The organism is Pseudomonas sp. GL93, assembly GCF_003408955.1.
GTDB classification, from domain to species: Bacteria; Pseudomonadota; Gammaproteobacteria; order Pseudomonadales; family Pseudomonadaceae; genus Aquipseudomonas; species Aquipseudomonas paracarnis.
In genome coordinates this window covers 1-54,912 of record NZ_NKRF01000029.1, presented here as the reverse complement: position 1 = coordinate 54,912, position 54,912 = coordinate 1, and the positions used below count along the sequence as shown (strand labels likewise).

At 60.3% G+C, this 54,912-nt stretch carries 47 protein-coding genes; 27 read left to right on the top strand and 20 right to left on the bottom strand.

The features are described 5' to 3' along the window. Positions 1–345: 345 nt before the first annotated feature. Entirely contained in the window at positions 346–1,251 is a 906-nt protein-coding gene (locus CER19_RS05765; protein ID WP_116665702.1) for a hypothetical protein, read from the top strand. Positions 1,252–1,480: 229 nt separating this feature from the next. Here the strand turns inward: CER19_RS05765 and CER19_RS05760 are convergent, their stop codons facing one another. Then, positions 1,481–2,389, bottom strand: coding sequence for a MurR/RpiR family transcriptional regulator (locus tag CER19_RS05760; RefSeq protein ID WP_005787722.1), 909 nt, complete (start codon positions 2,387–2,389; stop codon positions 1,481–1,483). A gap of 82 nt (positions 2,390–2,471) precedes the next feature. Further along, positions 2,472–2,675 carry a hypothetical protein gene (locus CER19_RS28545; RefSeq protein WP_133298311.1) on the bottom strand — a complete coding sequence of 68 codons (204 nt, stop codon included), beginning with the start codon at positions 2,673–2,675 and terminating at the stop codon, positions 2,472–2,474. Between CER19_RS28545 and iolC the strand changes: the two genes are divergently transcribed. The 12 genes from iolC (at position 2,674) to CER19_RS05700 (ending at position 16,739) form a co-directional block, all read left to right on the top strand. Further along, positions 2,674–4,611 (top strand): 5-dehydro-2-deoxygluconokinase, encoded by a 1,938-nt coding sequence (gene iolC / locus CER19_RS05755; RefSeq protein WP_116665701.1) that lies wholly within the window; start codon positions 2,674–2,676, stop codon positions 4,609–4,611. The two genes, CER19_RS28545 and iolC, sit on opposite strands and share 2 nt — an antisense overlap. Before the next feature lie 149 nt (positions 4,612–4,760). Continuing rightward, the gene (iolE, locus tag CER19_RS05750) at positions 4,761–5,648 is read left to right on the top strand and encodes a myo-inosose-2 dehydratase (protein ID WP_116665700.1); all 888 of its coding nucleotides are present in this window, start codon (positions 4,761–4,763) and stop codon (positions 5,646–5,648) included. A gap of 3 nt (positions 5,649–5,651) precedes the next feature. Continuing rightward, positions 5,652–6,440 (top strand): 5-deoxy-glucuronate isomerase, encoded by a 789-nt coding sequence (gene iolB / locus CER19_RS05745; RefSeq protein ID WP_116665699.1) that lies wholly within the window; start codon positions 5,652–5,654, stop codon positions 6,438–6,440. Between the two features lie 26 nt (positions 6,441–6,466). After that, positions 6,467–7,288, top strand: coding sequence for a TIM barrel protein (locus CER19_RS05740; protein WP_116665698.1), 822 nt, complete (start codon positions 6,467–6,469; stop codon positions 7,286–7,288). Positions 7,289–7,436: 148 nt separating this feature from the next. Beyond that, a complete protein-coding gene (gene iolD, locus CER19_RS05735) occupies positions 7,437–9,368 on the top strand; it encodes a 3D-(3,5/4)-trihydroxycyclohexane-1,2-dione acylhydrolase (decyclizing) (protein WP_116665697.1) in 1,932 nt (643 codons plus the stop codon). 19 nt (positions 9,369–9,387) lie between these two features. Beyond that, positions 9,388–10,398, top strand: coding sequence for a Gfo/Idh/MocA family protein (locus CER19_RS05730; protein WP_116665696.1), 1,011 nt, complete (start codon positions 9,388–9,390; stop codon positions 10,396–10,398). A 150-nt stretch (positions 10,399–10,548) separates the two neighbouring features. Further along, positions 10,549–11,577: a Gfo/Idh/MocA family oxidoreductase gene (locus tag CER19_RS05725; protein ID WP_116665695.1), complete on the top strand. Its 1,029-nt coding sequence runs from the start codon at positions 10,549–10,551 to the stop codon at positions 11,575–11,577. Positions 11,578–11,929: 352 nt separating this feature from the next. After that, entirely contained in the window at positions 11,930–12,865 is a 936-nt protein-coding gene (locus CER19_RS05720) for a sugar ABC transporter substrate-binding protein (protein ID WP_116665694.1), read from the top strand. Positions 12,866–12,930: 65 nt separating this feature from the next. Next, positions 12,931–14,484: a sugar ABC transporter ATP-binding protein gene (locus CER19_RS05715; RefSeq protein ID WP_032897009.1), complete on the top strand. Its 1,554-nt coding sequence runs from the start codon at positions 12,931–12,933 to the stop codon at positions 14,482–14,484. Positions 14,485–14,510: 26 nt separating this feature from the next. After that, positions 14,511–15,533, top strand: coding sequence for an ABC transporter permease (locus CER19_RS05710; RefSeq protein WP_003191668.1), 1,023 nt, complete (start codon positions 14,511–14,513; stop codon positions 15,531–15,533). A 439-nt stretch (positions 15,534–15,972) separates the two neighbouring features. Then, positions 15,973–16,377, top strand: coding sequence for a TraR/DksA C4-type zinc finger protein (locus CER19_RS05705; RefSeq protein WP_003191666.1), 405 nt, complete (start codon positions 15,973–15,975; stop codon positions 16,375–16,377). 158 nt (positions 16,378–16,535) lie between these two features. Continuing rightward, positions 16,536–16,739: a hypothetical protein gene (locus CER19_RS05700; RefSeq protein WP_014718764.1), complete on the top strand. Its 204-nt coding sequence runs from the start codon at positions 16,536–16,538 to the stop codon at positions 16,737–16,739. A 1-nt stretch (position 16,740) separates the two neighbouring features. Here CER19_RS05700 and CER19_RS05695 read toward each other — a convergent pair whose 3' ends face one another. From CER19_RS05695 to CER19_RS05685, 3 genes are all read right to left on the bottom strand, one after another. Then, a complete protein-coding gene (locus CER19_RS05695) occupies positions 16,741–16,983 on the bottom strand; it encodes a DUF2789 domain-containing protein (RefSeq protein WP_116665693.1) in 243 nt (80 codons plus the stop codon). A gap of 69 nt (positions 16,984–17,052) precedes the next feature. Further along, positions 17,053–17,283, bottom strand: a complete 231-nt coding sequence (locus CER19_RS05690) for a hypothetical protein (RefSeq protein WP_116665692.1) — start codon at positions 17,281–17,283, stop codon at positions 17,053–17,055. 110 nt (positions 17,284–17,393) lie between these two features. Beyond that, positions 17,394–17,669 carry a hypothetical protein gene (locus CER19_RS05685; protein WP_165861602.1) on the bottom strand — a complete coding sequence of 92 codons (276 nt, stop codon included), beginning with the start codon at positions 17,667–17,669 and terminating at the stop codon, positions 17,394–17,396. 398 nt (positions 17,670–18,067) lie between these two features. Between CER19_RS05685 and CER19_RS05680 the strand changes: the two genes are divergently transcribed. Both CER19_RS05680 and CER19_RS05675 read left to right on the top strand, forming a co-directional pair. Beyond that, complete coding sequence (locus CER19_RS05680) at positions 18,068–18,517, top strand: hypothetical protein (protein ID WP_178088100.1); 450 nt, start codon at positions 18,068–18,070, stop codon at positions 18,515–18,517. Between the two features lie 130 nt (positions 18,518–18,647). Beyond that, complete coding sequence (locus CER19_RS05675) at positions 18,648–19,655, top strand: ABC transporter substrate-binding protein (RefSeq protein WP_116665690.1); 1,008 nt, start codon at positions 18,648–18,650, stop codon at positions 19,653–19,655. Positions 19,656–19,795: 140 nt separating this feature from the next. Here the strand turns inward: CER19_RS05675 and CER19_RS05670 are convergent, their stop codons facing one another. Both CER19_RS05670 and CER19_RS05665 read right to left on the bottom strand, forming a co-directional pair. Next, positions 19,796–21,922: a TonB-dependent siderophore receptor gene (locus tag CER19_RS05670; RefSeq protein WP_116665689.1), complete on the bottom strand. Its 2,127-nt coding sequence runs from the start codon at positions 21,920–21,922 to the stop codon at positions 19,796–19,798. 91 nt (positions 21,923–22,013) lie between these two features. Next, complete coding sequence (locus CER19_RS05665; RefSeq protein WP_116665688.1) at positions 22,014–22,403, bottom strand: DUF2946 domain-containing protein; 390 nt, start codon at positions 22,401–22,403, stop codon at positions 22,014–22,016. Positions 22,404–22,496: 93 nt separating this feature from the next. Between CER19_RS05665 and CER19_RS05660 the strand changes: the two genes are divergently transcribed. The 6 genes from CER19_RS05660 to CER19_RS05630 all read left to right on the top strand — a co-directional run bounded on the left by CER19_RS05660 (position 22,497) and on the right by CER19_RS05630 (position 31,318). Next, on the top strand, positions 22,497–22,934 hold the full coding sequence (locus CER19_RS05660) for a DUF3995 domain-containing protein (RefSeq protein ID WP_116665687.1): 438 nt from the start codon (positions 22,497–22,499) through the stop codon (positions 22,932–22,934). Between the two features lie 316 nt (positions 22,935–23,250). Then, positions 23,251–24,417, top strand: coding sequence for an efflux RND transporter periplasmic adaptor subunit (locus CER19_RS05655; RefSeq protein ID WP_116665686.1), 1,167 nt, complete (start codon positions 23,251–23,253; stop codon positions 24,415–24,417). Then, a complete protein-coding gene (locus tag CER19_RS05650; protein WP_116665685.1) occupies positions 24,414–27,590 on the top strand; it encodes an efflux RND transporter permease subunit in 3,177 nt (1,058 codons plus the stop codon). The genes CER19_RS05655 and CER19_RS05650 overlap by 4 nt, the downstream gene beginning before the upstream one ends. Beyond that, entirely contained in the window at positions 27,587–29,038 is a 1,452-nt protein-coding gene (locus tag CER19_RS05645; RefSeq protein ID WP_116665684.1) for an efflux transporter outer membrane subunit, read from the top strand. Before CER19_RS05650 ends, CER19_RS05645 begins: the two co-directional genes overlap by 4 nt. 516 nt (positions 29,039–29,554) lie before the next feature. Further along, positions 29,555–30,661, top strand: a complete 1,107-nt coding sequence (gene zapE, locus CER19_RS05635) for a cell division protein ZapE (RefSeq protein ID WP_116665682.1) — start codon at positions 29,555–29,557, stop codon at positions 30,659–30,661. Positions 30,662–30,826: 165 nt separating this feature from the next. Next, a complete protein-coding gene (locus tag CER19_RS05630; RefSeq protein ID WP_116665681.1) occupies positions 30,827–31,318 on the top strand; it encodes a GNAT family N-acetyltransferase in 492 nt (163 codons plus the stop codon). A gap of 101 nt (positions 31,319–31,419) precedes the next feature. On the opposite strand, the gene CER19_RS05625 is transcribed toward CER19_RS05630, so the two are convergent. The 4 genes from CER19_RS05625 to CER19_RS28730 form a co-directional block, all read right to left on the bottom strand. Then, positions 31,420–31,632 (bottom strand): hypothetical protein, encoded by a 213-nt coding sequence (locus tag CER19_RS05625; protein ID WP_116665680.1) that lies wholly within the window; start codon positions 31,630–31,632, stop codon positions 31,420–31,422. A 141-nt stretch (positions 31,633–31,773) separates the two neighbouring features. Next, positions 31,774–34,011: a TonB-dependent siderophore receptor gene (locus CER19_RS05620; RefSeq protein WP_116665679.1), complete on the bottom strand. Its 2,238-nt coding sequence runs from the start codon at positions 34,009–34,011 to the stop codon at positions 31,774–31,776. A 128-nt stretch (positions 34,012–34,139) separates the two neighbouring features. Further along, positions 34,140–35,882, bottom strand: a complete 1,743-nt coding sequence (locus CER19_RS05615) for a phosphoethanolamine transferase CptA (RefSeq protein WP_116665678.1) — start codon at positions 35,880–35,882, stop codon at positions 34,140–34,142. 157 nt (positions 35,883–36,039) lie between these two features. Continuing rightward, positions 36,040–36,216, bottom strand: coding sequence for a DUF6026 family protein (locus tag CER19_RS28730; protein WP_256660388.1), 177 nt, complete (start codon positions 36,214–36,216; stop codon positions 36,040–36,042). Between the two features lie 259 nt (positions 36,217–36,475). On the opposite strand from CER19_RS28730, the gene gnd reads away from it, so the two are divergent. Genes gnd through CER19_RS05600 form a run of 3 tightly spaced genes read left to right on the top strand, consistent with a single transcriptional unit; the run spans position 36,476 to position 39,800 of the window. After that, the gene (gnd, locus tag CER19_RS05610; protein WP_057702872.1) at positions 36,476–37,459 is read left to right on the top strand and encodes a phosphogluconate dehydrogenase (NAD(+)-dependent, decarboxylating); all 984 of its coding nucleotides are present in this window, start codon (positions 36,476–36,478) and stop codon (positions 37,457–37,459) included. Beyond that, entirely contained in the window at positions 37,456–38,979 is a 1,524-nt protein-coding gene (gene zwf / locus CER19_RS05605) for a glucose-6-phosphate dehydrogenase (protein WP_073525153.1), read from the top strand. Before gnd ends, zwf begins: the two co-directional genes overlap by 4 nt. Further along, complete coding sequence (locus CER19_RS05600) at positions 38,976–39,800, top strand: Cof-type HAD-IIB family hydrolase (RefSeq protein ID WP_032901660.1); 825 nt, start codon at positions 38,976–38,978, stop codon at positions 39,798–39,800. Before zwf ends, CER19_RS05600 begins: the two co-directional genes overlap by 4 nt. A gap of 66 nt (positions 39,801–39,866) precedes the next feature. On the opposite strand, the gene CER19_RS05595 is transcribed toward CER19_RS05600, so the two are convergent. Continuing rightward, a complete protein-coding gene (locus CER19_RS05595) occupies positions 39,867–40,127 on the bottom strand; it encodes a hypothetical protein (protein ID WP_116665677.1) in 261 nt (86 codons plus the stop codon). Between the two features lie 344 nt (positions 40,128–40,471). On the opposite strand from CER19_RS05595, the gene CER19_RS05590 reads away from it, so the two are divergent. Next, complete coding sequence (locus CER19_RS05590; protein WP_116665676.1) at positions 40,472–41,794, top strand: sigma-54 dependent transcriptional regulator; 1,323 nt, start codon at positions 40,472–40,474, stop codon at positions 41,792–41,794. A gap of 154 nt (positions 41,795–41,948) precedes the next feature. Here the strand turns inward: CER19_RS05590 and CER19_RS05585 are convergent, their stop codons facing one another. The 7 genes from CER19_RS05585 to CER19_RS05555 all read right to left on the bottom strand — a co-directional run bounded on the left by CER19_RS05585 (position 41,949) and on the right by CER19_RS05555 (position 47,954). Further along, positions 41,949–43,256: a hypothetical protein gene (locus tag CER19_RS05585; RefSeq protein WP_116665675.1), complete on the bottom strand. Its 1,308-nt coding sequence runs from the start codon at positions 43,254–43,256 to the stop codon at positions 41,949–41,951. A gap of 49 nt (positions 43,257–43,305) precedes the next feature. Beyond that, complete coding sequence (locus CER19_RS05580) at positions 43,306–44,049, bottom strand: hypothetical protein (protein WP_116665674.1); 744 nt, start codon at positions 44,047–44,049, stop codon at positions 43,306–43,308. A 37-nt stretch (positions 44,050–44,086) separates the two neighbouring features. Continuing rightward, positions 44,087–44,767 carry a C39 family peptidase gene (locus tag CER19_RS05575; RefSeq protein WP_019817800.1) on the bottom strand — a complete coding sequence of 227 codons (681 nt, stop codon included), beginning with the start codon at positions 44,765–44,767 and terminating at the stop codon, positions 44,087–44,089. 61 nt (positions 44,768–44,828) lie between these two features. After that, the gene (locus CER19_RS05570; protein ID WP_116665673.1) at positions 44,829–45,563 is read right to left on the bottom strand and encodes a hypothetical protein; all 735 of its coding nucleotides are present in this window, start codon (positions 45,561–45,563) and stop codon (positions 44,829–44,831) included. A 68-nt stretch (positions 45,564–45,631) separates the two neighbouring features. Beyond that, the gene (locus tag CER19_RS05565) at positions 45,632–46,183 is read right to left on the bottom strand and encodes an adhesin (protein WP_116665672.1); all 552 of its coding nucleotides are present in this window, start codon (positions 46,181–46,183) and stop codon (positions 45,632–45,634) included. Continuing rightward, the gene (locus CER19_RS05560; RefSeq protein WP_116665671.1) at positions 46,183–46,641 is read right to left on the bottom strand and encodes a hypothetical protein; all 459 of its coding nucleotides are present in this window, start codon (positions 46,639–46,641) and stop codon (positions 46,183–46,185) included. Before CER19_RS05560 ends, CER19_RS05565 begins: the two co-directional genes overlap by 1 nt. A 314-nt stretch (positions 46,642–46,955) precedes the next feature. Next, positions 46,956–47,954, bottom strand: coding sequence for a FecR domain-containing protein (locus CER19_RS05555; protein ID WP_116665670.1), 999 nt, complete (start codon positions 47,952–47,954; stop codon positions 46,956–46,958). A 152-nt stretch (positions 47,955–48,106) separates the two neighbouring features. On the opposite strand from CER19_RS05555, the gene CER19_RS05550 reads away from it, so the two are divergent. Continuing rightward, positions 48,107–48,376: a PepSY domain-containing protein gene (locus CER19_RS05550; protein ID WP_116665669.1), complete on the top strand. Its 270-nt coding sequence runs from the start codon at positions 48,107–48,109 to the stop codon at positions 48,374–48,376. Positions 48,377–48,396: 20 nt separating this feature from the next. Here CER19_RS05550 and CER19_RS05545 read toward each other — a convergent pair whose 3' ends face one another. Further along, the gene (locus CER19_RS05545) at positions 48,397–53,538 is read right to left on the bottom strand and encodes a dermonecrotic toxin domain-containing protein (RefSeq protein WP_116665668.1); all 5,142 of its coding nucleotides are present in this window, start codon (positions 53,536–53,538) and stop codon (positions 48,397–48,399) included. Between the two features lie 170 nt (positions 53,539–53,708). On the opposite strand from CER19_RS05545, the gene CER19_RS05540 reads away from it, so the two are divergent. Further along, positions 53,709–54,734 (top strand): Ldh family oxidoreductase, encoded by a 1,026-nt coding sequence (locus tag CER19_RS05540; RefSeq protein WP_116665667.1) that lies wholly within the window; start codon positions 53,709–53,711, stop codon positions 54,732–54,734. The last annotated feature ends 178 nt before the right edge of the window (positions 54,735–54,912 follow it).

Below are 54,912 nucleotides of genomic sequence, written 5' to 3'. Positions count from 1 at the left end.
GCGAAGTCTCCCACGGTCTGTACTGGCTAGAGTCAGATGCTGGCTTTTAGTCCCACCACCCCTACAAGTCTAACCATACAAGCTGGCTTGCCTGCGATGGCGGCTTACCCGCTGGCATATTCACTGCCTGTCATGCCGCTATCGCAGGCAAGCCAGCTCCCACAGGGGAGTGCATTACGCCCGCCTGATATCGTCATTTATTGCAACCTGCATGATCTGGTTAAGTTCAATTTAAATAACCTATTGAAATTAAAGAATTTTATTTTTTGTGGCGACTGGCACGCTGCCTGCACTGTCCGTTTTGAGACTTGTAACATCATTTTTCGTGCCTGGAGCAAAACAACAATGATCACATCCTCATCCACGCTGCAAGAGTCAAGCACGCTCTCCGGGGTTTCCTGGGGGGCGATTTTCGCCGGTGCCGCTGCGGCGGCCGCCTTGTCATTGATCCTGGTGTTGCTGGGCTTCGGCCTGGGCTTTTCGGCGGTGTCGCCTTGGGCTGACAGCGGTATCAGCGCCAAGGGCCTTGGCATTTCCACGATTGTCTGGCTGGCGTTCACCCAGATTGTCGCTTCTGGCCTGGGCGGTTACATCGCCGGTCGTTTGAGGGTGAAGTGGGCCAATATGCACGGCGACGAGGTGTACTTTCGCGACACCGCCCACGGCTTCCTGGCGTGGGCTGTGGCCACATTGATCACGGCGATGTTGGTGGTCGGCTCGGTCAGCAGTGTGGTCAGCGGCGGCGTGAAAGCTGGCGCCAGTGTGGCATCGGGCGCCGCCAGCGGCCTCATCCAAGCTGCCGGCAGCGCGGCAAAGGGTGCCGACAGTGGTGACTTCGGTTATTACGTGGACAGCCTGTTCCGCGATGATCGCCCTGCGGCGGTCAGCGATGATGCAGCCCACGCCGTGGTCGGTCGCATCCTGACGCGTACGTTGAGCAACGATGGCCAACTGGCAGCGGAAGATCGCGCCTACCTGGCCCAACTGATCAGCCAGCGCACCAACCTGAGCCAGGCCGATGCCGAAGCCCGTATCGACAAGGTGTATGGCGATGCGCGCAAAGCCGTCGAAGACGCCAAGCTCAAAGCCAAGCAAGCCGCTGAAACCGCGGCGAAAGTAGCGGCCTACACATCCCTGTGGACATTCGTGGCCCTGCTCATCGGTGCGTTCTTCGCCAGCTTCGCTGCTACCTTTGGCGGTCGCCGCCGGGATGCCGTGGTGTACGTCGAAACCGAAAACTACGTTCGTTAATTCAAGGCCCATTCATTTAAGGAAAACATCATGCGCTCATTACTGCTGTGGTTCCTCGGCGTGCCGATTCCGGTGATCATTCTGATCGCGATTTTCATGCACTAATTGCAGGAGCGAGCTTGCTCGCGAAGAACTGCTGGGCGCCGCGTTCATTCAAAATGGCCGCGGCGTTCTTGCGTTTTTCGCGAGCAAGCTCGCTCCTACAAGGGCAGGGGTAGGGCAAGCCCCGTCAGTCGTCGAACCCAACCTGCTCATGGATTTCATCCACCTTCAATTCCAACCGATACGCCACCGCAATGAACAACGCCTGGCACAGACACAGCGTGGCGCTCAGCGAGCGGAAAGCAAACGAGGAACCTTCATTGACCAACAGCACCGCATTCGCCCGCTTGGCCAGGGGCGACAGGTTGCTGTCGGTGATGATCAGGGTCTTGGCCTGGTGATGCTGCGCGATGCGCAGGCAGTGCTGGGTCTCTTTGCCGTAGGGCGTAAAACTGATCGCAATCACCAGGTCATTGGCGCGCACGCTGCGCATCTGCTCGCGATAACTGCCGCCTAGCCCCGAGATCAGGTGGATGCGCTTGTTGGTGTGCTGCAGGTTGTAGACCAGGTAGTCGGCCACCGCAAACGAGCGGCGCACACCGACCACGTAGATGTTGTCGGCATTGACCACCAGGTCCACGGCTTTCTCGAAGGCAGCGTCGTCCAACTCCAGCCCCAGACGTTCGATGCCCGACAGGGTGGCGTTGACGCATTCGCGCGCCAGGTCGCCGCCGCTGGCCTTCTGGGACTTGTTGGCGATCATGCTGCGGATGCGCTGTTGGTAGTTCTGTACCGGCGTGGTCTTGTGGGTATACGCCTCGCGAAACAGTGCCTGCATCTCACTGAACCCGCTGAAGCCGAAACGTTGGGAGAACCGCACGATGGCCGAGGGGTGCACTTCGCATTCCCGGGCGATGTCGCTGATGCGGTCGACCATGATCCGGTCGCTCTGCTGGCTCATGTAGCTGGCGATGCGCTTGAGCTGGCGCGGCAGGCTCTCGTATTCGTCGGTGATCAGCTGCAACAGGCGTTCGGCATTGATCGGAGGGCTGGCGACAGTTTCTTCCAGGGTGGTCTCGGGATCGGTGCGGGACATGGGCAATCCTTCTGGCGTGTTCGTCTGATGCGCTGATAGGTGGCGCAAGTCTACAGGGTAGGCGCAAAAAAATACCCCGGTATCACGGCCCGCGTGGCTTGCTGAAACGATGCATGGGCGCTGGCGTGTCGCTATCCTGAGGTATTGGAAAAAATATTCCACTAAAAATAATTATGGAATAAATATTGATTGCTGCCACCGGACGTTCTAGTCTGCTCCCACCAAGAGCGTTTGCCGTCGCCACGGCGGCACAACGCAGGCTGATAAAAATAACAGGAGCCAGCATGGGCCAGACTCGTTTTGCCAGTGGGCGTCAATTGGATCTGATTTGCCTCGGGCGCCTGGGCGTCGATCTCTATGCGCAGCAAGTCGGTGCGCGGCTTGAGGATGTGTCCAGCTTCGCCAAGTACCTCGGCGGTTCTTCCGCCAATATCGCTTTCGGCACGGCCAGGCTTGGGCTCAAGTCGGCGATGCTGAGCCGGGTTGGCGATGACCACATGGGGCGTTTCCTGGTGGAATCCCTGGCCCGCGAAGGCTGTGATGTCAGCGGCATCAAGGTCGACCCGGAGCGCCTCACCGCCCTGGTGCTGCTGGGCCTCAAGGACCGCGAAACCTTCCCCCTGGTGTTCTACCGCGAAAACTGCGCCGACATGGCCCTGCGCGCAGAAGACATCAGCGAAGCCTTTATTGCCTCGAGCAAGGCGCTGTTGATCACCGGTACGCATTTCTCCACCGACGGCGTGTACAAGGCCAGCCTGCAGGCCCTGGATTACGCGGCCAAGCACAACGTCAAGCGCGTGCTGGACATCGACTACCGCCCCGTGTTGTGGGGCCTGGCCGGCAAGGCCGATGGCGAAACCCGTTTCGTCGCCGACCAGAATGTCAGCCAGCATGTGCAGAAGATCCTGCCGCGTTTCGACCTGATCGTCGGCACCGAAGAGGAATTCCTGATTGCCGGCGGCAGTGAAGACCTGCTCACGGCCCTGCGCGCCGTGCGTGAACTGACCCCGGCCACCCTGGTGGTCAAGCTCGGCCCCCAGGGCTGCACGGTGATCCATGGCGCAATCCCGGCGCGCCTGGAAGACGGGGCCATCTATCCTGGCGTGCGGGTTGAAGTGCTCAACGTGTTGGGCGCAGGCGATGCCTTTATGTCGGGCTTTCTCAGCGGCTGGATCAATGACGCCAGCGATGAGCGTTGCAGCCAGTTGGCCAATGCCTGTGGCGGCCTGGTGGTGTCGCGCCACGCCTGTGCGCCAGCGATGCCGACACTCGCCGAACTCGATTACCTGTTCAACAGCCCCGTGCCCATCACCCGGCCGGACCAGGACGTGACCCTGCAACGGCTGCACCGTGTCACGGTGCCGCGCAAGGCCTGGAAGCAACTGTTCGTGTTTGCCTTCGACCACCGCTGGCAATTGGTGGAGCTGGCGCAAAAAGGCGGCCAGGCCCCTGAGCGTATCAGCGCCATCAAGCAGTTGTTTATCCAGGCCATCGAACGCGTGGAGCGCAAACTCAGCGAGCAGGGCGTCGAGGCGGATGTGGGCCTGCTCGCCGACCAACGCTTTGGCCAGGATGCACTCAACGGCGCCAGCGGTCGCGGCTGGTGGATCGCCCGCCCGGTGGAAGTGCAGAACTCGCGGCCCCTGGCGTTCGAACACGGGCGTTCGATTGGTAGCAACCTGATTGCCTGGCCCCAGGAACACATCATCAAGTGCCTGGTGCAATTTCATCCTGATGACGAGCCGATGCTGCGCCTGGAACAGGAAGCGCAACTCAAGGCGGTGTACGAGGCGTCGCTGGTCAGTGGCCACGAACTGCTGTTGGAAGTCATCCCGCCCAAAGATCACCCGTCCATCTACCCGGACGTGCTCTACCGCAGCCTCAAGCGCCTCTACAACCTGGGCATCTACCCGGCCTGGTGGAAGATCGAAACCCAGTCGGCCGAAGACTGGAAAAAGCTCGACGACCTGATCCAGGAACGCGACCCCTACTGCCGTGGCGTGGTGTTGCTGGGCCTGAATGCTTCCCCCGAGTTTCTCGCCGATGGTTTCAAGCAGGCCAGCCAGAGCAGCACCTGCCGTGGGTTTGCCGTGGGCCGCACGATCTTCCACGAGCCGAGCCGGGCGTGGATGGCGGGGGAGATTGATGATGAAACGCTGATCCAGCAGGTGCAGCAGACCTTCGAACAGCTCATCAATGCCTGGCTCAGCGCCCGAACCTGATGCATGACCGATACCTGTAGGAGCAAGCTTGCTCGCGAAGATCGTTAACGATTACACGGGCATTCTGGCGAAACGCGCTGCCCTTGCGTTTTTCGCGAGCAAGCTCGCTCCTACAGTTGAGAAGCGACTTGAATAATAAAGGTGCAGCCATGCCCGCAATCCGAATTGGCATCAACCCGATCTCCTGGAGCAACGACGACCTCCCGGCCCTCGGCGGTGAGACCCCGCTGAGCACGGCCCTGAGCGAAGGCAAGGACATCGGCTACGAAGGTTTTGAACTCAACGGCAAATTCCCCAAGGATGCCAAGGGCGTCGGCGACGTGCTGCGCCCCTATGACCTGGCCCTCGTCTCCGGCTGGTACTCCAGCCGCCTGGCTCGTCGTTCGGTGGCCGAGGAAATCGAGGCTATTGCCGGGCATGTCGAACTGCTCAAACAAAACGGCGCCAACGTACTGGTGTACGGCGAAGTCGCCGACTCGATCCAGGGCTCGCGTATCCGCCTCATCGAGCGCCCGCGTTTTTACAGTGAACAGGCCTGGCAGGCATACGCTGACAAGCTCACCGAGCTGGCGCGCTTCACCTTGTCCCAGGGCGTGCGCCTGGCCTATCACCACCATATGGGCGCGTACGTGGAATCCCCCGACGACATCGATCAGTTGATGAAACGCACGGGCCCGGAAGTCGGCCTGCTGTTCGATTCGGGCCACTGCTACATGGGCGGCGGCGAACCCCTCGACGTGCTGCGCAAGCATATCGACCGCGTCTGCCATGTGCATTTCAAGGACGTACGCAAACCCGTGGTGCAACTGGCGCGCAACCAGATGTGGAGCTTCCCGGACTGCATCGTCAACGGCACCTTCACCGTGCCCGGCGATGGTGATATCGACTTCGCGCCGTTGCTGGATGTGTTGCTCGCGGCGAACTACAAGGGCTGGCTGGTGGTGGAAGCCGAGCAGGACCCGGCCGTCGCGCCCAGCTATATCTACGCGAAGAAGGGTTACGACACCCTGCGTGCGCTTCTCAACCAGAGGACTTGAGTGATGAGCTTGTTGGTCAAAAGCAGCAAACGCGGGCAAACCATGGTTGCCCTGGAGGTGGGTCGCCTGGAGTACGTAGGCTTTGCCGCCTACCGCCTGAGCCTGGGCGAAACCCTGCCGGTCAGCGCCGGTGATCAGGAACTGTGCCTGGTGCTGCTCAGCGGTCGGGTGAATATCGAAGGTGAAGGTTTCAATTGGCAGAACCTGGGTGATCGCCAGTCGGTGTTCGAAGACAAATCACCGTTCGCCGCCTATTTGCCGCCGGGCACCGACGCCCAGGTCACGGCCCTGAGCGATGTGCAGATCGCCGTCTGCGCAGCGCCGGGTGCCAAGGGTTTTGCCCCGCGCTTGATCCGCCCCGAGCAGTGCAAGCGCAGTGTGCGCGGCAAAGGCGCCAATACCCGCTACGTGTGCGACATCCTGCCCGACAGCGAGCCGGCCCATTCGCTGCTGGTGGTGGAAGTCCGCACGCCGTCCGGGCATTCCTCCAGCTACCCGCCGCACAAGCACGACACCGACGACCTGCCGCACCAGAGCTTTCTGGAAGAGACCTACTACCATCAGGTCAACCCGCCCCAGGGCTTCGTGTTCCAGCGCGTGTACACCGACGATCGCAGCATCGACCAGGCCATGGCGGTGGAAAACAGTGACCTGGTGGTGGTGCCCAAGGGGTATCACCCGGTCAGTGTGCCGTATGGCTACGAGTCTTATTACCTGAACGTGATGGCCGGCCCCAAACGTGCCTGGCATTTCCATAACGACCCGCAGCACAGCTGGCTGCTGGACCTGTAAACGGTGTTGCACGGAGAACAAAAACAATGAAGTCGCCGCTACGTTTTGCCCTTAACCGCATGGTCGCCCCCAACCTGTCCTTGCCGGATTTCATCCAGTTGGCGGCGGCTCTCAACTGCGAGGCCATTGAGATCCGCAACGACCTCAAGAACCGTGAAATCGAATACGGCACGCCCGCCAGCCGCGTGCGTGAGTTGTGCGCAGCGCAAGGCATCAAAGTGCTGTCGATCAACGCGCTGTACCCCTTTGATGTGTGGAACGACGAACGTCGTGCCCAGGCAATCGAACTGGCCACCTACGCCCGTGAGTGCGGGGCCCAGGGCCTGGTGATGTGCCCGTTCAATCAGCCTGGCGATACGCGCAACGACGCGCAGCGCGCCGCCGGTTTGCGCACGGCGTTGAGCGAACTGGCGTTGATCCTGCGCGAGTACGGCATTCTCGGTTTCATCGAACCTCTGGGCTTCACCGTGTCCGCCCTGCGCCGCAAGCGCGTGGCAGTGGATGCAATCAAGGTCATCGGTGGCCTCGATGTGTTTCGTGTGGTGCACGACACCTTTCACCATCACCTGGCCGGCGAGCATGAGTTCTTCCCGGAACTGACCGGGCTGGTGCATATCTCCGGGGTGGAAGACCGCGAGGCGCCGCTGGACTCGATCCGCGACGGCCACCGCGTGCTGGTGGGCGAGGACGATATCCTCGGGAATGCGGCGCAGATCGACACCTTGCTGAGCACCGGCTACAGCGGCTATTTGTCGTTCGAGCCGTTTGCCGAAAGCGTGCATGGGTTGGCGGACATCCGGCAGGCATTGGGCAGCAGCATGGCGTACTTGCAAAAGCCCCTGCCATAACGCGATCAAAATGTGGGAGCTGGCTTGCCTGCGATAGCGGTCTATCAGTTGCACATGTATTGCCTGACATAGCGCTATCGCAGGCAAGCCAGCTCCCACACTGGATCGGTGTTGAACACTTCAATTGCAGTCACACAAGGTGCAAGTAATGACCACAACACGATTGACCATGGCCCAGGCCCTGGTGAAGTTCCTGGATAACCAATACATCGAAGTCGACGGCGTACAGAGCAAGTTTGTCGCCGGGGTGTTCACTATTTTCGGGCATGGCAATGTGTTGGGCCTCGGCCAGGCCCTGGAGCAGGACAGCGGCGACCTGGTGGTGCATCAGGGCCGCAATGAGCAAGGCATGGCCCACGCTGCCATTGGGTTCGCCAAGCAGCACCTGCGCCGCAAGATCTATGCGTGCACGGCCTCGGTCGGGCCGGGCGCGGCGAATATGCTCACCGCCGCAGCCACCGCCACCGCCAACCGCATCCCGTTGCTGTTGCTGCCGGGCGATGTCTATGCCAGCCGCCAGCCCGACCCGGTGCTGCAGCAGATCGAGCAATTCCACGACCTGAGCATCAGCACCAACGACGCCTTCCGCTCCGTGAGCAAGTACTGGGACCGCATCAACCGCCCCGAGCAACTGATGACCGCGGCGATCCATGCCATGCGCGTGCTGACCGACCCGGCCGAAACCGGCGCGGTGACCCTGGCCTTGCCCCAGGATGTACAAGCCGAAGCCTGGGACTACCCCGACTATTTCCTGCAAAAACGCGTGCACCGCATCGACCGACGCCCGGCCACCAGCGCCATGATCGGCGACGCGCTGGCGGCGTTTCGCGGCAAGCGCAAGCCGCTGATCATTTGCGGTGGCGGGGTCAAATACTCCGGCGCCAACCAAGCACTGCAAGCCTTTGCCGAGCGTTTCGATATTCCTTTCGCGGAAACCCAGGCGGGCAAGAGCGCCGTGGTTTCCAGCCATCCGCTTAACGTCGGCGGCATCGGCGAGACCGGCTGCCTGGCGGCCAACCTGCTGGCGCCCGAGGCGGACTTGATCATCGGTATCGGCACCCGTTATACCGACTTCACCACTTCGTCAAAATCGCTGTTCAAGCACCCCGAGGTAAGGTTTCTCAACCTCAATATCAGCCCCTGCGATGCGTTGAAGCTGGACGGCGTGCAGGTGCTGGCCGATGCAAAAGTCGCCCTTGAAGCACTGGCCAATGCCCTGGGCGATTACCGTTCGGGCTGGGGCGAGCAGATCGCCGACGCCAAGGCGCAACTCGACGCCGAAGTCGACCGCGTGCATCAGGTGCACTACCAGGGCGATGAGTTTGTCCCCGAAGTCGACGACCACCAGGACCGTGCCGTGCTGCGGGAATTCATCGAGCTGACCGGTTCGTGTCTGACCCAAAGCGCTGTGCTTGGCGTGCTCAATGCACGCCTGGCCGATGACGCAATCATCGTGGCCGCCGCCGGCAGCCTGCCCGGCGATTTGCAGCGTGCCTGGCGCAGCAAGGGCGTCAACACCTACCACGTCGAGTATGGCTATTCATGCATGGGCTACGAGATCAACGCCGCCCTGGGCGTGAAGCTGGCCGAGCCGAGCAAGGAGGTGTACGCCCTGGTCGGCGATGGCTCCTACATGATGCTGCACTCGGAGCTGGCCACCTCGATCCAGGAGCGCCGCAAGATCAATGTGGTGCTGTTGGACAACATGGCGTTCGGTTGCATCAACAACCTGCAAATCGGCAATGGCATGGACAGCTTCGGCACCGAGTTCCGCTACCGCAACCCCGAGAGCGGCAAGCTCGACGGGGGCCTGGTGCCGGTGGACTTCGCCATGAGTGCGGCGGCCTATGGTTGCAAGACCTACAAGGTCAGCACGCTGGAACAGCTGGAAGCGGCGTTGGCCGATGCGCGCACGCAAACCGTCTCCACGCTGATCGATATCAAGGTGCTGCCCAAGACCATGATCCACGGCTACCTGTCGTGGTGGCGGGTGGGGGTGGCGCAAGTGTCCACCAGTGAACGCACGAATGCAGCGGCAAAAAAACTCAATGAACACCTGGCCAAGGCCCGGCAGTACTAACAACAAGAGGAGTGTTTGCATGTCTTTGAAGCTTGGAGTGATTGGTACGGGCGCCATTGGCCGGGACCATATTCGTCGTTGCAGCCAGGCCTTGCTTAACAGCCAGGTGGTGGCCGTCACCGACATCAACCTTGAGCAGGCGGCCCAGGTGGTGGCGGATTTGAAGCTGGACGCCGAGGTGTACCCGGACGGCCATGCGTTGATCAACGCGCCAGAGGTCGAAGCGGTACTGGTGACGTCCTGGGGGCCGAGCCACGAAGAATTTGTGCTGGCCGCGATTGCCGCCGGCAAACCGGTGTTCTGTGAGAAACCCCTGGCGGTGACGGCCGAGGGCTGCCGCAACATTGTCGAGGCCGAGGTAGCCCACGGTAAGCGCCTGGTCCAGGTGGGCTTCATGCGCCCTTATGATCAAGGTTACCGCGCCCTCAAGGCGGTGATCGACAGCGGCCAGATTGGCGAGCCGTTAATGCTGCACTGCGCGCACCGTAACCCCACGGTGGGCGAAAACTACAACACCGGCATGGCGATCACCGACACCCTCATCCATGAGCTGGACGTGCTGCGTTGGCTGCTCAACGACGACTACGTGTCCGTGCAGGTGGTGTTCCCGCGCAAGACCAGCAAGGCGCTGGCGCACCTGCGCGACCCGCAGATCGTGCTGCTGGAAACTGCCAAAGGCACGCGTATTGACGTGGAAGTGTTTGTGAACTGCCAATACGGCTACGACATCCAGTGTGAAGTGGTGGGGGAGAGCGGTATCGCCAGGTTGCCGGAGCCATCTCAGGTGCAACTGCGCAGCGACGCGAAGCTGTCCAACGCGATCCTGATGGATTGGAAGGATAGGTTTATCGGTGCCTATGACGTGGAGTTGCAGGCGTTTATCGACAGCGTGCTGGCCGGGCAGGTCGGCGGGCCGTCGGCGTGGGATGGGTTTGCGGCGGCGGTGGCGGCCGATGCGTGCATTGAAGCCCAGGGCAGTGGGCAGATTGTGAAAGTCAGTCTGCCGGATCGCCCACACTTCTACGGCTAACTCACTGAAGAAATGTGGTTGACACTGTGGGAGCTGGCTTGCCTGCGATAGCGGTCTATCAGTGGCAGATTCAGTGCCTGACACACTGCTATCGCAGGCAAGCCAGCTCCCACAGTTGCTTGGGTTCCCAAACCAATTCTGGAGTTGAGCATGCGAATCGGACTAGTGGGCTACGGCCACGGCGGGCGCTTTTTTCATGCGCCGTTGATCGCCACCCTGCCTGGGGCCACCTTTGTCGGCGTGGTGACGCGTTCACCCGAACGTCGCCAGCAATTGAGTACTGATCTTCCAGGTGTCAAAGCCTTCGACTCCATCGGCCAGATCGTCGAAGCCGGCGTCGATGCCCTGGTGATTTCCACCACGCTCAAAGGTCGCCCGGCCCTGGTGCTGGAAGCCATCGAGCACGGGGTGGCGGTGGTCAGCGATAAACCCTTTGCCGCCAACGCCGAACAAGCCCAGGCCCTGATTACCGCGGCCGAGCGCCAGGGCTCGCTGCTCAGTGTTTATCAGAATCGGCGCTGGGATTCGGATTACCTGACCCTGCGCAAACTGATCGACGCCGGCGCGCTGGGCACCATCACCCGCTTTGAATCCCGCGTGGAGCGCTACAGCCCGCAGGCTGTGGGCAATGCCAGCGGTGGCGGATGGCTGCGCGACCTGGGCAGCCATTTGGTGGACCAGGCGCTGCAACTGTTCGGCCCGGTGGATCGGGTGTTTGCTCAATTGCACTACACCCCTGAACATCCCACCGTGGACCACGGCTTCTTTGTCTCCCTCACCCATGCCAACGGCGTGATCTCGCACCTGTGGGGCAACGCGTTGCAGAACAGCCAGGCGCCGCGATTTCGCGTCAGTGGCAGCCTGGGTTGCTACACCGTCGAAGGCCTGGATGGCCAGGAAGAAGCGCTGCTGGCCGGCAAGTCGCCGAAAATCGAGGGTGAACACTGGGGCGCTGAGGAGCACCGACGCTGGGGCTGGTTTGAACAAGGGCCGGAGCGTGAGCGGGTGCCGTCGGAGAAGGGCTGCTGGCCCCAATTCTATCGGCAGTTGCAAGCTGCCGTGGTGGGGCAGGGGCCGTTGCCGGTCAGTGCCTATGACGCCCTGGAAACCACCCGTATATTGGACGCCGCACGCCTGAGCGCTGAGCGTCAGCAGGTGGTTTCGACAAAAATAGAATAAAATTCTAAAACAGGTTGATATGGAAATTATTTTCTAATACAGTCTTTTCCAGGTTGCATAAAGTACGTCCCGGAAGCTACGGGCGACTCAACAAAAACAAGATCAAAAACAACCAGGTACCGTCAGATGAAAATCTTCAACGCTGTACTGCGAGTTTTACGCCCCCTCCAAGCGCCACGCGGACTGCCCCGCGGCCGGCCGTTCTACTTCTCCTTTCTGAATGTGCTGTGCGTCGAAAACCAGGGCGCACTGGTGTGCTGCATTCCAGGCGCGCCGGTGGTGCGACTGACAGCCGAGTCCTGATCAACGCAACGTCGAAAAAAACCAACAAGAAAGTGGAGACAGACCGTTCATGAAGACCCCGATCCGTTTTACCGCCCTGGCCTTGTCCATGCTGCTGGCCAGTGGCGTTGCCGTCGCCGCCGATCTGAAGGTGGGCGTGACGATGTCCGCATTCGATGACACCTTCCTCACCTACCTGCGCGAGGACATGGACAAACAAGCCAAGTCCTATCCAAAAGGCGATGGCGTGCAACTGCAGTTCGAAGATGCCCGCGCCGATGTGGTCAAGCAGTTGAGCCAGGTCGAGAACTTCATCAGCCAGAAGGTCGACGCGATTATCGTCAACCCCGTCGATACCGCGTCGACCAAGAACATCATCAGTGCCGCCACCAAGGCGGGTATCCCGCTGGTGTTCGTCAACCGCCGCCCCGACCAGAAGGACTTGCCCAAGGACGTGGTGGCCGTGACCTCCGATGACGTCGAGGCCGGTCGCCTGCAAATGCAGTACATCGCCGAAAAGCTCGGCGGCAAGGGCAAGATCGTGATTCTTTTGGGCGACCTGGCGAACAACTCCACCACCAACCGCACCAAGGGCGTGAAGGAAGTGCTGGCCAAGTACCCGGACATCAAGATCGAGCAGGAACAAACCGGCATTTGGTTGCGTGACAGGGGCATGACGCTGGTCAACGACTGGCTGACCCAAGGCCGGGAGTTCAATGCGGTGCTGGCCAACAACGATGAGATGGCGATCGGTGCGTCCATGGCCCTGAGATCGGCCGGCAAGGAAAAAGGCAGCGTGTTGATTGCCGGTGTCGACGGCACGCCCGATGGCTTGAACGCGATCACCAAGGGCGACATGACCGTGTCGGCCTTCCAGGACGCCAAGGGCCAGGCGGTAGGTTCGGTGGAGGCAGCGCGCAAGATGGCCAAGAAGGAGCCGGTCGAGCAGAACGTGGTGATCCCGTTCCAGTTGATCACCCCGGACAACGTCAAAGACTTCAAGTAGCCCTGACACCACAACAATAAGCCGGCAGGGCGGTCACGGCCGCCCTGCAGATGGAGTACCTCCCTATGCTTGCTCAAGCCGCCACGTCGCAGCCCGCCGCCCACCCGGCGCTGGCGCTGGACGAACCCTACCTGCTGGAAATCCTCAACATCAGCAAAGGCTTTCCCGGTGTCGTGGCCCTGGACGATGTGCAACTGCGGGTGCGCCCCGGCACGGTGCTGGCGTTGATGGGCGAGAACGGTGCGGGCAAGTCGACGCTGATGAAAATCATCGCCGGCATCTACCAGCCCGACGCCGGCGAGATTCGCCTGCGTGGCAAGCCGATCACCTTTGAGACGCCGCTGGCCGCGCAAAAGGCCGGGATCGCGATGATCCACCAGGAACTCAACCTGATGCCCCATATGAGCATCGCCGAGAACATCTGGATCGGCCGCGAGCAGCTCAACAGCCTGCACATGGTCAACCACCGCGAAATGCACCGCTGCACTGCCGAGTTGCTGGCGCGCCTGCGCATCAACCTCGACCCGGAAGAACAGGTCGGCAACCTGAGCATTGCCGAACGGCAGATGGTCGAGATTGCCAAGGCGGTGTCCTATGACTCCGACATCCTGATTATGGATGAACCCACCTCGGCCATTACCGACAAGGAAGTGGCCCACCTGTTTTCGATCATTGCCGACCTCAAGTCCCAGGGCAAAGGCATCGTCTATATCACCCACAAAATGAACGAAGTGTTCGCCATCGCCGATGAAGTGGCGGTGTTCCGCGACGGCCAATACATCGGCTTGCAACGTGCTGACAGCATGAACAGCGACAGCCTCATCTCGATGATGGTCGGGCGTGAACTGAGCCAGCTGTTCCCGGTGCGCGAAACGCCGATTGGTGACCTGCTGCTGTCGGTGCGCGACCTGAGCCTGGACGGCGTATTCAAGGACGTATCGTTCGACCTGCACGCCGGGGAGATCCTCGGGATCGCCGGGCTGATGGGCTCCGGGCGCACCAACGTGGCGGAAACTATTTTTGGCATCACCCCAAGCTCCAGCGGGCAAATCACCCTGGACGGCAAGGCGGTGCGCATTACCGACCCGCATATGGCCATCGAGAAAGGCTTTGCGCTGTTGACCGAGGACCGCAAGCTCAGCGGCCTGTTCCCGTGCCTGTCGGTGCTGGAGAACATGGAGATGGCGGTGTTGCCGCACTATTCGGGCAACGGTTTTATCCAGCAGAAGGCCTTGCGTGCCCTGTGTGAAGACATGTGCAAGAAACTGCGGGTGAAAACCCCGTCTCTGGAGCAATGCATCGACACCTTGTCCGGTGGCAACCAGCAAAAGGCCTTACTGGCGCGCTGGTTGATGACCAACCCACGCCTGCTGATCCTGGATGAACCGACGCGTGGTATCGATGTGGGCGCCAAGGCCGAGATCTATCGCTTGATCGCTTTTCTCGCCAGTGAAGGTATGGCGGTGATCATGATTTCTTCCGAACTGCCCGAAGTGCTCGGTATGAGCGACCGGGTGATGGTGATGCACGAAGGTGAACTGATGGGCACCCTGGATCGCGCCGAGGCGACCCAGGAAAAAGTCATGCAGTTGGCTTCCGGGATGACCGCAGTCCACTGATCTACAGAATAAGAAGGTGATGGGTTATGAACGCAATAACAGACAACAAGCCGGCAACCGCACCGGTCAAGAACCGTCGACGCATGCCCACCGAGCTGAGTATCTTCCTGGTGCTGATCGGTATCGGCCTGGTGTTTGAACTGTTTGGCTGGATCGTGCGCGACCAGAGCTTTCTGATGAACTCCCAGCGTTTGGTGCTGATGATCCTGCAGGTGTCGATCATTGGCCTTTTGGCCATCGGTGTGACTCAGGTGATTATCACCACGGGCATCGACTTGTCGTCCGGCTCGGTGCTGGCCTTGTCAGCGATGATCGCCGCCAGCCTGGCGCAGACCTCCGACTTTTCCCGGGCGGTGTTTCCGTCCCTCACCGATTTGCCGGTGTGGATCCCGGTGGCGATGGGCTTGGGCGTGGGGCTTTTAGCGGGCGCGATCAACGGTAGCATTATTGCGGTCACCGGCATTCCGCCGTTTATCGCAACCCTGGGCATGATGGTCTCGGCCCGTGGCCTGGCGCGCTATTACACCGAAGGTCAGCCGGTGAGCATGCTCTCGGACTCCTACACGGCGATCGGCCATGGCGCGATGCCGGTGATTATCTTCCTGGTGGTGGCGGTGATCTTCCACATCGCCCTGCGTTACACCAAGTATGGCAAGTACACCTATGCCATCGGCGGCAACATGCAAGCGGCGCGCACTTCGGGGATCAACGTCAAGCGTCACTTGATCATCGTCTACAGCATTGCCGGGCTGCTCGCAGGGCTGGCTGGCGTGGTGGCTTCGGCCCGCGCCGCGACCGGCCAGGCCGGGATGGGCATGTCCTATGAGCTGGACGCGATTGCCGCGGCGGTGATCGGCGGTACCAGCCTGGCCGGTGGAGTAGGGCGCATCACCGGCACGGTGATCGGCGCGTTGATCCTCGGGGTAATGGCCAGCGGGTTTACCTTTGTCGGGGTGGATGCGTATATCCAGGACATCATCAAGGGTCTGATCATTGTGGTGGCGGTGGTGATCGACCAATACCGCAACAAGCGCAAGCTCAAGCGCTGAGTTCCTGCCCCTGTAGGAGCGAGCTTGCTGTGGCGAGGGAGCTTGCTCCCGCCGACTGCGCAGCAGTCTCCGGCTTTTATTGGGGGTGCTTCGCCCCCCAGCGCAAGCAAGCTTGCTCGCCACAGCAAGCTCGCTCCTACAGGGGATGAGGCACTTTCAACCGTTTGTCTTCTATATAGCTCCACAACACTGAATTTCTTGCTATAAACGCACTCCGATGACCATTCGCCAAGCCCGTCCTGGTGCCTTTGGGGGTTAATCGGGAAAAAATGCCTGTCTTTTCAGTTGCTGCGCCCTCAAGTCGGCCTTAGACTGCCGCCCCTCGTAAATTGAGTGCCGGGTGGCGCTTGAAATGGACGGCGCCCTTCCGAGACCTGCACAGGCCTTGCGGAACGCTCCCTTATTCGCCTTAATGCACGTATTTTTTATAGAGAAATCAATGACAAAGGAAAAGTTGCTGGCCATGCCGGCGGATGACTACATGAATGCCGAACAGCACGCTTTTTTCGAGAAGTTGCTGCAAGACATGAAAGTGGAACACCACGAGCGCATTGAGCAGAACCGTATCGCCATTGAAAGCCTGGATACCCCGGCCGACCCGGCTGACGCGGCTTCTGTCGAAGAAGAGCGCACCTGGCTGGTGAACGCCATTGACCGCGACCAGCGCATGCTGCCGCAACTTGAGCGTGCCCTGGAACGCATCAAGGAAGATTCCTTTGGCTGGTGTGACGACAGCGGCGAGCCTATCGGCCTCAAGCGCCTGCTGATCAGCCCCACCACCAAGTACTGCATCGAAGCGCAAGAGCGCCACGAACAAATCGACAAGCACCAGCGTCAAGCCTGATGCGCTGAATGGGGCGGCTCTCGAGCTGGCCGCCCCCGTCTCTACATTGTTGCTGTTTATGCAATGAAGCTATTCCGTAGATAGCTTTTTCCAACTGGAATAAAACCGTAGCATGGCCAACATTGTTAGCCAGCTAACTAATGCTGCGGAGAAGCTCCATGCAAAACAAAGTCGATGTGGCCGTGATGATCGGCAGTGGCGTGCCTGAAACCCTGCGTGCCCTGGGCCAGCGCGCCTGCTGGGTGGTGTTGCTCAACGGTGAGCAGCGCGGCACCGCGTTCGCCAGCCGGGACGAGGCGCAGGAATGCCAGGCTGCCTGGCAAGCGCTGTTGCGCAGTGAAGAGTCAGACAGCCTGCATTGAATCAAACGTGGGGACGTTCATGCAGCAGCGCATTGAGGTCATCCACTGCGGGTGCCCACTCTGCGTCGACGTGCAATTGTTCCCTGAGGAAGTTCGCCTGCTGTTCGCTCCAGAATGGCGCGTCGATGAGTTTTACCTCATCGGGCAGGCGATGTTCGGCGGTGAAGCGTTCGATGGCTTCCTGGCTGGAATCCAGGCCCAGTTGGTCGAACAGGGTTTCAAGGGTTGGGGTGGTGGTGTCCATAACGTTCTCCATGCGGGCTTATCGTCATGCATGTGAGGGGTAGGGGGACGCCAGAGTTCTATCGGATTGTCAGGAATTGAGCGCGCCGCAATCCACGGCGGCTTTCAGTGCCTTGGCCGCCTCTTTGCCAGCGACGGCTGCTGCGTCGGCGGTTTTGAACCAGCGGTCTTTTTCCACCTGGTGCGCGGGGACCTTGTTCAGCGGCGGTTTGGCTCGCATGATGATGACTGCTTGAAACTCACCCTCTACTTCCCTCGCATCGCCGTGGATAATAAATTCGCCAATATCAAATTCCGTCACGTATAGCCTTCCCTTCAAGGTAACTGCGCTGATGAAACCTGACCCGCAGGGGGCAAACTTCAATGGACGGGCGAGTATGGCAGTTGTTGAAGGAAGGTGGCGCAGTAAAGTCAGCCAGGTGACGAAACGACGCCACCGCAACGAGCGTGCAGCTTGGCTTCCAGGACCTTGGCCAGTTCGCAGGCCTTGTTGTGATCGCTGCGAAAACCCTTGATCCTGCCACTGGGCACTTCAAGAATATGAAAAAAGTTCTTTCCTGCCGGTACAACTTGATACAGAACTGAATTCAAGTACCCATTAAGGTTAAGCAAGCAGTAGTATTGGCGTTCGTCTGGACATGATGAACGAGTGTGGAAAGACGTAGCGTCGTGTTGACGTCGTTGCATGCTCAGCTCCTGTCGATCGATCTTGTTAGCCTGTGGTTAGCGTTACCGGTGGTTTTGACCCCGGTTGCTGTTTTAGTATTGTCGTCGGCAGTTCGCGACTGGTTCCATGCCTTGAGTGTTTTTTTGTGTTAGGTGTCGGAAAACTGCATTTTTAATCGGGTTATTCTCTGAAGTTGGTCGACCCGTATTCTCGGGTCGTTGAACCTGTGATTTGCTGTACCACCGGATGACCTTTTATGAGGTCATCGGCAGATGTCTGTACTAGCCTTACGAGTTCTCTTCAGTTTTTTAATGACGCTGTGATCGTGTCGTAACGGCCATTTTTTTGTGCTGCTCGCTTTGGCGACCAGTGCTTTTTTTGATGTGGGGGCGTTTCCTTGGCAGTCAGTAATCTGGATATGCACGCGTTATTCGTGCTGGGTGATTTGCGCGCTAAGTTGGTCAAGCAGTTTCAATCCCGGTTTGTCTACGTCACTGAGCAGACGCCGGAAGGCATTTATATCGCCGAGATCGATACCGAAGCGGCGATGGTCGTGGATGACAAGCCACGTCTGGAACTCAAAGTGGGTGACCATTTTCGCGCGTCGGTGTTGCCCAGCCGTGAAGGTGGCAAGTTCGAATTGAGGTTTCGCGATATCAAGTTAACCGTGTACGGCATCGGCGACTATGCCTTTGTGTCGTCGAATGAAGGCCAGGGTATTGTGTTCAAGGAAGGCCACAGCGTGATGCTGGTATTCGCCGCCCATGAGCAATTGCAGGAAGGGTTGACCAAGACCCTGAAGGCCGTGACGGGCAAAGCCGCCAAATGGCGCAAGGGTGAGCTGGTGACCTTCAAGGCCAGCGAGTAGGCGATAAACACGCTGTGTATTTTTGGCTTTTGGAACCTCTACTACAGTTGAGTTGACTTAACTATTCAGAGGCTTCGCGCATTCGCAGCAAAGCCGTTCGCCATGACTGCGAAAAGCGAGGTGCAAAGGCATGAAAGGATTGAAGTCACTGCTGGCGGCGGGCCTGACGACTCTGAGTCTGTCACTGCCGGTATCGGCAGCCCAGGCGCCGGTGCATTTTGCCGATCTGAACTGGGAAAGCGGCAGCCTGATCACTGAAGTTCTGCGCTTTATCGTCGAGAAGGGCTATGACTTGCCCACCGACACGTTGCCTGGCACCACCATTACCCTGGAAACCGCCCTGGCCAAGAACGACATCCAGGTGATCGGCGAGGAATGGGCTGGCCGCAGCCCGGTGTGGGTCAAGGCTGAAGCCGAAGGCAAGGTGGCGGGCCTTGGCGATATCGTCAAAGGCGCTACCGAAGGCTGGTGGGTGCCGGAGTACGTGGTCAAGGGTGACTCCTCAAAAGGGCTCAAGCCCTTGGCTGCGGACCTCAAAAGCGTGCAGGACCTGGCGCGTTACAAGGACGTATTCAAAGACCCTGAATCTCCAGGCAAGGGGCGCTTTCTCAACAGCCCCATTGGCTGGACCTCCGAAGTGGTCAACAAACAGAAGCTCAAGGCTTATGGCCTGGATGACAGCTACGTGAACTTCCGCAGCGGTTCGGGCGCGGCGCTGGATGCGGAGATTGCTTCGTCGATTCGCCGGGGCAAGCCCGTGCTGTTCTATTACTGGTCGCCGACCCCGTTGATGGGGCGCTACAAATTGATCCAGCTGGAAGAACCGCCGTTTGATGCAGACGCGTGGAAGACCCTGACCGACGCCGACAACCCGAACCCGAAGCCGACACGCTCGTTGGCTTCCAAGTTGAGCATTGGTGTATCGACGCCGTTCCAGCAGGCACATCCACAGATTGCCCAGTTCTTCGAGAAGGTCGAGTTCCCCATCGAACCGCTTAACAAAGCCCTGGCAACGATGAGCGAACACCACACGCCGCCTCGGGAGGTCGCCCAGGCGTTTCTTAAGGAACATCCGCAAGTGTGGAAGGCCTGGTTGACGGACGATGTGGCGCAGAAGGTCGAGGCGAGCCTCAAGTAACCGCCAGTCGTTGTATCGAGTGAAGATCAAAATGTGGGAGCTGGCTTGCCTGCGATGACTGAGTGTCAGACAACACTTTCTGATGCTGACCCACCGCTATCGCGGGCAGGCCAGCTCCCACATTTGATTGTATTCAAGCTTTAGAATTTGGTCTGTACGGCCAGCTCAAAGGTCCTCGGTGACCCCAGATAATACGCCGGCGACACATGGGCAAACTCCGCGTACACCTCGTTAGTCAGGTTACGCACGCGCCCGGTTACCGTGGTATGCGCATCCAGCTTATAACGCAGGAAGGTGCCGAACAGCGTATAGGCCGGTACGGTCTGGGTGTTGGCATTGTCTGCATACACCTGGGCGACATAGCGCGCTTCCACCCCACCTTGCCAGTCCTCGGCAAAATCGTAGGTCAGCCACAGGTTGCCCACGCGCTTGGGCACGTTGGTTGGCGTATTGCCCTTGCGCGACACCACGGCGCCGCTGGCGATTTTCTCGTTGAACTCATCGTACTGCGCGTCTACCCAGGCGAAGTTGCCTTCGGCCAATAGCCTCGGCGTGATGCGCAGCGAGCTGGCCAGTTCAATGCCCTTGGACGACTGCGCGCCCACCGGGATGCTGCTGGTCGGGTCCAGCGGGTCGGTGACGGCAAAGTCCTTGCGTTCGATCTTGTAGGCGGCGACCGTGGCCGAGCCCCGACCTTCCAGGTAATCGAACTTGCTGCCGATTTCCCATTGCTTGCCCGTGGACACGTCGAACACTTGGGTGGTGGTATTGGGCTGTTCGACGGCGGTGCTGTATTGCACATAGACGTTGGCGGACGGGATGAACTGATAGGTCAAGCCCACCCGGCCCGTTACCGGTTCCCAACTGCGCTTGAAGTGCCGCGGGTTGGTGGCGGTGATGGTGCGGTGGTTGGTCACGTCCAGGTCGATGGCGTCATAGCGCAGGCCGGTCAGCAGCGAGAGCTTATCCGTCAGTCCCAGACGGTTTTCCACGAACAGTGCCTTGGTGGTTACTTGGTTGGTCGTGCCCTTTTCAAACCCCGGTTTCATACCTGGGATGTCATAGAAATGCCCTGGACCGTAGTCGTTCGGGTCAACTGTACTGTTACCCGAAGCTTTAAGCGGGTGGCTCGTGGTGCTATTGACCTTGTACTCAAAACCACCCGACCAGGTGGTGGCAAGGCCGAACATGCTCGTGTCATGGCGCAGTTCGAACTGGTTGCCGTTCTGCTCGCCCTGATGCCGCACCTGATAGGCCGTTGAGCGGTTCACCGCGCTGTTGTCGGCGTTGTACTGGTAAGTCTCCAGGTTGCGGTAATCGCGCTGGCTGTCGAGGTGGTAGAGGGTGTTTTTCAGCGTGGTGCTGTCGTTGATTCGGTAGTCGATGATCGAACGTGCCCAGATTGTTCGTTGCTCATAACGGCCGTCGGCAACGTTGTAGTTATTGAAGCGGTTGTGCTTGTCGATCTTCAGTTCACCGGCCTTGGGGTTGAGCACCGGCGTGCCCCAATACGGGCTGTCTTCATGTTCGTCCTGATATTCCAGGGCCAGGGTGTGGGACAGATTCGGGCTGAGGTCGCTGAGCAGGGAAAACGCCACGCTCCAGGCATCGCGCTGGTCGCGGTCGATGTAGCTGTGGTTGGTGTTGCGGCTCACATCCAGGCGGGCGTAATGCTGCACTTCGGCACCGGGTTCGGTCAGCGCATGGTTGAGGCCGAACGCCATACCGGCGGTGTCGTAGCTGCCATAGCTCAGTTGGCCTTCGATGGCCTGTTCCTCGCGGTTTGCCAGCTTGGTCACGTAGTTCAGCGAGCCACCCACTGAGCCTGCGCCGTTGATCAAGGAGGAGGGGCCGCCCACCAGTTCGACGCGGTCGTAGATCCATGCATCCACCGGCCGTGCCAGGCCCGTGGCGACATTGATGCCGTTGAACATCTGGGTAATCTGGCTGCTGGTAAACCCTCGATACGAGACAAAACCACCAAACCCAGGTGGTGCGCTGGCGTTGACGCCGGGCAGGGTATTGGCCGCATCGCGAAAGGTCTTGGCGCCGTGGCGCTCGATATCGTTGCGGCTGGCGATGGCCACCGACGCCGGGGTTTCCCGCACGCTCAGGCCCAGACGCGAGGCCATGCCGCTGGATTGGTCCAGGGCCAGGCCTGGCTCGGCACTTTGCTCGCCGTCAATGGTGGTCGGCGCCAATTCAAGGGCTGAGGTGCAAACAGGCAGGCAGCCGAACAGGCCCGCCAGCAGGGGTAAATGTTTCATGGTTGAATCCTGAAAACTTGGCTCGAAAACAACGCACAGCTACCCGTACTCCTGACGGAAACGAGGCGATGCAGATCAGTAAGCGCAGGGATCAGGCAAGGGCAGGTGGCGCGCGCGGATTAGCCGCAGGCCAGGTGAAACGGGCGGGAATGTCGGCGGCAAGCACCACCGCTGCGGGCGGCGCATGGGGCTGCGGCAGGACTGCCACATTCAGGTGGGAGTTGAGCGCCGGGCCCATGCCGCCGGTAGAGCACAGCGGGCAACCAAACGCCTTCGACAGCGTTGGCAGGTTCTCGTCCGTCGAGTTGCTGGGCAGCGGGGCCTGGGTACGTGGGTCGACCGTACAGAACTGGCCGCTGATGCCGTTGAGCTGCATCCCCACCATTTGCCCATGACCAATGCTGCAGGCGAACACATTGAACAGGACGCAGCAATAGAGCATCCAGGCAATGAGTGAGCGGTCGGCACGGGCGAGTTTCATGGGGCGGCACTTTATCATCAGCGACCGACGAAATGCCTGCAAAAAATCTCAGGGCGACTATCCTCATTCGCACATTTTTGTGGAGCGCCGACCATGAGCTTTGTCATTGCGCGATGGATCGTCGGGGTATTTACCTTCATCAGCATGGTGCATCTGTATTGGGCTGCGGGTGGCAAGCTCGGCAGCCTGGCCGCTATGCCGCAACTGCCCGGAGAGTTTGCCAGCGGGCCGCGACCGGCGTTCAAACCGTCGGCGCTGGGCACTTTTCTGGTGGCGATGGGGCTGGTGGCGATTGCCTTGCTTGTGTGCCTGCGCGCCGGGCTGTATTTCTCGCCGGTGTCCCACGGGGCGTTGCAGTGGGGCATCAGTGCGATTGCCGTGCTGATGTTTGCCCGAGCGATAGGGGATTCGGAGCTGGTGGGGTTTTTCAAGAAGGTCGGTGGCTCGAGGTTTGCTCGCCTGGACACCTATTTCTATTCGCCGTTGTGCCTGGTGTTGGGCGCCGGCTTGCTGGTGGTGGCGTGGAGCTGAGCCTGAGCCCACAGATACCTGGCTGACACTGCGCATCCAAATGTGGGAGCTGGCTTGCCTGCGATGCAGACACCTCGGTCTATCAGCCAAACCGGGTTGATCCCTTCGCAGGCAAGCCAGCTCCCACCTTCAACCACGCTCGACAGGTAACCCCGAGCGCCACCAGGCCCCTCTGGCCGCCATTTGATTCCCCTCCAAGTATTTCCCAGACAAAAACACACCCCCCGGTTTTATAGCGCTTGACCTTCCCAGTATGGCAAGCCGGATAAAAACCCCAAGTGTCGGTTTGTCTTGAAAATTCCAAGGAGGGTGAACGATGTACACCAAACCAGTCAGCCTGATCACCGGGGTGTTGGCCGTAGCGTTGACGCTGGGTGGATGCTCAGACAATTCACCGCCAGCCGCAGCCGCCAAGCCCCCTGGCGTGCCAGTGGCCCAGGTGGTGGCGCGGGCGGTGACGCCATTTGTGGAGTACACCGGTTCGTTGACCGCCATCGACCAGGTTCAATTGCGCCCGCGAGTCAGTGGTTATCTGCAAAGTGTCAGCGTGCCCGAAGGTCAGTTCGTGGCTAAGGGCAGCCCGTTGTTTGTGATTGATCCGCGCATGTTCCAGGCGGCAGTGAACGCAGCCAAGGCGCGTTTGCGCGAGGCGCAGGCCAATGCATTACTGGCCCAGGCCGAGCATGGCCGCGCCGAGCAGTTGTTTGCCAAGAAGGTGGTGGCGCGTGATCGTCTCGACACCGCCGTTGCTTCGTTGAACGCCGGCAGAGCGCAGGTGGAGGCCGCCAAGGCTGCGTTGGATACAGCCCAACTGGACCTGAGTTACACCCGCGTCACCGCACCTATCAGCGGGCGTATCGATCGTGCCCTGGTGACTGAAGGCAACTATGTGACCCGTGGGGAAACAGCGCTGACCACGATTGTCTCCATCGACCCCTTGCATGTGTACTTCGATGTGGATGAACGCACTTACCTGCATTCGTTGGCAGCGACGCGGCAGCACGCCGGGTCCAAGGGCGAACAAGCCGCCAAGGTCATGGTGGCGATGCTCAACGATACGACCTATGCGCGGGCGGGTCGCGTGGACTTTCTGGCCAACTCGGCCGACCGCAAGACCGGCACGGTGCGCGTGCGTGCGGTGGTCGAAAATCCGGATGGGCGCTTGACGCCGGGGCTGTTCGCCAAGGTCAAGCTGGACACCGGCGCGGCGCAATCACGGGTGTTGATTGCTGACCATTCCATCGGTACCGACCAGGGCCGCCGCTATGTGCTGGTAGTCGGTGAAGGCGACAAGACCGAATACCGCCCGGTCGAACTGGGCCCTGTGGTCGACGGCCTGCGGGTCATCGAACAGGGCCTGCAACCGGGCGAGCGCATTGTCGTCAAAGGGCTGGTGCGCCCCGGCATGCAGGTGACGCCGCTGGCTGCCAGTATTGAGGGCAAGCCGCTTGAAGCTCCGCTGGCGGTGGGGGGCGTGCAATGAGCTTCCCACGCTTTTTCATTGACCGACCGATCTTCGCCATCGTCCTGTCGGTATTGATGATGATTGGCGGCATCGTGGCTTTCTTTCACCTGCCGTTGAGCGAATACCCTGCCGTCACGCCGCCCACCGTGCAAGTGACCGCGTCTTACCCAGGGGCCAACCCGCAGGTGATTGCCGAGACGGTGGCGGCGCCGCTGGAACAGGTGATCACCGGGGTCGAAGGCATGCTTTACATGACCTCGCAGTCGGCCACCGATGGCCGCATGATCCTGACTGCGACCTTCGCCCAGGGCACCAACGCGGACATGGCGCAGATCCAGGTGCAGAACCGTGTCTCGCGGGCTTTGCCGCGCTTGCCCGAAGAGGTGCAGCGCCTGGGCGTGGTCACGCAGAAGACCTCGCCGGACATCCTCATGGTGGTCCACCTGCTGTCCCCCGACCAACGTTATGACCCGCTCTACATCTCCAACTATGCCTACCTGCAGGTGCGCGATGAGTTGTCGCGCCTACCGGGGATCAACGATGTGCTGGTGTGGGGCGCGGGTGAATACAGCATGCGCCTGTGGCTCGACCCGGACCTGATCGCCGCCCGTGGCTTGACCGCCGGTGATGTCATCACCGCCGTGCGCGAGCAGAACGTACAAGTGGCGGCCGGCTCGGTCGGCCAGGCGCCGGATTCCACTGCCGCCTTCCAAGTCACGGTCAATACCCTGGGGCGCCTGACGGATGAAGAGCAGTTTGGCGACATCATCATCCGCACCGGCGATAACGGCCAGGTCACGCGCCTGCGTGATGTGGCCCGTATCGAGATGGGCGCCGATGCCTACGCGCTGCGCAGCCTGTTGGACGGTGAGCCTGCGGTGGCCTTGCAAATTATCCAGAGCCCAGGGGCGAACGCGCTGGATGTGGCGCAGTCGGTGCGCGACACCATGCAGCGACTGCAAACCAACTTCCCCGAGGGGTTGGTGTCGCGGATTGCCTATGACCCCACCGTGTTTGTGCGCGCTTCGCTGGAGTCGGTGGCCATCACGCTGATGGAAGCGATCCTGCTGGTGGTGATCGTGGTGGTAGTGTTCCTGCGCAACTGGCGTGCGTCGCTGATTCCTTTGATGGCCGTGCCGGTGTCGATCATTGGCACCTTTGCGGTCATGCACCTGATGGGCTTCTCCCTCAATACCTTGTCGCTGTTCGGCCTGGTGCTGTCGATTGGCATCGTGGTCGACGATGCAATCGTGGTGGTGGAGAACGTCGAGCGGCATATCGAGAACGGCGAGGAGCCGATGCAGGCTGCGCGACGGGCGATGGGCGAGGTCACCGGCCCTATCATTGCGATCACCTCGGTGCTGGCGGCCGTGTTCATTCCCACCGCGTTTCTCAGTGGCCTGCAAGGCGAGTTCTATCGGCAGTTTGCGCTGACCATCGCGATTTCCACGATCCTCTCGGCGGTCAACTCGTTGACCCTCAGCCCGGCGCTGGCCGGCCTGTTGCTGCGGCCACGGCATGCCGCCGTGGCGCATGACCCGCGCAGCCTGCGGGGTCGCGCCACGCGGCTGCTTGAGGTGCTGGGCCGGCCGTTCCAGCGTGCGCCGCAAGCCTATGGCAACACCGTGCGCAAGGTCGTCGGCCGTCGCGGCGTGGCGCTGTTGGCCTACGGCGGTTTGCTCGCGTTGACCTGGTTCGGCTTCAACGCGGTACCGGCCGGCTTCGTGCCGATGCAAGACAAGTACTACCTGGTCGGTATCGCCCAACTGCCGAACGCGGCCTCATTGGAGCGTACCGATGCGGTGGTGCGGCAAATGTCGAAAATCGCCCTGGATGAGCCGGGGGTCGAGAGTGTCGTGGCGTTCCCGGGGCTGTCGGTCAACGGCTTCGTCAACGTCCCGAATGCGGCGGTGATGTTCGTGATGCTTGATCCGTTCAAAGAACGCACCTCGCCGGATATGACAGCGGTCGCCATCGCCGGGCGCCTGCAAGCCAAGTTTGCGAGCATCCCCGACGGCTTCCTCGGGGTGTTCCCACCGCCGCCGGTACCGGGGCTCGGGGTAACCGGGGGCTTCAAGCTGCAGGTCGAGGACCGTGGCGGCGTCGGGCTTGAGGCGCTGGTGCAGCAGACCCAGATACTGATGACCAAAGCCACTGAGTCAGGCCAGGTGGCCGGGCTGATGACCAGTCTGGACGTCAACGCGCCGCAACTGAATGTCGACATCGACCGCACCCAGGTCAAGAGCCAGGGCGTACGCCTGGCGGATGTGTTCGAGTCGCTGCAGGTCTACCTGGGCTCGCTGTATGTCAACGACTTCAACCGGTTTGGCCGCACCTACAAAGTCACGGCCCAGGCCGATGCGGACCACCGCATGCAGGCCGAAGCCATCGGCCGTCTGCAGGTGCGCAACGCCGCCGGGGACATGCTGCCGTTGTCGGCGTTTGTCACGGTCACGCCGAGTTCCGGGCCTGACCGGGTGATTCACTACAACGGCTATCCCTCGGCGGATATCTCTGGCGGCGCGATGCCAGGCGTGAGCTCGGGGCAGGCGGTCGCCCTCATGGAGCGCCTGGCCCAAGAGGTACTGCCCGAGGGCGTGACCTATGAATGGACGGACCTGACCTACCAGCAAAAGCTCGCCGGGTCATCGGCCCTGTTTATTTTTCCGCTGTGTGTGTTGCTGGCGTATCTGATCCTCGCCGCGCAGTACAACAGCTGGCTGCTGCCGTTGGCGGTGTTGCTGATCGTGCCCATGTGCCTGCTCAGCGCAATCCTCGGCGTGTGGCTGGTGGAGGGCGACAACAACGTGTTCGTGCAGATCGGGTTGGTGGTGCTGGTGGGCTTGGCGGCGAAGAACGCCATCCTGATCGTCGAGTTTGCCCGCAGCCTCGAAGCCGAAGGCGCCAGCCCATTGGAAGCGGTGATCCACGCCTGTCAATTGCGCCTGCGCCCGATCCTGATGACGTCCCTGGCGTTTATCGCCGGCGTAGTCCCGCTGGTATTTGCCAGTGGCGCCGGCGCCGAGATGCGCCATGCCATGGGGGTTGCGGTGTTTGCCGGGATGTTGGGCGTGACGCTGTTCGGCCTGTTCCTGACGCCCGTGTTCTATGTGGTGATGCGCAGCCTGGCGCTGCGCGTGGAGCGCCGGGGGGCGAGTCCGAAGGTGCAGCTAAAGGAGAGCGCATCATGAAACAGGCGTATCCAGTTTTTCTGTTGTCGTTGACCCTGCTGGCCGGTTGCGGTTCGGTGGGGCCTGATTACTCCGCACCGGTGCTGCCCGCCGCACAGCGGCCTGCGAGCTTCGGTGCGCCCATCGCCGGGCTCGGTACGGGCGAGGTAGAGGTGCAGTGGTGGCAGGTGTTCGACGAGCCGGCACTGAGCCAGTTGATTCAGCAGGCACTGGCGGCCAACCATGACATCGGCATCGCCGCCGCACGCCTGGACGAAGCCAAGGCGCTGCTGCGCGAAAGCCGCCAAGGCTTCCTGCCCAGTGGCGGCGCTGCCCTGGGCTACGAGCACCGCCAGCGCAGCGAGGTCGAGACTCCGTTCGGCGAGCAGCGCTCCATTGAAACCACCCGCGCGGCGGTGGATGCGGCCTGGGAAATCGACTTGTTTGGCCGCGTGCGTCGCTCGGTGGAGGCGGCCCAGGCCCAGGCGGGGTCGCGTCAGGCATTGCTGCGCAGCGTGCAAGCGAGCGTCGCGGCGACGGTCGCTGCCACCTGGTTTGACCTGCAAGGCATCGAAGCCGAACAGGCGGTGGTCGCCGATATCAGCCAGAGCCAGCGCGACAGCCTGGACCTGGTGGGGCAGATGGTCAGCGTCGGCGCCGCCACCGAATTCGACCGGTTGCGTGCCGAGGCCTTGTTGCGCAATGTCGAGGCGGTAGCGCCTGACCTGGAGCGACGTCGCGCCAAGTCAACCAACGCGTTGGCGGTGCTGTTGGGTCAAGCGCCTCAAGGGTTCAAGGTACCCCAGGCCCGGCCTGGGCGTGAAACCTTGAACCTGCGCACGCTGCAGGTGGGAGACCCGGCCGGCTTGCTGGCGCGCCGCGCCGATATTGCCGCGGCCGAACGCACGCTGGCGGCCGCGACTGCGCAGATCGGCGTGGAAACCGCTGGCTTGTATCCGGACATTCAGGTGCAGGGTTCCATCGGCTTACTGGCCGGAAGTCTCAGCGCTTTGGGCGATGCGGGCATGCAGTCGAACTTTATCGCCCCGGTGATTCGCTGGTCACTGCTGGACACCGGGCGCGTACGTGCGCGGATTGCCGCCAGCGAAGCGCGCACCCAAGCTGCCTTGATCGCCTATGACCAGACCGTATTGCGCGCCCTGCAGGAAACCGATGATGCGTTCCAGGCCAACCGTACGGCCGGTAATGCCTTGGGCTTGCGGCTGCTGGAAGCGGCGGCTAATCGTGAGGCAGCCAGCTTTGCGCGCGAGCGGTTTGCGCAAGGTGAGGGTGTGTACCTGGATGTGCTTGAGGCCGAACGCGCGGACTTCACCAGCCGCCGGGCGTTGACGGCGGCGCGCACGGAACAGCGCTTGGCGGTGGTGGGGATCTATAAGGCGCTGGGTGGTGGGTGGGAGGTCTGTGAGCGGGCGGGGCAGGCGTGCAAGGGGGCCACGGTGTTGCGCTAACGCGGACCTGTGGGAGCTGGCTTGCCAGCGATGGCGGCCCGACAGCCGACGCCTATCTACCTGACACCCCGCGATCTAAATGTGGGAGCTGGCTTGCCTGCGAAGACGGCCTGACAGTCAACACAGTTGGACCGTGTACATATCCATTCCTGCGGTAACGGCCACTTAGGGTTCCGCCCAACGGCGGCTCACTTTGCAAAAGCCGGGATGCCGGCCCAGGCCAAAGTAAGCAAAATGCTCTTGCCCCACCACTCGGCACCTGGCTCAGGCTCGGTGTGCCCGTAATCCGCCAGTGATTTGGGGGGGCGCCGCCACGCGCCATCCATGGCGCGGGGCGGCTAAACCGGCATCCCTGCCGGTTTACCCCCCCAAAATCCCTGTCGAATTCCGGCCAGCGTGGTTTAACGGGGCGCCTAAGATCAAAAGCAGATCAAGAGCGGCTCGCTTCGCATCGTGGTTACCGTCGGCAGCAAGATTTCGCGCCTCGACAGCTCTACGTCCGTCATACTGGCAGCTATGACTTTCGACTCGCCTCTCGCCGCTTACCAACATGCCATCGCCCAGCCAGGTTTCGTCGCCGACGACGCCCAGCGCCGGGCGGTACAAGCCTTGCAAGCCTGTCACGAGGCCTTGCATCAAGGGCGTTCGTCGATTGCTGGCGTTTACCTGTGGGGGCCGGTGGGGCGTGGCAAGACCTGGTTGATGGACCAGTTCTACCAAAGCCTGCGCGTGCCTGCGCGGCGTCAGCATTTTCATCATTTCATGGCCTGGGTACACCAGCGCTTATTCCAGCTCACGGGCACCCAGGACCCCTTGCAGGCGTTGGCCCGGGAGTTGAGCCGGGCGGTGCGTGTGCTGTGCTTCGATGAGCTGTTTGTGAATGATATCGGGGACGCGATCATTCTCGGTCGCCTGTTTCATGTGATGTTCGAGGAGGGCGTGGTGATGGTGTGCACATCCAACCAGCCGCCCGACCAGCTGTATGCCGATGGCTTCAACCGTGAGCGTTTCCTGCCGGGTATCGATGCGCTCAAGCAGCATATGCAGGTGGTGGCCGTAGACGGTGGCGAGGATCATCGCTTGCATCCCGGTGTGGGCATGCAGCGCTATTGGGTGAATCAACCCGAGGCACTGGCGGCGGTGTTCCGACAATTGAGCCAAGGCCAAACCGTGACCAGCGGGGCGGTAAGCGTAGGGCACCGCACCATCATGACGGTGCAGGCCAGTGACACCGTGCTTTGGTGTCGCTATGCCGACCTGTGTGGGCAACCCCTGGCCGCTATGGATTTCATGCTGTTGTGTGATCGCTTTCACGCCATCCTGCTGGGAGACGTCCCCAACCTCAGTGCACAGAAACGCCCGGGCCGGATTGCCCGTGGCACCGAAGACGGCGCCGAGCGCGTGGTGGCCGGGGATCGAGAGTTGCCGCAGCTGTCGGTGCACGATGACAGCGTGCGACGTTTTATCGCGTTAGTGGACGAATGCTACGACCGCAAAGTGCCACTCTTTATCGACGCCGCGGTGCCGTTGCACAGCCTGTACACCGAAGGCTACCTGGAGTTTCCTTTCCGCCGCACCCTGAGCCGTCTGCAAGAGATGCAGCTGCAACGCTTCGCCGCCTAGGAAAAATCGCCGCTCCAAAGCTCATTGCACACTTTGATGCGCGCAACCTTCGCACTTTCTGTCAGCTATTTGTCGCTTATCTCCTTCATCTACTGCCGACTCCACGCTTACAATCGCAGCTCTCAAAGGGAAACGATTCCCTGGTTGTCGCTATCGAGGAAGGAAATGGACACCCCAGACATCCTGGTGCTGCAAGCCAGCTATACCAACGCCGTGCACGCCGACGCCATTGGCCTGCTGCTCAACCATTACGCTGAAGATCCGATGGGTGGCGGCCACAGCCTGCCAGCCGATCTCTTGCAGCAACTGCCAGGCGAACTGGCCAAGCGCCCACACGCGTTCAGTGTGCTGGCGTTTGTCGGGGGGGAGCCAGCAGGGTTGGTCAATTGTTTCGAAGGTTTTTCGACCTTCGCCTGCCGGCCCTTGGTCAATGTCCATGATGTGGTGGTGAAAGAGCAGTTTCGGGGGTTGGGGTTGAGTCAGAAGATGCTGCAAAAGGTCGAGGAAATCGCCCGGCAGCGCGGTTGCTGCAAAATCACCCTCGAAGTGCTGGAAGGCAATGCACTGGCGCAATCGGCCTATCGCAAGTTCGGGTTTGACGACTCCGTGTTTGATCCCGCCCATGGGCGGATGCTGTTCTGGAGTAAACCGTTGTAATAATTAACCGGCAAAAAAAGGGCGCCATTAAAGGGCGCCCAATAAACCTTTGCCAACGGAGCAGAATGGCGCAGGGTACTACGGATTAAGTAAGCATTAACTCAGCTGTTCGGTTGCGCCTGATCAACCGTGTCGGCCTTGACCGACTTGCCATCGGCGCTAGCAACTTGCTGCTCAGCCTTGCCGTGGGTTTTTTCCTGAATGAAGCTGAAGTTGTTGTAGAACTCCTTGGAGCGCTCTGCGCCGCCCTCTGCAAAGGCGGCGGCAGAGGTCAGGGTCATCAGGCTGGCAAGCATCAAGGTCGAGAGTTTCATAGTGGTATCCCCATTAAAAGTGATAGGTGTCCGGTCGCTCCGTGATCAGATCATGGAGCGACTATGGCGTTATCTTATTAAGTGGGAATTAACTGAAAGCGCCGTTGAAGTTAACGGTTTTGTTAACTTCAACGTGCGAGGCTATAACTTCCAATCCAATGCCAGCGTGACGGAACGCGGCTCGCCCCAATACACGCCGTTATAAAAACCAACGCGCTCGTAATATTTCTTATCAAAGAGATTATTCACGTTGACCGACGCCGAAACCTGTTCGTCGAACTGGTAGCGTGACATCAGGTTGACCACGGTGTAGCCCTGTTGCGTGATTTTCGCTCGGGTGGTTATTGGCCGGCCTTCGCTGTTGCGCTGCCCGGTCGGGCGGTTGCTGAAGTCGTAGGTTTCGCTCTGCCAGTTCACGGCGCCGCCGACGGTCAGGTTGCGCCAGGCGCCCGGCAGGCGATAGGCGCTGGAGATCTTCACCAGGTTCAACGGTTGGCTGGTGTTATTGCGTTTGTCCGAGCCATTGACCGAATGGGTGTAGGTATAGCCGGCGGTCAGGTTCCAGTCCGGCGTGATTTCACCGGCGGCTTCCAGCTCGAAGCCGTTGACCTTATTACCTTTGCCGCCGGATCTGTAGTACTCCTCGCCCGTGACCGGGTTGGGCGGGACTGAGTCATCCCGCTCGGCGACGTTGTCCTGGGTACTCCAAAAGTACGCGGCGGCCAGGTTCAAGCGCTCGTTCAGCACGCTGCCCTTGAGGCCCACTTCGTAGTTACTGCCGACCACGGGCTCCAGGTACTTCTTGTTGGCATCACGGTAGTCCTGGGGTTTGAAGATGTCGGTATAGCTGGCGTAGACGGTGTACTGCGGCGTGATGTCGTAGAGCAGGCCGGCGTAGGGCGTCCACATATCATTGTGGGTCTGGCTGGTTTTGCCCGAAGCAGTCAGTTGGTCGTTGGCATTGTATTCGGGCGTGGCGCTTTCCAGTTCCCAACTGCCGTAACGGCTGCCCAGCACGGCGTGCAAGCGGTCAGTGAGGCTCAGCCGCGTGGCCAGGTAACCAGCTTTCTGTTGTTTCTTGCTGTGCTCGCCCTTCAGGTCGGTTACCTGGTCGGTGAACTTGCCGATGCCACCCATGTGCTTCCAGTCCTGAATGGGGTAGTAGCTGGCTGGCAGGTCGCTGCGCATGAAGGGCGAGACATCCCGTTGGGCGGCTTCGCCATAGCCCATCATCAGAGCGTGTTCACGGCCCAGCAGCGTATAGCTGCCGGCCAGGTTGAGGTCGATGGCCTCCATGCGCGAGGTCCCGCGCATATGGCTGGCCCAGGCCGTCATGCCGCTGCGGTCGGGGTTGGGGAAACCGGCGCCGCCGTAATACACCTTGCCATCGGTGTCGCTCTGGCGATGGGTGTAGGCGGCCTTCAGGTGCCAGTCGCCGCCGAGCCGATGGTCGAGGGTGGCGAAGGTGGTCTTGTCAGTCAGCGGCCAGGAACTCCAGTGCGCCGCCATGTTGGTGGAACGCGGCAGCCTTGCCTTGCCGCCCTGGCTGTTCCAGTAGGGCACGGTGCCCCAAGACGTGCCTTGCACCTGCTTGTCCTGGTAATCGAAGCCGACGGCCAGCACGGTATCGTCGGAAAGATCGCCCTCGAGAATGCCGTATCCCACTGCCCGCTGCAGCCCATAGTTGTCACGAAACGACTTGCTGTCGCGGTAAGCCAGCACGCTACGCCCGCGCAGTTTGCCGTCGAACGCCAGCGGGCCGCCCACGTCAACGTAGCTGTAGTAGTTGTCATGACTGGCGCCACTGATGCCGGTCTTGGCCTGCCACTGGGCGGTAGGGCGCTTGCGCACCATGTTGACGGTGGCCGAAGGGTCGCCTGCGCCCGTGGTCAGGCCCGTCGCGCCGCGTACTACTTCGATGCGGTCGTAGATGATGGTGTCGGCGTCGGTCTTCATGTAGCCGAAAGTGTTGAGCATCCCGTCAACCTGGAAGTTGCTGATGCCATAGCCTCGGGCGGAGTAGTAGACACGATCGGAGTCGTAATGCTGAACGTTGACGCCCGTGGTCTGGCGCAACACATCCGTCAGGGTATTGAGATTGAAGTCGTCCATCTGCTGGCGTGTGATCACCGAGATCGATTGCGGGGTCTCCTTGACGGAGAGGTTCAGCCGCGTGGCGGTGCTCATCGAACCAGTAGTGTAGGCGCCGGTGTGCTCGGTGGTGGCGCCCAGGCCGTCGGCGCTGATGGTGGTCGCGCCCAGTTCCAGGGCTTTGGCGGGGGGTGTATCGGGGGCGGTGTCGGCCAGCGAATCCGGGCTCAGCGCCAGGCTGAACAGGCCGAAGGTGAAGGTCATGGAACGGGTGAAGGGCGCAAACATCGCTGCAGACTCCTTGTCGTCTTTGATACCTCCCCAGGCAGGGAGGGCTTGGTTCAAAGACGAAAGGAACTGCGGAACTTTAGGCTCAAACGAGAATGATTGTTATCTTTCTGTTGCAAGACCCTGGCTTACTTGGCCACCACTTCGGCGCCGTCGGCCTTCTTGGGCTTGATCAGGCTGAAGTCGATCAGCGCCTTCTGCTTGGTCTCGTAAGGGTTGCCGATCAACAGGGGACGTGGCTTGAAGCTGTCGCTCACCAGGCTCTTGCTGTGGTCCAGCTCATCGAAACTCAAGCCTGCCATGTCGGCCCAGGTGTGGATCAACTGCGAACTGCTGTAAGGCCGTTGCAAGTCGCCGGCGAAGCTCCAGTCGTGGCTTTCGCGCCATTTGGGCGAGGCGTAGGCCATGAACGGGATGGTGTACATCGGCGCGGTCGGCTTGCCTTCGTTACGCCCCAGGGTGTCGTGGCCGGCGGAGTCGAACACGTCTTCGCCGTGGTCCGAGAGGTACAGCAAAAAGCCGTTGGGGTCGGTCTTGGCGTAGTCCTTGATCAGGCTGGAGACCACGAAATCGTTGTACAGCACCGCGTTGTCATAGCTGTTGTAGGTCGGCAGCTGCGCATCGCTGACACCCGCTGGCACGCCCTGGCGGTCGGTGAACTTGTCGAAGGTTGGCGGGTAGCGGTACTGGTAGCTCATGTGGGTGCCCAGCAGGTGCACCACGATGAACTTGCGTTCGGCGGTATCGGCCAGGGCCTTGGAAAACGGCGCCAGTACGTCGCCGTCGTACTGACGGGCGTTCTGGTTGCGGTTGTTGTTCAGGTACACCTGCTCGTCGGCCTGTTCGGAAAAGGTCGTGAGCATGGTGTTGCGTTTGGTCATGGTCTGCTGGTTGGTGATCCAGAAGGTCTTGTAGCCGGCTTGTTTCATCACGCTGACAATCGACGGCGTCTTGAGGTACAGATCCGGGTTTTCTTCGTCAGCGAAGGTCAGCACCTGTTGCAGCGCTTCAATGGTGTAGGGGCGCGGGGTGATGACGTTATCGAACACGGCCAGTTGGTCGCGCAGCTTGTCCAGTTCCGGCGTGGTGTTGCGCGGGTAGCCGTAGAGGCTCATGCGCTGGCGGTTGGTCGACTCGCCGATGACCAAGACAAGTGTGGACGGCTGGCCGGCCATGCTGTCCTTGAGGTTGTTCAAGGGTGGGATCTTGCTCGCACTGGTGAGCATGCCTTGCATGTTGTCCAGCTGCTCGGTGTAGCGACGGTACGCGACGATCATCTGCCAAGGCACGGCAGGCTCGATGCGGGTTTCGAAACGGTCGATGGCCAATTCCATGGTTTCGCTGGTGGCGATCTGCTTGACCAGTGGGTAGCCCACCACCGCCAGGACGATGGCAATGGCTGCCACGATCGACTGGCCGCGAGGCAGGTACACCGGGCGCAAGCGCGTCCACAGGAGGATGGCGAAGGCGGTGTGGGCAATGAACGCCAGCACGATCCACCAGGCAAAGTATTGGGTGGCGTATTCGCCGGCTTCAGAGATGTTCGACTCGAACATGATGAAGATGACGCTCTGGGAGAACTCCTGCTGGTAAATGAAGAAATAACCCAGGCTCGCCATGGAGCAAGCCCACAGCACTACGCCGATCAAGGCGGCGAGCAGGCGCGTACGACGCGGGAATAGCAACATCGGCGCCAGCCACAGCGCACTCATGAAGAAGGCCTGGCGGAAGCCACTGAAGCCGGAGGTGCCGGTCAGTTGGATAAGAAGTTGGGTAATACCCGAGAAATACCAGAAAAACAGGAATAACCAGCCAAGGCCGGCCCAATCAAAGCCTTTCGCAGTCGTCGTGCTGCGTTTGAACATCGCCATCCAGCGCCCCATCAGAAAAAGATTGTCGCGCACAGGCGCGCAACATCGGGCCGCCCAGGAAGTGAGCGGCATCGCGGAACGGGAGTATCAAGAGGGGAATGTGAAAACTTCGTGAGTTTTCTGTAGGTATTGCCTTACAACGCGTTCGGCCCGGGCTTCAGCACAGGGCTGGCTTGGCATCCGACGGTTGATCGAGCTGGGCTTGAAGGTGCAAGCGCAGGCGCAGGACTTCCTGTTGCAACTGATCGCGCTCGTCTTTCAACTGGCGCAGTTCATCGCGACGGATGGTGACGTAGAGGGTCTGTGGCGGACGGGTCATCTGTGCTGTGCTCATTGCTTACCTCGCAAATAGCCGGTAGATCGCGGTGCCAAAACAGGTTTTTGGCAACAGTCGGAAGCAAGTTTGAATTCTTTTTCGCTGCAAGGGAACTTTTTTATTTTTGGTGGTCGTGTGACTTTTGCCGGGGTGATGGTGAAACGATGGCCACTTTTTTGTCATGAAACTACATGGATCCGCTCTGGACTAACCCTCATTAGCCTCATTGCGCTATAAACTATGTCACACATTTTTTAGAAGTTAGGAGCATCAGCACATGCAACTGGGGATTATCGGACTAGGCCGCATGGGCGGTAACATTGCGCGGCGCCTGATGCTCAATGGGCATACCACCGTTGTATACGACCGTAACGAAGCCTTCGTCAAAGCCCTGAGCGAGGAGGGCGCCACCGGCGTCGCCGACTTGAAAGCGCTGGTGGCCGGCCTGCAAAAGCCCCGTGCTGTCTGGGTCATGTTGCCAGCGGGCGCGCCCACCGAAGACACCATCAACGCATTGAGCGAACTGCTGGAAGACGGCGATGTGATCATCGACGGCGGCAACACCAACTACAAGGACGACGTGCGTCGCGGCAAAGCCCTGGCTGAAAAGGGCCTGCACTATGTGGACGTGGGCACCTCGGGCGGCGTCTGGGGCCTGGAGCGTGGCTATTGCATGATGATCGGTGGCGACACCGAGACCGTGAATCGTCTCGACCCGATCTTCAAAAGCCTGGCGCCGGGCCTGGGTAACATCCCGCGCACCAAGGACCGTTCGGCCTCTGCCGACCCACGTGCCGAGCAGGGCTACATTCACGCCGGCCCAGCGGGTTCGGGGCACTTCGTCAAGATGATCCACAACGGCATCGAGTACGGAATGATGCAGGCGTTTGCCGAAGGTTTTGACATCCTCAAGACCAAGAACTCGGAAAACCTGCCGCAAGACCAACGCTTTGACCTCAACGTTGGCGACATCGCCGAAGTCTGGCGTCGTGGCAGCGTGGTGTCGTCCTGGCTGCTGGATCTGACCGCCGACGCCCTGGCCACCGACCCGAAACTCGACGGCTACTCGGGCTCCGTGGCCGACAGCGGTGAAGGCCGTTGGACCATCGAAGCAGCCATGGAGCAGGCCGTGCCGGTTCCGGTGTTGTCGACCTCGCTGTTCGCGCGTTTCCGTTCCCGCCAGCAGAGCACCTACGGTGACAAAATGCTGTCTGCCATGCGCTTCGGCTTTGGCGGCCATGTGGAGACTTCCAAAAAATGACCGCCAACGGCAAGAAACCCACGGCCGAACCCGCTCCACCCACCACGTTGTTCCTGTTTGGCGCCCATGGCGACCTGGTCAAGCGCCTGCTCATGCCGGCGCTGTACAACCTGAGCCGCGACGGGTTGCTGGGTGATGGCCTGCGTATCGTCGGTGTTGATCACAACGCCATCAGCGATGCGGACTTTGCCAAGAAACTCGAGGACTTCATTCGTACCGAGGCCTCCAGCAAGGTCAGGGGCAATGCTGAGAACGCCCTCGACCCCGCGTTGTGGGCGCAATTGGCCAAGGGCATCAGCTACGTCGAGGGCGATTTCCTCGACGACAGCACCTATGCCGATATCGCCAGCAAGATCGCTGACAGCGGCACCGCCAATGCGGTGTTCTACCTGGCCACCGCTCCGCGCTTTTTCAGTGAAGTGGTGCAGCGCCTGGGCAGTGCCGGTTTGTTGAATGAAACCGACGATGGCTTTCGGCGCGTGGTGATCGAGAAACCGTTCGGCTCCGACCTGGCTACCGCCGAGGCGCTCAACGCCTGCCTGCTCAAGGTGATGAGCGAGAAGCAGATCTACCGCATCGACCACTACCTGGGCAAGGAGACGGTGCAGAACATCCTGGTCAGCCGTTTCTCCAACGTGCTGTTCGAAGCGTTCTGGAACAACCACTACATCGATCACGTGCAAATTACTGCTGCTGAAACCGTCGGCGTTGAAACCCGGGGCAACTTCTTCGAGAAGACCGGCACACTGCGGGACATGGTGCCCAACCACCTATTCCAGCTGCTGGCGATGGTCGCCATGGAGCCGCCGGCAGCCTTTGGTGCCGACGCGGTGCGGGGTGAGAAGGCCAAAGTGGTCGGTGCGATCCGCCCCTGGTCGCTGGAAGATGCGCGGGCCAACTCGGTGCGCGGCCAATACACCGCCGGAGAAATTGCCGGCAAGCCATTGCCCGGCTATCGCGAAGAAGCCAACGTCGCGCCGGACAGCAGCACCGAGACGTTCGTCGCGCTCAAAGTGATGATTGATAACTGGCGCTGGGTCGGTGTGCCGTTTTACCTGCGTACCGGCAAGCGCATGAGCATCCGCGACACCGAGATCGTGATCTGCTTCAAGCAGGCGCCTTATGCGCAATTTCGCGATACCGAAGTCGATGAGCTCAAGCCCACTTACCTGAAGATCCAGATCCAGCCGAACGAAGGCATGTGGTTCGACCTGTTGGCTAAGCAGCCGGGGCCGACTCTGGAGATGGCCAATATCGAATTGGGCTTTGACTACAAGGACTTCTTCGAGATGCAACCGTCGACGGGTTACGAAACCCTGATCTACGACTGCATGACCGGCGACCAGACCCTGTTCCAGCGTGCAGATAACATCGAGAACGGTTGGCGTGCGGTGCAGCCATTCCTGGATGCGTGGAAGCAAGATGATGGTATCCAGGCTTACAAGGCTGGTGAGGATGGCCCAGCGGCGGCCGATGCCTTGCTGGCCCGCGATGGCCGCGCTTGGCATAGCCTCGGATGAGTGACGCGACGATTCATCCCATCCGGTTTGTCCTCAGTGATGTGGACGGGACGCTATTGCATCCCGACCACAGCCTCAGCCAACGCACCGCCGATGCCATTCGCGCGATGCGCGAGGCCGGGGTACTTTTCAGCCTGGCCAGCGGGCGTCCGCCCAAGGCCATGCGGCATTTGATCGAGACCTTTGGCATCGATGTGCCGGTGGCTGGCTTTAATGGCGGTACGTTGGTCAACCCGGATGGCAGTATCCTGGTTGCTCACCATCTGCCGGCGGAAGCGGCGCTCATCACCCTGGCGCTGTTTTCGGCCGAGCCGGACGTGGAAGTCTGGGTATTTGCCGATGGCGACTGGCTGCGCCGTGATCCGCCCGGGCCCATGGTGCAGCGCGAAGCCGATGGCTTGGGCTATGGGCCGGTGGTGGTGGAGAGTTTCGAGCCCTATCTGGACCGGGTCGACAAGATCGTCGCCGCCAGCAACAACACCCAGTTGTTGGTGGAGCTGGAGGCGCAATTGCAGCCGAAAGTGCAGGGGTTGGCCCAGGTGTCGCGTTCGCAGCCGGTGTACCTGGACGTGACAGCGATGCTGGCCAACAAAGGCGAAGCCTTGAAAACCCTGGCCGAACACCTGGGCGTGCCGCTTGCGCAAACGGCTGCGATTGGCGACGGTGGCAATGACCCGGCGATGTTTCATGTGGCGGGTTTGTCGATTGCCATGGGCCAGGCCGAAGAAACCGTCAAGCGCCAGGCCAACGTGGTCACCGGCAGCAATGTCGAGGACGGCGCTGCCGAGGCGTTCGAACGCTTTATTCTCGCCGCACGTTAAGCGTCGACGTGTGGCTGCACAACTTCCAGCTCAAGTTTTAGTTGGGCTGGAAGTTGCTGCATGCAATTACTTCGGCATTGCCCAGTGTTGCAACTGGTGGCCATCTTTATCGAGCTCGGCGCGGGCCTGCAATAACAGGTTTTCAAGTTGGGCCGGGTCGGTATACGCAGTGGAGGACAGCTGTTTGCTGCCGATGCGGGTATTGGTACGGTCGATGACGCTCAGGCTGAGGGCGCCAACGCCATCGTGCCAGGCCACGCACTGAAAGGGCTGGAAAGCACGGTCTGCAATCAAAAGAGCTTCGTTGATGCGCAGCGGAGCGTTCATTTGGGTCTTCTCTCTGTATGCCCATTCAAGTGAGTACCGGCGGTTGGGCTGGCCGTGCGGTGGGGTACTTGTACTGATGCACGATGGTGGGGTGCGGGTCACATGCTAGGGCAAGAAATTTTAACTTTCCCTGATTGACGTCATGTAAGCGGCTGTTTTGAAAGCGCCATAAGCCTTTCACTGGCGAGCAACTTCTGGCGTGCTACGAAACAGGCATGGCTTTTTGCCCACACTTATAGCGAAATGGTACAAGGTAAGCGTCAAGATCTTGCTAGGGTTACCAGCAGTCGCCACAAACTGTTGTTTCTAAATAACTTTAACAATATTGGCGCCAAGGAATAGTCATGATTGCGACACCCGCCCAACGCCGCTTATTGGTGGTCGACCCCTGTGACGACTGCCACGGGCTACTACCCGGGTTACGCACTGCCGGCTGGGAAGTAGACAGCTGTGCCTTGGAGGCGGTGGGGGAGCGCTCCTGCGATGTGGGCCTGCTGCGCTTGCAGCGGGATCACCTGGAGCGTCCCGAAGCGGTCAAGGAGTTGATTGGTCGCAGCGGCACCGAGTGGATTGCCGTGCTCAGCCAGGATGTACTGCGTTTGCAGAACGTCGGCGATTTTGTCTGCGAATGGTTTTTCGACTTCCATACCTTGCCCTTCGATGTGTCCCGGGTGCAGGTGACCCTGGGCCGTGCGTTCGGCATGGCGCGCTTGCGCGGCAAGGGCTACGCCCCGGTGGATGAGCCCCACGAGTTGCTGGGCGAGAGCCGCCCCATTCGTGAGCTGCGCAAATTGTTGTCCAAGTTGGCGCCCACGGAGTCCCCAGTGTTGATCCGCGGTGACAGCGGAACGGGCAAAGAGCTGGTGGCCAAGACCTTGCATCGCCAATCCCAGCGGCATGCCAAACCCTTTGTTGCGATCAATTGCGGGGCCATCCCTGAACACCTGATCCAGTCCGAGCTGTTTGGCCATGAAAAAGGCGCGTTTACCGGCGCACATCAGCGCAAGATCGGGCGTATTGAAGCGGCCAACGGCGGCACCCTGTTCCTCGATGAAATCGGCGACCTGCCGATGGAGCTGCAAGCCAACCTGTTGCGCTTTCTTCAAGAAAAACACATCGAACGCGTTGGCGGCAGCCAGCCGATCCCGGTGGATGTACGGGTGTTGGCCGCCACCCACGTCAACCTTGAGGCCGCGGTGGAGAAGGGCGCTTTTCGCGAAGACCTGTATTACCGTCTGAATGTGCTGCAAGTGGTCACCGCGCCGTTGCGCGAACGCCATGGCGACGTGGCGATGCTGGCCAACCACTTTTCACGTTTCTACAGCCAGGAAACCGGGCGGCGCCCGCGCAGTTTCAGCGAAGAGGCCTTGGTGGCGATGGGGCAACACCCGTGGCCGGGCAATGTGCGTGAACTGGCCAACCGCGTGCGCCGCGGCCTGGTGCTGGCCGAAGGGCGGCAGATCGAAGCGGTTGACCTGGGGCTGCAAGGCCAACAAGTCATGTCGGCGCCGATGGCGACATTGGAAGACTACAAACACCGCGCCGAACGTCAGGCGCTGTGCGATGTGCTCAACCGGCACAGCGACAACCTCAGTGTCGCGGCCCGCGTGCTAGGGATTTCCCGGCCGACGTTCTACCGGTTGCTGCACAAACACCAGATCCGCTAGGGCGGATAGTGCACCAAGGCCCTCTGTAGGAGCGAGCTTGCTCGCGAAAAACGTCAACGATAACGCGCGCTTCCTGAATAAACTGCGGCGTTTATGGGTTTTTCGCGAGCAAGCTCGCTCCTACAGGCATTAGGGCAAGCCCCCTCCCACACACTCAGAAGTAATACGGGAATTTCAGGCTGAACGTAAAGTCCGGCGCATCATCGGTCATGCCAATCGCCAGGTTCGGCACGATGGTCAGGTTATCCGAAGCAGCAATCGTCATCCCCACGTTGAAATAGCCGGCGTTGGCATCGCTGGACACCACCGACTGCCAATCGCCGCCATCCGGCTTGAGCTTGCTCTTGCGCTGCACCAGGTCGGAAACCGAGAACGACATGCTCATCTTCTCGTTCAGGGCAAAGGCGACGCCGACTCCGAACTGGAAGCTGTCGCCCAGGCGTACCTTGCCTCCCACCTTCTGATTGACTTGACTGCTGATGTCATCGAAAGAGTCTTCAAAGTTATGGGTGTACGACAACGAACCGAACAGCACGGCCGGGTCGAAGGTCTTGACCAGGGAGATGCCCGGTGTGACCGACCAGACCCCGTTGCCCGTAGGCAGGCTTTCGGGCACGTAGAGGTTGTCGTTGTTCGGTTGCTGGACCAATTTGATGCCGAAGGGCTCCTTGCCCGTCGGTGCCTTGACGCGCACCGACACCACCGCATCCGGCAAGGTCGAGGTTTCGTCGAGGAACTTGTACGCCACGCCAAAGTTGACATCGCCGATGGTCGGGTCGCGGGTCACGGAGCCTTCGGAGGTGGCGGTGGCGTCGTTGCCGGCGCCCCCCGACTGGTAGGTGGACTCGCGGTACACCACCGGCACGTTCAGGTCGAACTGCCAGCGGTTGTCGACGTTGTAGCGCCCGGTGAGGTCCAGGGTCCAGCTGTCGGACTTGATCCGGTCCAGGTTGATGTTGCCCAGGAAAATCGAGTCCAGCGCCAGGAAACCATTGAGTGTCAACTGGCGCGCGTCATAACGGGCATAGGTGATGCCGGTTTCCACGCTGAACTTGCCATTGCCGAAAAAGCCGCTGGCCTCGTTGTACAGGTTGCTCACACTTTGCGCAGGGGCCGAGTCGTCCTTGAGAGCCTGGCCGTAGGAGCTGCCACCCCCGCCAGCGCCACCAGATGCCGCGGCGGCGCCCGTACCGCTAGCCGCGACAGTGCTAGCGCCGTTCTTGAAGTCGGCCGGTGATTTGGCCAGGCGCCTGGGGGCGGGCGTCGCCGGTTGGTCCTCGACCTGACGCACACGTTGCTCCAGCACGGCCAGGGCTTTTTGCTGCACGTCGTAGCGTTGCTTGAGTTCCAGGAGTTCCTTCTTCAGGGTTTCGATGTCAGCGTCTGGCGCGGCATACAGCACGGATGCGGGCAAGAGCGTACTCAAACAAATCACCGCACGTAGCGATAACGATCGATGCATGAAATAAGCCGTCCTTTTCTAATGCGAAAGTGTCGAGGGTCAGCGTAGTTCAATAACCGAGCGTGCGTAGGCCTTTGAGTTGATCCAGGTTGCAGTTCAACGCGGCGTTGTTCAGCCCGTTATTGTTCATCACGACATTGATCTGAGTGATGTTTCTGACAAGGTTGCTATCGCCGGTCAATACCGTGCCCTGCAGCACATTCCCCGCGCCGATCTGTTGCAGGCTGTTGCCCTGGTTGTGATTGGCCTGGATGGCCATCTGCACGCCGCCACTGTTGGCCGATACGCTGACACGGCCCGCGGCGCTGTCCCCGGTCACTGTACCGCCCGCCACCAGCACCTGGCCGGACTGCAGGTTATTGGCGGGGGTAACTCCATTTTCGACGTTGATGCCCACATTGTTGTAGGCGGCGTTGCCATCGCCGGCGGTGCGTACACTTTGGGTCACGCCCTGGCCGCTGCCGAGGCCGGCACCACCGACCACATTTCCGGTGCCCGTGTTGGGGCGCGTGCCGGTACCGGTCGAGCCGGTGGTTTGCACGTAGAACTGTGGCGTAATGGTGGTCTTGTCGATCTGCATGTTGGCCGTGCCGGTGATGTTGTCACCGACGGCATTGGTCCAGGTGCTGCTCATGACAATGCCAAAGCTGATGATGCGCCCCGGCATCACGTAACGGCCACGCAGCTCGGCCATTTCGGCGTCCTTGAGTTCGATGGGCTTGAACCCCGAGGACGCATAAGCAGGCATTGAGGCGGCCAGACACAAGACCGTCAGCCAACGGGAAGTGTTCATCTGCTGCTCCTGGGGCGTCCTGCCCCTTATTGCGCTTCTAGAAGAAGTCGCTCTGGATAAAACCGAAATCCATCAGCTCGGCATCGCCCACAGGCCGGAACTCATTCATCTGGCTCTTGGCGGTCAGCGGCAGGGGCGGGTCGAGCAACACGTTGGCCTTGTCGTAACCCTCGCCCAGTACGGCGAAGACAATGCCATTCCAGCCTTTGACGAAATCGTCATGGGAATAGCGCTTGTGGCCCAATACGGGGTCGCCGATGTACACCCAGTCCTTGTCGGCCCGTTGCAACACCACGAAGTGCTTGTAGCCGCGGATTTCCAGCAGCACCACCACGGGGATTTTCACGGTCAGCAGGGTCTCGGGCGCGATCTTGTAGCCCCGGGCACGCATGCCGATGCTTTCGAGGTAGCGCTTCATGTCCAGCATGGAAAAACCCTGGGTTCGTACCAGGTCCTGGTCGGCGGTGACCAGCATGCCTTTGATGATGTGTGCTTCGTCGACGTCCAGCCAATAGGCCTGGCGCAGGATGGTGGCGAGTGCCGCGGCACCGCAGCTGAAATCGGTTTTCTGTTCCACCAGGTTGGCGAACCGGCGCTCGCGAATACTCTCGACCTTCTTGAAAATCACCGCACCGCCGGGCATGGCGGAAATCGCCATGGTGCCTGCCCAGGTCGTGCCGGTGAGCAACATCAAGAGGGTAAGGGTCGCGATACGCATGATCGAATGACCTGTTGGACACTGGAATAAAAAAGGGCCTTGTCGCCAAGGCCCCGTTGGATCAGAAGCGCACGCCGCTGGCGCAGACGCTGCAACCTTGGCCGATCGACAGGCTGTTGCTGCCTAGGTTGCCCGCACCCGATTGCAGGTTGACACCTACGTTGCCGGAGTTGCGGTTAACCGAGTTGTCGAGGCTTGCGTTGTTGGACACGTACTGAGGCTTGCCATAACCATGGCTGCTGGCGGCCGTGTTCAGGTAGCTGTTGTTGAGCGAGTTCTGCTCGGTGTTGGAAGCCGCTGCGATGTTCTTGCCATCAGCGGTGGTAATGGCCAGGTTGTTTTTACCCTGGTTGCCCTGGCCGGCCTGGCCGTTGTAACCCACGTTGCCCGAGTTGCCGGTGATGGAACCGTCCAGGGAGGCGTTGTTTTGCGTGCCTTTGTTGACGAAGTTGTTATGCGAGCTGCCTTGGTCGACATCGATCACTGCAAACACGGTGGCGAAGTCGCCTTTGGCACTGGAGATGGCGCCGGCGTTGTCAGCCAGGTTGCCGGAACCTGATTGTGCGTTGACCCCGACATTACCGCTGTTGCTATTTACCGAGTTGTCGGCTGACGCGTTGTTCTCGGTGTTGGTGTCGTCGAATTTGTTGTGTGAGCTTTTTTGTACGTCAGTGACCACAGCGGCCACAGTACCGGTAGGTTGTGGGGTTGGATGCCAGCCACCCGCTTGAGCAGCAGCAGCCATGAGTGCGGCGAGAGCGAAAACCATTGGTTTCAGAGCCATTTGAGGTTTCATGGTGTTTCTCCTTGCTTCTAATTAGTTGGTTAAGTGTTGGTACGGTCTAACGAACGTCTACCAAGCGGTTACTTGATAGTGATGCCCAGGGTGTTAGCCACTCGGTTCCCCACCCCGGCACTCTGGTTCACCTGTGTCACTCCTCGGCTGCCGGTGAAGGCCTGGTCGCTGGTCACGACCTGGCGGCTGCCAGTGGTGGGGGTGAGCCCTGAGTCGGTTGCCAGCGTCGTCGTGTTCTGTTGCAACAGGACGCTGTCATCGATGCTCTGCGGGCCAGGGTTGAGGCTGATCCGCACAGCGTTGATGGATTGGTTATTAGCCCCGGCAGACTGGTTGATGCCCAGCACACCGTTGCCACTGCTGAATGAGTTGCCCTGGATCGCGGCCTTGGCGTTCAGGGACGGGTCGACCTTGCCGTCGACGCGCTGGATGTCGACGTTGGTGGCCTGGCCACCGAGCGCGATGGCGCGGCTGTTGGACATTTGCTGCCCCGTGCCGGCGGCCTGGTTGATCGACAGCACACCGTCGTATTGCTGGCCGCTGTGGTTGATCACGGCGCTGTTGTCGGCCATTGCCGAGGCGCTGCCCAGCAGGGCAAGTACTAACAGGGCGCGCTTCATCACTTGCCCCCCATCATGCTGCCGAGGTTGTTCAACGGCGCCATGCCACGCTGGACCGAGTCGCTGATCTGCCCGCCCATGCTGCTGCCGCTGCCCGCACCATGGCCTGCCGCTGCGCCAGCGCCAAGTGTCGACATGCTGTTTTGGGTGGCGCCCAGGCCCGACAAGCTGCCGTTGGGCTGCAGGGAGCGGGCGAGGCTGGAACCACTGCTGATGCCGCCGATGTCCCTGTCACTGAGTTCGCCGGTCAGGGCGCTGTTGATCTCTTTGCTGGGGTTGGCGTTGGCGGTATTGGGGTAGGGGTCGGGCAGGGAGGTGCGCCCGTACATGTGGCCCTGCACCGTACGCCCGGTCACGATCACACCGTCACCTGCCTGGCTCGTCAGGCTGACACCTGCACTGAGCACGCAACTGATCAGCAGTACGTTTATCGACGAGGCGTGTGTGAATGTGTTCACGGCGGCAGTCCTTATTCTTAACGCTGACCCTAAACAGCGTTGTCAGGGAAAGAGCAGAAGGCGTGCCGCTTTTTATTAGATGTTGATATTCAAGGGGTTGGGCTTAAGTCGAGGCAAAGTGATGGCAACCCTGTTTCAGGTTTGAAACAGTCGTGGGCGCTTGAGATACGCCTGTGCTCACCTCACGCTGTCTCAGCGATGTAACACTGCCTGTGACAGAACCATGAATCCGCACACGGCGGGCGATGCAGGTGAGGGAGGTGTTTCAAAAATGGACACCCGCGGCCCAAACGTACCGCTTCGTGGAAGCGGGCTCAGCCCTTGGGGGTTTTACGCGGAATGGAATTGAGCACGGGGTTGCCGTCCTGGTTTTGGGTCAGGTAGACCGGCAACACCTTGGGCAGGGAGGGCACGAGGTTGTTGACCTCGTTGATGTTGTAGATACCGCCGATGCGAATCGCGCCGGTACTGGCGTCTGCGAGCATCACCGGCTTTTTCAGGTAGCGGTTGATCAGGGGCAAGGCGTCCGTGAGGGTCAGGTTGTCGAGCACCAGCTTGCCCTGGCGCCATGCCAGCGCGGTGTCGTCGGGATTAATAGCGGCGACCTGCGGGGTGGCGTCACCCTGGCGGAAACTGGCTTGCATGCCTGGGCTAAGCGGCACACTGGCATGCTCGCCGTCGCTGGAGATCTGCACCGAGCCCTCCAGTAACATCACCCGCACCTGATCTTCATATTCCCAGACATTGAACTGCGTGCCGGTCACTCGCACCTGGCCTTCGCCGGCCCGCACGATAAACGGGTGGTTACTGTCGTGGGTGACGTTGAAGAACGCTTCGCCCTTTTTCAGGGTGACACGGCGCTGGTCCTTGTAATGGCTGTAGACCAACTCGGTGCCCAGGTTCAAATCCACTTGGCTGCCATCGCCCAGGGTGACTTTTTTCAAGCCATTGGCTGCTTCGAACCGTTCATATGAGCTGGGCAACCAGCCCGCTTCCCAGCCGGTGAAGGCAGCAAGCGGCAATGCCGCCAGGCACACCGCTGCGGCCACCGCGTAGGTGCGCATGCGGCTGCGCGGCTTCTTGAGGGGGACCACCACCGCCTCAGGCTTGTCGCGGGGCAGATGATCGGCCACGCCCCAGATCTCAAGCATGGCCGCATATTCGAGGGCGGGCAGCGGAGGGGCATCGTGCCACTGGGTAAAAGCCTGACGTTCGCCCGCCGTGCAATCTGCAGCATGCAGGCGCATGCACCAATGCGCGGCGGCGTCGGTGATGGCGTCATATTCGGTTTCTGAAAGGGGCTTTTCGCTCATTAACTCATCCTGATTTCCCACATTCTAACCTCCCAAGGTGGACGGCGAGAACCGCCATCATGGCGATTGCACATCAATTGGAACTTATTCTTATTTGGTGATACCTAAAATTTCAGGACAAGTGTCCGGCATCCCCACAATGGAGTACGAATATGTTGAAGAAAACCTTAGTCGCCCTGTGTGCAACCACCGCGCTGCTCAGCACTGGCGCTGCCTTGGCTGATAAGCCGGGGGCGGGCTGGATCACCATCGAGAAGGCCATTGAGGTCGCGAAAACCAAGGCGGGGTACATCGAGGTGTACGCGGCCGAGGCTGACGATAACGGTTACTGGGAAGTCAAAGGGCGTAAATCCGACGGTGTCGTGTATGAAGCACGGATCGACGGCGCCTCCGGCAATGTCCTGCGTGACCAGAAAGACTGACCTATCGCGCGGGAGCCTGCTCAGGCTCCCGTATCCAACACACGCCCCAAGTGAGTAATCAGGAACGTCACCGAGTCGGCATTGGCCAGGATGGTGTCAATGCGCTTGTCGGGGTTGCTCATGAATACTTGTCGGGCATCGTTAAGGTTTTTGGCCCCTGTGAGGCCGAGAACTTTTCGCTTGATGTACTGGGTTTCAGTGTCGGTCCCGTAATCCTCCCAGGTGCCCGAGAAATCATCCCACGTCTTGAACAGCATCGTCGCGGGCGTCAACGTGGACAGCGCTGTGCTGCGCAAATCGTCCAAGGTGGTCTTCAGCGCCTGTGCGCCAGGCCTGGCGGTATTAATCAGGTCGGGGAAAGGTCGCATGCTGTCGAGGTAGGCAATGTCTTGAGTGTTGAATTTCAGGTGGGTTAGTTCGTGGATCAGGATGCTGGCCCTGGCGTGAGCCGATAGGTCGAAGGGCGACTTCAAGCGGTTCTGGTAGACATCCATCTTCGGATCAAAGAACCGATTGAGCAGGTACAACTTGCGTTCCCTGTCGGCGGGAATCACGAAGGCATAGCAGTTTTCTGGATTCCGGCGGCTGGTTCCGCTGACGAAACGTATGGAGTCGGGGCCCGTTAACGTCGGGTCACTTAACTCATCCAGTAGCCCATCGAGTATTTTCTCGATTCTTTGCACTTGGTCTGCGCTCATGTTGATGACGCCGAACAACTCGCCTAAAAACAGTCCCACTCGACTGTTGGGGTCGAGCAGCTTTGAGAAGTGCGCGATGTTGCGTTTGCAATTGACGGTGTAATAGGTCGCGACATTCAACGCTTCGTTGATGACTTGTGCTTTCCAGCTCGACAGTGCGGCGATGTCCCTGATGCCCTGGGCTTCAATGTTGATGGTTTCGCGCTCATTGTCTCGTGTGCTGATGCGTGACAGGGTTTTGCCGAAGCGTGGGTGGTGCCGGCTGAGGTCCAGCACCCATTCACCCTGCGGGTTACGCCCGACACTAGGCCCTGTTTGCGCGTCCTTGGCCAGGCGCCAGTGCTGCGCGGCTTTTTTGACTGAATACACCTTACCGGCCAGAGGCACATAGTTCTTCAGGGTTTTCGTGTCGGTATAAACATGGCTGGTGGTGTGTTTTTTCAGGTCCTTGAGGGCAATATCGTGCACCTCAAAGGGCTGCAAGTGTGTGCGCGAGGCATCGGTGATACGCAGCGTCGCCAGGGTCGTGGCGCTGGGCAGGGTTGCATCCGACAGGTCGCCCTCGCTGACCTCCTGTTCGGTGGGGGGCGAGCTTTCGCTGCCCTCAAGTTCGCCACGCAAGGCCGCCATCTGGGCCACGCCGCGAATGAAATCCTTGAGGGCCGCTTTCCATTGATGCAGTTGCAGCGCCTCGGCAGAACGTTTGAACAGCTTGTAGCTGCGCCAGACCACCAGCGGATACGCCAGTTTGCCAGCCATGAAGGTGATGGCCGTGGGTACCTCCTTGCCGAACAGTTGCGTCACTTTGTCCCAGAGCCACTTGGCGCCTGCCTCGAATTGACAGCCCAGCATTTTCAGCAGGATCAAGGTGTTGTCGTTGAACAAGTAGTCAAGCATGTTGCCGGTGACTGTGGACGAAGCAAGGCGGATGTCGGAACGGCGATGACGCTGATTTTGCAGCAGGTTGCGGTAAGTGGCCTGATGGGCATCGTCCAGGTGCATCAGGGTCCAGTCCTGGAGTTTTCCGGGCCTGTCCAGCTCATCCAGCAGCGCTTGTTCGTTGGCATATTCCTTGAGAACGTGGTTTTCACTATAAGGCGCGTACAGCACCACGGGGCCTGCGCCACTGGTTTGAGGGCTGATCAAGTACATGCCCAAGGCTTTGATGGCAGTGGCACCTTCGGTGGCGACCAACTCCAAAGGGCGAACCCTGGCCGACGCACCGGCCAGCGTTGCACGCGCCAACGCGTCGGGCATGTCGAAGACCTGCTGGAGCAGGCTCAAGGCCTGTGTCGACAGGCGTTCCTGTAACCGTTGCTCATGGGCGTACTGCAAAAGTTGCCACGGCAATTGCTGACAAAACAGGCGCCGACGTTTGCGCGCGTTTTCGGTTTGGCCGTTCAGGTGGCTTTGCAACAAGGTCTGGTAGGCCGTTTTCAGGTCCAACTGACGCACCAGTTGGATCACGGCGCTGGCGTCCAGCGTGGGTGGCAGGGCGGTGGCGGTTCGCGAGCGTGGGCGGATAGTTTCGCTGTCCAGGGTCGGCCAGTGACGCATGGCGAAATCGGTCAGGCTGTCATCATGGATGTCGAGGGCCGGGTAGGCGGGGATCAGAATGTCATCGGGGTTGAGGTCCTGCTGGGGGAAACGTGCCTTGAGCAGCTTCACCAGCGCCGCGTGCGTGTGCTCGCGTAACGGGGAGACGCCGTGCAGGTAATCTTCTTCGTCCGGGGCGTTGTTGTGGTATTGCTCAAGCAGTTGCGCCTGATGAAGCAGGTCCTGGGCCGGGGCCAGTCCCAACCAGGCGGGTAGGGCCTGCTGGTTGATCAAGGCATTCGCCACCGCCGTGGCCCGTGCCAGGGTGGTCGGTGCGGCCTGCTCAATAACGGTATCTAGACGGTCTTGCAGGGCACGGGCGCCAAGCTTCATGGTCAGCAGGTGATCAACACCGTCGATGACGTAGTCATTGTAGCTTTGCACTCGGTTTTCCAGCAGGTTGTCGTCGATGCGTTGCAGAGCGCCCAACCGATATATTTGATGGGGCTCGCGCAGGGATACCGGCAGGTTTTCCAATAGGGCCAAGCGCTTTATTGGGTGATCGAGACGCTGCGTCAGCTCCTCGCGCAAGTCTTGAATCGAGGCAAACCCCTCATAGCCGCGTCTAGGGGTCCAAAGCACGACATTGCCAGAACGTAGAGGGTCGATGCCGCCACGCTCGGTCAAGATGAATAGGTTGGCAAGGGCATGGTTTTTTTCAGGCGTACCCCGGTTCACGCTCAGTGCGTAGGCATCCGGCAGAAAACCGTTGAGGCCATGGCGGGTCAAGCGCACTAGGCTGTCGGGCCGCAGCACCGTGTCTAAAATGGCCTGGCTGTGACTCGACAGTGTGTTACTCAACAGGCGTAGTTGAGCCTCACTGCGCAGGCCCATCAGCATTGCGTGGATATGTGTGTTACGGCTGTTGCCGAGAAACAAACGGGGCAGATCATGCATTTGGTGTTGGGCAAATACTTTCAATACCGCCTCAATAACTTCATTGAAGAGCCTCAGGTTCAGGCTGTTCAACTTGAGGGCGGCGCCTTGGTCGCGCGGTTGGTAAAACCAGGTGCTTGAGGAGGACGCAACGGGGCCTGCGTCATTGCTCAACCGTTCGATGAAATGCTCAACCATGCTCTGGGACGTCAGCGGCAGGCGCTCTTCGCGTTCCTGGGCCGCACTGGGGTAGGTGTTGATAAAGACGTCCTGCGAGTGGGAAGGCAGTTGCCGTTTCTGTAGCTCGGCATCCAGGGCGAGGGCAACCATTTGGCGTAACCGTGGGTGCGTGCTGCGCTCAAGGATCAGCGCGGCATGTGCCGCCTCTAAGCGCTGGCGATGGACTTTGGCGTGCTCGGCCCGCACCGTCGACGGCCGGCCATTACCGCTGGTGACCGGGTGCACCGTCCAGCGCCCGGCAGTCTCCAGTGCAGCCAGGCGATGATCGAGCATTGCACGGATATCCAGGGCGTAATCGAGCAGGGCGTCCAGGTCCGGCTGGCCATCGTTGCGTCGATACAGCTCCAGGGTGTGGCTCATATTGCTGATTTGCTTGGCGGCAATGTCCTCGACCACTCCTGTAAACACGTGGCCTGTGATCGGCCGGGCGGCGATGTTGACCTGGTCCAGGCCAATGAAGGTGTTGCGCTCATCCAGGGACAGGAAGTTGAGCAGCTCATCTTCGTGCCCGGCGGCCTTGAGCATGCTCAACAACGTATCTTTCAGGTCGTTCATGTCCTCGAGCACCTGCAACCCGCGCGATTGCGTATACAGGTAGGCGTGGGTCTCGCTGATCATCAAGGTGCTGGCCAGTTCCACGTAGTGCTGGTACGGCGCGTAGATACGTACTTTTTCCACATTGATCTTTTTGGCGTGGGCGTTGCGCGCGGTCTGGTCGGCTAGGAATATTGCCTGCAAGGCGTGGCTTTCATCGGCGCTGATGATTTGACCCTGGCGCTTGAGCAATACATCGACGCGAAAGGTGTCTGCCATGATCTGGGCGAACAGCTGCAGGCGTGAAGTGCCGCTGTCGATGTCCTCGTTCCAGTAGGTCTGTAACAGGCTGTCCATCAGCTTGGACAGAATGCTGCAGGTCTGTTCTACCAGCGTTTCCCAGGCATGTTGATCGTCTTTGCGTTGCGCTTGGGTAAAGGTCGTCGTCAGGTGCTTCGGGTTACTGAATTCGCGGGTCTGGTCCTTGGGCCAGGCATGTTTCACGTAGAACTGCAGAAGCGCTTCGCTCAAGGACAGGGAGTCGATCCTGCGTTGTTTACCCGGAATGTGGCTGTGCAGGCAGTTTACCCGTGTGTCGCGTTGGTCCAACCCCGGGAAGTACGGGCGCGCCATGATGCCCAATAAAGTGTCGAGCATGGCGGCCAGGGTGGGGATCTTTTGCAGGTGTTCGAACATCATTTTTACATTGGCTTGTTGGCATGCCTGGAGCGTCTGTTCCTGGTCTTCCATGACGGCGCCCAGGACGGCTGTGGTGGACAGCGTCAGCTCGGTATCGACGGGCAGGGCATTACGCTGGGCAATGGACAGGAAGCTCATCAGCTCCACGCGCTGCGCCGAGTCGGCCAATTGCTCGCTGACATCTGCGATCAGCGCGGCATGGTCATCAAACACCTGAATGCCACCATAGGGGGTGTAAAGCAGGGCCTTGCCATCATCTGGTGTGGGGCTTACCACAAAGGCGCCGGCGAGTGCGATTGCGGGTTGGTCCGGCACGTTGATCAGCAGTTTTTCGACGCGCATGGGATAGGTTTGCAGCGTGGGGTTTTGCCGCGCGGCATCGGTGGCGTAGTACAGGGTATGCAGCCAGTCCAGATCTTTAACGGTCAGCCCCAGCTCACGTTCGCGATCAGAGGGGTGTGTACGGGACAGCGGCAGCAGGAATTCGTCGAAAAAATACGGAGGGGTCAAGCGAGCCATGGCCTGTGTCCATTGTGCAAAGGGCTTCACAGGGTAAGAACAGGCACGTGCGGGCGGGGGGTAAATAATGAGCCCCGGTGCAAGTTGACAGCAGGCGCCGTGCGTGGTGTTTAATCCAGGCTCTGGATCTTCATTCGATGCCCCTTCCAATCATAAAAACGGAGCTTCAAATGTCTGCGCAGTCTCCGACCGTTTCAACGTCCATCGACTTCAAAGAGCTTGTGGCATTGCTGCAACAGGTTTTCGTCAAGCACGGCACCTCGCATGAGGTGGCTGGCGTACTCGCCCATAATTGCGCCAGTGCTGAACGCGATGGTGCGCACAGCCATGGTGTGTTCCGTATTCCCGGCTACGTGTCCACCCTCAACAGCGGCTGGGTAAATGGCAAGGCTGTGCCGGTGGTTGAGGACGTGGCCTCGGGTTTTTTGCGTGTGGATGCCGATAACGGCTTTGCCCAGCCGGCACTGGCGGCGGCGCGCAGCCTCTTGGTGCAGAAGGCGCGCAGCGCCGGGATCGCCTTGCTGGCTATTCGTAACTCTCACCACTTTGCCGCGCTGTGGCCGGATGTAGAGCCCTTTGCCGAGGAGGGGCTGGTGGCCCTGAGCGTGGTCAATAGCATGACGTGCGTGGTGCCCCATGGCGCCGATCGCCCGCTGTTCGGCACTAATCCGATTGCGTTTGCCGCCCCCCGGGCCGATGGGTTCCCTATCGTGTTTGACCTGGCCACCAGCGCCATTGCCCATGGCGATGTGCAGATAGCCGCCCGCAACGGTGAGCGCGTGCCCTTGGGCACCGGTGTTGACAGCCTGGGCCAGCCGACCCAGGACCCCAAGGCCATCCTTGAAGGCGGCGCGTTGCTGCCGTTCGGTGGGCACAAGGGCTCGGCGTTGTCGATGATGGTCGAACTGCTGGCGGCGGCCTTGACCGGCGGCAATTTTTCCTTTGAATTCGACTGGGCCAATCATCCTGGCGCTCGGACACCTTGGACCGGCCAGTTGCTGATTGTGATCGATCCAGCCAAAACTGCCGGGCAAAGCTTCGCCGAGCGCAGCCAGGAACTGGTGCGGCAGATGCATGCGGTGGGGCTGCGGCGGTTGCCGGGGGATAGACGCCATCGCGCACGGGCGAAGTCGTTGCAGGAGGGGATTGTGTTGGACTTGACAGTTCTGCAGCAGTTGCGCGAACTGGCGGAGTGAAATAATGGCGTGGCGGCGGGGCGGCCGCGGCCCCGCCTCCGCGGGGTGTAGCGACCCCCGACACAGCTCACCCCCCGCGCCCCAACCACGCCATACCGGCCCGCAGCACCCGGGGGGGCCCCCACGCTAAGCCACGTGGGCGGCGCCACACCGCGCCCGCCGTCTCACTCCTGGGGCG

What these genes read in the sequence shown, in the direction of transcription:
- CER19_RS05765 (WP_116665702.1), top strand. Translation starts at nt 346, where the DNA reads ATGATCACATCCTCATCCACGCTGCAAGAGTCAAGCACGCTCTCCGGG.
- CER19_RS05760 (WP_005787722.1), bottom strand. Translation starts at nt 2,389, where the DNA reads ATGTCCCGCACCGATCCCGAGACCACCCTGGAAGAAACTGTCGCCAGC.
- iolC (WP_116665701.1), top strand. Translation starts at nt 2,674, where the DNA reads ATGGGCCAGACTCGTTTTGCCAGTGGGCGTCAATTGGATCTGATTTGC.
- CER19_RS28545 (WP_133298311.1), bottom strand. Translation starts at nt 2,675, where the DNA reads ATGCTGGCTCCTGTTATTTTTATCAGCCTGCGTTGTGCCGCCGTGGCG.
- iolE (WP_116665700.1), top strand. Translation starts at nt 4,761, where the DNA reads ATGCCCGCAATCCGAATTGGCATCAACCCGATCTCCTGGAGCAACGAC.
- iolB (WP_116665699.1), top strand. Translation starts at nt 5,652, where the DNA reads ATGAGCTTGTTGGTCAAAAGCAGCAAACGCGGGCAAACCATGGTTGCC.
- CER19_RS05740 (WP_116665698.1), top strand. Translation starts at nt 6,467, where the DNA reads ATGAAGTCGCCGCTACGTTTTGCCCTTAACCGCATGGTCGCCCCCAAC.
- iolD (WP_116665697.1), top strand. Translation starts at nt 7,437, where the DNA reads ATGACCACAACACGATTGACCATGGCCCAGGCCCTGGTGAAGTTCCTG.
- CER19_RS05730 (WP_116665696.1), top strand. Translation starts at nt 9,388, where the DNA reads ATGTCTTTGAAGCTTGGAGTGATTGGTACGGGCGCCATTGGCCGGGAC.
- CER19_RS05725 (WP_116665695.1), top strand. Translation starts at nt 10,549, where the DNA reads ATGCGAATCGGACTAGTGGGCTACGGCCACGGCGGGCGCTTTTTTCAT.
- CER19_RS05720 (WP_116665694.1), top strand. Translation starts at nt 11,930, where the DNA reads ATGAAGACCCCGATCCGTTTTACCGCCCTGGCCTTGTCCATGCTGCTG.
- CER19_RS05715 (WP_032897009.1), top strand. Translation starts at nt 12,931, where the DNA reads ATGCTTGCTCAAGCCGCCACGTCGCAGCCCGCCGCCCACCCGGCGCTG.
- CER19_RS05710 (WP_003191668.1), top strand. Translation starts at nt 14,511, where the DNA reads ATGAACGCAATAACAGACAACAAGCCGGCAACCGCACCGGTCAAGAAC.
- CER19_RS05705 (WP_003191666.1), top strand. Translation starts at nt 15,973, where the DNA reads ATGACAAAGGAAAAGTTGCTGGCCATGCCGGCGGATGACTACATGAAT.
- CER19_RS05700 (WP_014718764.1), top strand. Translation starts at nt 16,536, where the DNA reads ATGCAAAACAAAGTCGATGTGGCCGTGATGATCGGCAGTGGCGTGCCT.
- CER19_RS05695 (WP_116665693.1), bottom strand. Translation starts at nt 16,983, where the DNA reads ATGGACACCACCACCCCAACCCTTGAAACCCTGTTCGACCAACTGGGC.
- CER19_RS05685 (WP_165861602.1), bottom strand. Translation starts at nt 17,669, where the DNA reads ATGCAACGACGTCAACACGACGCTACGTCTTTCCACACTCGTTCATCA.
- CER19_RS05680 (WP_178088100.1), top strand. Translation starts at nt 18,068, where the DNA reads ATGCACGCGTTATTCGTGCTGGGTGATTTGCGCGCTAAGTTGGTCAAG.
- CER19_RS05675 (WP_116665690.1), top strand. Translation starts at nt 18,648, where the DNA reads ATGAAAGGATTGAAGTCACTGCTGGCGGCGGGCCTGACGACTCTGAGT.
- CER19_RS05670 (WP_116665689.1), bottom strand. Translation starts at nt 21,922, where the DNA reads ATGAAACATTTACCCCTGCTGGCGGGCCTGTTCGGCTGCCTGCCTGTT.
- CER19_RS05665 (WP_116665688.1), bottom strand. Translation starts at nt 22,403, where the DNA reads ATGAAACTCGCCCGTGCCGACCGCTCACTCATTGCCTGGATGCTCTAT.
- CER19_RS05660 (WP_116665687.1), top strand. Translation starts at nt 22,497, where the DNA reads ATGAGCTTTGTCATTGCGCGATGGATCGTCGGGGTATTTACCTTCATC.
- CER19_RS05655 (WP_116665686.1), top strand. Translation starts at nt 23,251, where the DNA reads ATGTACACCAAACCAGTCAGCCTGATCACCGGGGTGTTGGCCGTAGCG.
- CER19_RS05650 (WP_116665685.1), top strand. Translation starts at nt 24,414, where the DNA reads ATGAGCTTCCCACGCTTTTTCATTGACCGACCGATCTTCGCCATCGTC.
- CER19_RS05645 (WP_116665684.1), top strand. Translation starts at nt 27,587, where the DNA reads ATGAAACAGGCGTATCCAGTTTTTCTGTTGTCGTTGACCCTGCTGGCC.
- zapE (WP_116665682.1), top strand. Translation starts at nt 29,555, where the DNA reads ATGACTTTCGACTCGCCTCTCGCCGCTTACCAACATGCCATCGCCCAG.
- CER19_RS05630 (WP_116665681.1), top strand. Translation starts at nt 30,827, where the DNA reads ATGGACACCCCAGACATCCTGGTGCTGCAAGCCAGCTATACCAACGCC.
- CER19_RS05625 (WP_116665680.1), bottom strand. Translation starts at nt 31,632, where the DNA reads ATGAAACTCTCGACCTTGATGCTTGCCAGCCTGATGACCCTGACCTCT.
- CER19_RS05620 (WP_116665679.1), bottom strand. Translation starts at nt 34,011, where the DNA reads ATGTTTGCGCCCTTCACCCGTTCCATGACCTTCACCTTCGGCCTGTTC.
- CER19_RS05615 (WP_116665678.1), bottom strand. Translation starts at nt 35,882, where the DNA reads ATGGCGATGTTCAAACGCAGCACGACGACTGCGAAAGGCTTTGATTGG.
- CER19_RS28730 (WP_256660388.1), bottom strand. Translation starts at nt 36,216, where the DNA reads ATGAGCACAGCACAGATGACCCGTCCGCCACAGACCCTCTACGTCACC.
- gnd (WP_057702872.1), top strand. Translation starts at nt 36,476, where the DNA reads ATGCAACTGGGGATTATCGGACTAGGCCGCATGGGCGGTAACATTGCG.
- zwf (WP_073525153.1), top strand. Translation starts at nt 37,456, where the DNA reads ATGACCGCCAACGGCAAGAAACCCACGGCCGAACCCGCTCCACCCACC.
- CER19_RS05600 (WP_032901660.1), top strand. Translation starts at nt 38,976, where the DNA reads ATGAGTGACGCGACGATTCATCCCATCCGGTTTGTCCTCAGTGATGTG.
- CER19_RS05595 (WP_116665677.1), bottom strand. Translation starts at nt 40,127, where the DNA reads ATGAACGCTCCGCTGCGCATCAACGAAGCTCTTTTGATTGCAGACCGT.
- CER19_RS05590 (WP_116665676.1), top strand. Translation starts at nt 40,472, where the DNA reads ATGATTGCGACACCCGCCCAACGCCGCTTATTGGTGGTCGACCCCTGT.
- CER19_RS05585 (WP_116665675.1), bottom strand. Translation starts at nt 43,256, where the DNA reads ATGCATCGATCGTTATCGCTACGTGCGGTGATTTGTTTGAGTACGCTC.
- CER19_RS05580 (WP_116665674.1), bottom strand. Translation starts at nt 44,049, where the DNA reads ATGAACACTTCCCGTTGGCTGACGGTCTTGTGTCTGGCCGCCTCAATG.
- CER19_RS05575 (WP_019817800.1), bottom strand. Translation starts at nt 44,767, where the DNA reads ATGCGTATCGCGACCCTTACCCTCTTGATGTTGCTCACCGGCACGACC.
- CER19_RS05570 (WP_116665673.1), bottom strand. Translation starts at nt 45,563, where the DNA reads ATGAAACCTCAAATGGCTCTGAAACCAATGGTTTTCGCTCTCGCCGCA.
- CER19_RS05565 (WP_116665672.1), bottom strand. Translation starts at nt 46,183, where the DNA reads ATGAAGCGCGCCCTGTTAGTACTTGCCCTGCTGGGCAGCGCCTCGGCA.
- CER19_RS05555 (WP_116665670.1), bottom strand. Translation starts at nt 47,954, where the DNA reads ATGAGCGAAAAGCCCCTTTCAGAAACCGAATATGACGCCATCACCGAC.
- CER19_RS05550 (WP_116665669.1), top strand. Translation starts at nt 48,107, where the DNA reads ATGTTGAAGAAAACCTTAGTCGCCCTGTGTGCAACCACCGCGCTGCTC.
- CER19_RS05545 (WP_116665668.1), bottom strand. Translation starts at nt 53,538, where the DNA reads ATGGCTCGCTTGACCCCTCCGTATTTTTTCGACGAATTCCTGCTGCCG.
- CER19_RS05540 (WP_116665667.1), top strand. Translation starts at nt 53,709, where the DNA reads ATGTCTGCGCAGTCTCCGACCGTTTCAACGTCCATCGACTTCAAAGAG.